Source organism: Streptomyces sp. AA1529 (assembly GCF_000280905.1).
Lineage (GTDB): Bacteria > Actinomycetota > Actinomycetes > Streptomycetales > Streptomycetaceae > Streptomyces.
Genome location: NZ_ALAP01000103.1, coordinates 172,107 through 222,136, shown reverse-complemented (window position 1 = coordinate 222,136; position 50,030 = coordinate 172,107). Strand labels below are relative to the sequence as shown.

At 71.3% G+C, this 50,030-nt stretch carries 33 protein-coding genes (1 of these 33 only partly in view); 19 read left to right on the top strand and 14 right to left on the bottom strand.

Annotation, left to right across the window (positions count from 1 at the left end; all coding sequences use genetic code 11):
* The 3 genes from A949_RS35170 to A949_RS35165 all read left to right on the top strand — a co-directional run.
* The coding region (locus A949_RS35170) for a helix-turn-helix domain-containing protein (protein WP_019359923.1) at positions 1-1,584 on the top strand (1,584 nt) is incomplete at its 5' end.
* A gap of 416 nt (positions 1,585-2,000) precedes the next feature.
* Positions 2,001-3,353, top strand: a complete 1,353-nt coding sequence (locus tag A949_RS0130825; protein ID WP_019359922.1) for a hypothetical protein — start codon at positions 2,001-2,003, stop codon at positions 3,351-3,353.
* A 74-nt stretch (positions 3,354-3,427) separates the two neighbouring features.
* Positions 3,428-4,246 (top strand): DUF1266 domain-containing protein, encoded by an 819-nt coding sequence (locus tag A949_RS35165; RefSeq protein ID WP_019359921.1) that lies wholly within the window; start codon positions 3,428-3,430, stop codon positions 4,244-4,246.
* A 32-nt stretch (positions 4,247-4,278) separates the two neighbouring features.
* Here A949_RS35165 and A949_RS0130815 read toward each other — a convergent pair whose 3' ends face one another.
* Positions 4,279-4,647, bottom strand: a complete 369-nt coding sequence (locus A949_RS0130815; protein ID WP_019359920.1) for a VOC family protein — start codon at positions 4,645-4,647, stop codon at positions 4,279-4,281.
* 540 nt (positions 4,648-5,187) lie between these two features.
* Between A949_RS0130815 and A949_RS39570 the strand changes: the two genes are divergently transcribed.
* Positions 5,188-5,316: a DUF6408 family protein gene (locus A949_RS39570; RefSeq protein ID WP_272944218.1), complete on the top strand. Its 129-nt coding sequence runs from the start codon at positions 5,188-5,190 to the stop codon at positions 5,314-5,316.
* Positions 5,317-5,374: 58 nt separating this feature from the next.
* Here the strand turns inward: A949_RS39570 and A949_RS0130810 are convergent, their stop codons facing one another.
* A complete protein-coding gene (locus A949_RS0130810) occupies positions 5,375-7,462 on the bottom strand; it encodes a DUF2075 domain-containing protein (protein WP_237735950.1) in 2,088 nt (695 codons plus the stop codon).
* Positions 7,463-7,622: 160 nt separating this feature from the next.
* Entirely contained in the window at positions 7,623-9,503 is a 1,881-nt protein-coding gene (locus A949_RS0130805; RefSeq protein WP_026005203.1) for a DNA/RNA helicase domain-containing protein, read from the bottom strand.
* Between the two features lie 306 nt (positions 9,504-9,809).
* Between A949_RS0130805 and pglW the strand changes: the two genes are divergently transcribed.
* The 3 genes from pglW (at position 9,810) to A949_RS0130790 (ending at position 19,622) form a co-directional block, all read left to right on the top strand.
* On the top strand, positions 9,810-14,561 hold the full coding sequence (pglW, locus tag A949_RS0130800) for a BREX system serine/threonine kinase PglW (RefSeq protein WP_019359917.1): 4,752 nt from the start codon (positions 9,810-9,812) through the stop codon (positions 14,559-14,561).
* 55 nt (positions 14,562-14,616) lie between these two features.
* Positions 14,617-18,240, top strand: a complete 3,624-nt coding sequence (gene pglX, locus A949_RS0130795; protein ID WP_019359916.1) for a BREX-2 system adenine-specific DNA-methyltransferase PglX — start codon at positions 14,617-14,619, stop codon at positions 18,238-18,240.
* Positions 18,241-18,740: 500 nt separating this feature from the next.
* Entirely contained in the window at positions 18,741-19,622 is an 882-nt protein-coding gene (locus tag A949_RS0130790; RefSeq protein WP_237735948.1) for a GNAT family N-acetyltransferase, read from the top strand.
* A gap of 53 nt (positions 19,623-19,675) precedes the next feature.
* Here the strand turns inward: A949_RS0130790 and A949_RS35160 are convergent, their stop codons facing one another.
* Positions 19,676-20,575: an asparagine synthase-related protein gene (locus A949_RS35160; protein WP_158687659.1), complete on the bottom strand. Its 900-nt coding sequence runs from the start codon at positions 20,573-20,575 to the stop codon at positions 19,676-19,678.
* A 106-nt stretch (positions 20,576-20,681) separates the two neighbouring features.
* Between A949_RS35160 and A949_RS38365 the strand changes: the two genes are divergently transcribed.
* Positions 20,682-20,819, top strand: coding sequence for a hypothetical protein (locus A949_RS38365; protein WP_019359913.1), 138 nt, complete (start codon positions 20,682-20,684; stop codon positions 20,817-20,819).
* Between the two features lie 170 nt (positions 20,820-20,989).
* On the opposite strand, the gene A949_RS38360 is transcribed toward A949_RS38365, so the two are convergent.
* Positions 20,990-21,127 (bottom strand): hypothetical protein, encoded by a 138-nt coding sequence (locus A949_RS38360; protein ID WP_158687658.1) that lies wholly within the window; start codon positions 21,125-21,127, stop codon positions 20,990-20,992.
* Between the two features lie 331 nt (positions 21,128-21,458).
* Between A949_RS38360 and A949_RS39815 the strand changes: the two genes are divergently transcribed.
* Complete coding sequence (locus tag A949_RS39815) at positions 21,459-21,995, top strand: CHAT domain-containing protein (RefSeq protein ID WP_019359911.1); 537 nt, start codon at positions 21,459-21,461, stop codon at positions 21,993-21,995.
* 267 nt (positions 21,996-22,262) lie between these two features.
* Entirely contained in the window at positions 22,263-22,391 is a 129-nt protein-coding gene (locus tag A949_RS39565) for a hypothetical protein (RefSeq protein ID WP_019359910.1), read from the top strand.
* Between the two features lie 106 nt (positions 22,392-22,497).
* On the opposite strand, the gene A949_RS0130765 is transcribed toward A949_RS39565, so the two are convergent.
* Both A949_RS0130765 and A949_RS0130760 read right to left on the bottom strand, forming a co-directional pair.
* Positions 22,498-22,707 (bottom strand): DUF397 domain-containing protein, encoded by a 210-nt coding sequence (locus A949_RS0130765; protein ID WP_026005202.1) that lies wholly within the window; start codon positions 22,705-22,707, stop codon positions 22,498-22,500.
* Positions 22,689-23,531, bottom strand: a complete 843-nt coding sequence (locus tag A949_RS0130760) for a helix-turn-helix domain-containing protein (protein WP_019359908.1) — start codon at positions 23,529-23,531, stop codon at positions 22,689-22,691. Before A949_RS0130760 ends, A949_RS0130765 begins: the two co-directional genes overlap by 19 nt.
* A gap of 185 nt (positions 23,532-23,716) precedes the next feature.
* Here A949_RS0130760 and A949_RS39680 point away from each other — a divergent pair, with 185 nt between their 5' ends.
* The 9 genes from A949_RS39680 (at position 23,717) to A949_RS0130715 (ending at position 39,017) form a co-directional block, all read left to right on the top strand.
* Positions 23,717-24,133 carry a hypothetical protein gene (locus A949_RS39680; protein WP_019359907.1) on the top strand — a complete coding sequence of 139 codons (417 nt, stop codon included), beginning with the start codon at positions 23,717-23,719 and terminating at the stop codon, positions 24,131-24,133.
* Positions 24,134-24,156: 23 nt separating this feature from the next.
* Positions 24,157-24,465: a hypothetical protein gene (locus A949_RS0130750; protein ID WP_158687657.1), complete on the top strand. Its 309-nt coding sequence runs from the start codon at positions 24,157-24,159 to the stop codon at positions 24,463-24,465.
* Positions 24,466-24,738: 273 nt separating this feature from the next.
* Positions 24,739-28,650, top strand: coding sequence for a BREX-2 system ATPase PglY (pglY, locus tag A949_RS0130745; RefSeq protein ID WP_019359905.1), 3,912 nt, complete (start codon positions 24,739-24,741; stop codon positions 28,648-28,650).
* Positions 28,647-31,652, top strand: a complete 3,006-nt coding sequence (gene pglZ, locus A949_RS0130740; RefSeq protein WP_026005200.1) for a BREX-2 system phosphatase PglZ — start codon at positions 28,647-28,649, stop codon at positions 31,650-31,652. Before pglY ends, pglZ begins: the two co-directional genes overlap by 4 nt.
* Positions 31,653-31,692: 40 nt before the next feature.
* Complete coding sequence (gene brxD, locus A949_RS0130735; protein ID WP_019359903.1) at positions 31,693-33,018, top strand: BREX system ATP-binding protein BrxD; 1,326 nt, start codon at positions 31,693-31,695, stop codon at positions 33,016-33,018.
* Positions 33,018-35,141, top strand: coding sequence for a DEAD/DEAH box helicase (locus A949_RS0130730; protein WP_019359902.1), 2,124 nt, complete (start codon positions 33,018-33,020; stop codon positions 35,139-35,141). Before brxD ends, A949_RS0130730 begins: the two co-directional genes overlap by 1 nt.
* Before the next feature lie 116 nt (positions 35,142-35,257).
* Positions 35,258-36,052 (top strand): response regulator transcription factor, encoded by a 795-nt coding sequence (locus tag A949_RS0130725; protein WP_078534560.1) that lies wholly within the window; start codon positions 35,258-35,260, stop codon positions 36,050-36,052.
* A 95-nt stretch (positions 36,053-36,147) separates the two neighbouring features.
* Positions 36,148-37,638, top strand: a complete 1,491-nt coding sequence (locus tag A949_RS0130720; protein WP_051019713.1) for a HAMP domain-containing sensor histidine kinase — start codon at positions 36,148-36,150, stop codon at positions 37,636-37,638.
* Between the two features lie 26 nt (positions 37,639-37,664).
* On the top strand, positions 37,665-39,017 hold the full coding sequence (locus tag A949_RS0130715; protein WP_078565580.1) for a glycosyltransferase: 1,353 nt from the start codon (positions 37,665-37,667) through the stop codon (positions 39,015-39,017).
* Positions 39,018-39,074: 57 nt separating this feature from the next.
* Here the strand turns inward: A949_RS0130715 and A949_RS0130710 are convergent, their stop codons facing one another.
* The 7 genes from A949_RS0130710 to A949_RS0130680 all read right to left on the bottom strand — a co-directional run.
* Positions 39,075-39,566 carry a phospholipase gene (locus tag A949_RS0130710; RefSeq protein ID WP_019359898.1) on the bottom strand — a complete coding sequence of 164 codons (492 nt, stop codon included), beginning with the start codon at positions 39,564-39,566 and terminating at the stop codon, positions 39,075-39,077.
* 208 nt (positions 39,567-39,774) lie between these two features.
* Positions 39,775-41,325, bottom strand: coding sequence for a TRAFAC clade GTPase domain-containing protein (locus tag A949_RS0130705; protein ID WP_019359897.1), 1,551 nt, complete (start codon positions 41,323-41,325; stop codon positions 39,775-39,777).
* A 6-nt stretch (positions 41,326-41,331) separates the two neighbouring features.
* On the bottom strand, positions 41,332-43,917 hold the full coding sequence (locus A949_RS0130700) for a GTPase-associated protein 1-related protein (RefSeq protein ID WP_019359896.1): 2,586 nt from the start codon (positions 43,915-43,917) through the stop codon (positions 41,332-41,334).
* The gene (locus A949_RS0130695; RefSeq protein WP_019359895.1) at positions 43,914-45,104 is read right to left on the bottom strand and encodes a TRAFAC clade GTPase domain-containing protein; all 1,191 of its coding nucleotides are present in this window, start codon (positions 45,102-45,104) and stop codon (positions 43,914-43,916) included. Before A949_RS0130695 ends, A949_RS0130700 begins: the two co-directional genes overlap by 4 nt.
* The gene (locus A949_RS0130690) at positions 45,104-47,215 is read right to left on the bottom strand and encodes an Hsp70 family protein (protein ID WP_026005198.1); all 2,112 of its coding nucleotides are present in this window, start codon (positions 47,213-47,215) and stop codon (positions 45,104-45,106) included. Before A949_RS0130690 ends, A949_RS0130695 begins: the two co-directional genes overlap by 1 nt.
* The gene (locus tag A949_RS0130685; RefSeq protein ID WP_078565579.1) at positions 47,212-49,455 is read right to left on the bottom strand and encodes an AAA family ATPase; all 2,244 of its coding nucleotides are present in this window, start codon (positions 49,453-49,455) and stop codon (positions 47,212-47,214) included. Before A949_RS0130685 ends, A949_RS0130690 begins: the two co-directional genes overlap by 4 nt.
* A gap of 2 nt (positions 49,456-49,457) precedes the next feature.
* Positions 49,458-50,030, bottom strand: the end of a protein-coding gene (locus tag A949_RS0130680; RefSeq protein WP_019359893.1) for a hypothetical protein. It continues 990 nt past the right edge of the window; only the last 573 of its 1,563 coding nucleotides appear in the window; the start codon falls outside the window, past its right edge; it ends in the stop codon at positions 49,458-49,460.

Genomic DNA, 50,030 nt, shown 5'->3' with positions numbered 1-50,030 from the left:
GCCGCACACGGTCAGGTGCTGCTCGCCCCCGGCACCGACGACTCCTCCGACACCGCCCCGCTGGTGCTGCGGTCCGCGGCCCGCGCCGGGGCCGCGGCCGTCGTGGTGCGGCGCGGCGCGTCCGGCGCGGATCCGCGGCTGCTGGAGGCGGCCGCCGAGACCGGCACGGCAGTGCTGACCCGCGCCCCCTGGGTCGAGTGGACCGAGCTGATCGGCATGCTTCGGGCCGGGCTGGCACACGCCGGCGGGCCGCCCGCCGGCGAGTCCCCCACCGACGTGCCGCTCGGCGATCTGCCCGCCCTGGCCCGCGCCCTGTCGGCCCTGGTGGGCGGCGCCATCACCATCGAGGACCCGGACTCGCGGGTACTGGCCTTCTCCCCCACCGAGCACGGCTCCGACCCGCTGCGCCGCCAGACCATCCTCGGCCAGCAGGTGCCCCGCTGGCGGCTGGCCGAGCTGACCGCCAGCGGATTCCTGCGCACCCTGTGGTCGACGGACGATGTGGTGCACCGCCCCGCGGAGGGGCAGTTCGCCGAGCGGCTGGCCGTCGCGGTGCGCGCGGGAGATGAGGTGCTCGGCTCGATCTGGGCCGCCGCCGACGGCAGCCCGCTGCGGGAAGCGGCACGGCAGGCACTGCGCGAGTCGGCACGTACCGCGGCCCCACATCTGCTGCGGCACCGGCAGCGCACCCAGCAGGGGGCGGCGCATCGCAGGCGGGCGGTGCGGGACCTGCTGGAGGGCGCCGGGGACGCCGACTCCGCCGCCGCCCTCGGACTCACCCCCGAAACGCCCTGCGTCGTCCTGTCCGTCACGACCCGGGACGCCGTCGCCAACCGGGGCGCCGTCGCCAACCCGAGCGGCCCTCCGCCGGCCGCAAACCGAGGAGCGGAGCCCCACGACGCCCACGACCGGGCGCTGCGCCTGGCATCCCTGCAGGCGACCGCACACCAGCCGACCGGGCATCCGCTGCGGGACGCCGACCGGCTGGACATCCTGCTCCCGCTGCCCGACGGGGAGCCTGCGGCGGCGGACGCAACCGCCCGGCGGCTGGCCCTCCGGCTCGCCGCCGCGGTCCGCGACGCCGGGGCCCTCCCCCTGGTCGCCCTCGGTACGCCGCAGCCGGCCCCGGCACAGGCACCCCGGTCGCGCACCTCCGCACACCTCGTCCTCCGGGTGCTGCGGGACCGCAGCGCACGAGCCGTGCACGACGGCGCTCCGGAGCCGCTGGAGGTCGCCGCGGAACCGGATGTGCGCGCGGCACTGGACGTCCTGCGTGCCGTACACGCAGTGGCCGGACTGACGCCGCCGGTGGACAGTCCGGTGCGGGAGCTGCTGACCCACGACGAACAGCACGGCACCGCGCTGGCGCCCACCCTCGCCACCTACCTCGGCAGATTCGGCGACGTCCCCGGCACCGCGCGGGAACTGGGTGTGCATCCGAACACCCTGCGCTACCGGCTCCGCCGACTGCGCACCCGTTTCGGGCTCGACCTCGACGACCCCGATGTGCGGCTGCTGGCCGAACTGGGACTGCGCGCGTCGGGCCGCCGTCCGGCAGCGCCGCGGGACGACCCGTCGGAGTGAGCGGCGCCGCGGCGCGTTGTACGGCCGGATCGCGTTGCGCGGCCGCAGTCGCGTCGTACGGCCGCGGTCGCGTCGTACGGCGGCACAAGACAGCGGGGCTGCACGTGGTGCGCGGGCACGAGGCCCGCCGGGACGCCGCCGCCCCGTTGGACCGGCGGCCACCTGAGCGCCCGGAGGTTCGGCCCCGCCGCCGCAGACCGGGCGGGTGACCGCGGCGCACAGTGGACGGGTGTTCGCGGGATGACGGGGGACGTGGCAGCCGACGACCGGCAACCGCTCCGCCGGGGCGGGACGGCCGACCAGTCCACCGGCCCGGCGACGGAGTCACGGAGCCGACCCGGGGAACCCGACACACGAGCCGCCCCGGGGAACCGGGAGCCCGCCCCGCGGGGCCGACCAGGTGAAGGGAGTCGCAGATGGTGCCGGACGCCGTGGCGCGCAGACAGGAGGCCGTCCGGGCGGCGGTCCGCGAAGGGCTGCTGGGCCCGGAGGCGCCGGTCGCCGCCCTGCTCGACGTCGAGGGCATCCGGGAGAGTGCCCGGCAGCTGCACGCCGCGTTCGCCGGCCCCTCCCCCGTGCTGCACACCTTCGCCGTCAAGGCGGCCTCCCTGGTGCCCGTGCTGGAACTGCTGGACGAGGAAGGAATCGGCGCCGAGGTGGCCAGCCCGGGAGAGCTGGCGCTCGCCCGCGCCGCCGGCGTCCCGGCCGCCCGGACCGTCCTCGACTCCCCCGCCAAGACGCCCGCCGAGCTACGGGACGCGCTGGAGACCGGCGTGGCCGTCAACGCCGACAACCCGCAGGAACTCTCCCGTCTGGACGCCCTGGTGGCCGAGCGCGCCGCGGCGGGCCAGGCGCCGGGGGCACCGCTGGGCCTGCGGATCAACCCCCAGGTGGGCACGGGTGCCATCGGCGCGATGAGCACCGCGACGGCCACCTCGAAGTTCGGGGTGGCGCTGCGCGACGAAGGGGCCGAGCAGTGGATCGTGGACAGCTTCCTGGCCCGCCCCTGGCTGACCCGGCTGCACTCGCACACCGGGTCGCAGGGCGTGCCGCTGGAGCTGATGGCCGAATCGGTGCGGGTCGTCTACGAACTGGCGGAACGGATCAACCGCGAGGCGGGCCGACAGCAGATCGACACGGTCGACATCGGCGGCGGCCTCCCGGTCAACTTCGCGGGCGACGAGACCGACCCGTCGTTCGACACCTATGCCCGGCTGCTGCGCCGCACCGTGCCGGGACTGTTCGACGGGCGGTACACCCTCGTCACCGAGTTCGGCCGCTCGCTGCTGGCCAAGCAGGGCTTCATCGCCGCGCTGGTGGAGTACACCAAGGATTCCGGCGGCCGCCGCATCGCCGTCACCCACGCGGGGGCGCAGGTGGCGACCCGTACCGCGTTCGCCCCCGAGGCCTGGCCGCTGCGGGTGGGCGCCTTCGACGCCAAGGGGGCACCCAAACGCACCCCGGACCTGGTGCAGGACGTGGCGGGGCCGTGCTGCTTCGCCGGGGACCTGGTGGCCCGCGAGCGTACGCTGCCCGAACTGGCGCCCGGCGACGTGGTGACGCTGTGGGACACGGGCGCCTACTACTTCTCCACGCCCTTCCAGTACAACAGCCTGCCCCGGCCCGCGGTGCACGGCTTCCGGCGGGACGGCGACGGTGGTCCCCGCTTCTCGCTGGTCCGTGCGGCGCAGCGGATCGACGAGGTCGTGGCGGAGAGCGGCGCCGCCCAGCGCGGGGCACTCACCGGCGGTCCCGCACCCGGCCGCTGAGCCGGACGGGCGGCCCGGATAGGCTCCCGCACCGTTCCCGGAAACACCGGGGGTGTTCCGCACGGGGGTCGAGTGTGTTCGGTTTTCTCCGCAAGTCGCCGATCTTCCCCTGGGCGGGCGACCGGCTGCGGTCGGCCCGCGCCGGGGGCGAGACGGACCAGTCGGTGCTGCGCGGCCTCGCCTGCGGAGCACATCTGAAGTACGCCAACGGCGACCCGTGGAACACGGTCGCCGACCCGCGCCCGGCACCCACCTGGGAGCGCACCCGGCTCAAGTCCATGTGGAACGTCACCGACGCGCACCAGTGGCACGAGATGGTGCAGGAGCTGCTGGACGGCCAGATCTCCACCCCGCTGTGGGACATGGCCATGGGAGCCCGCGCCGCGCTTCACGTCCGGCGGCAGGGCACCCCGGAGGCCGGACAGCCGGTCTCGGAGCAGGCGTGGAACGACGCACTGGGACGCTGGCTGGTGGACCGGCTCGGCCCCCACCACCCCGAACTGCGCGACACCTCGGCGGCGCTCCGCGAGACCGTCAGCCGCGTCCTGCGCTACGAGGCCCGCTTCCGCGAGGACGGCCTGCTGCACCACGACGCCGTCGTACGCCGCACCCTGGCCTGGGACCTGGGCCGGGCCGCCAACATGGCCTGCTGGGGCGTGGACGCGGGCTTCGCACAGTCCGACGAGGCACGCGAAGCCCTCCGCGTCGTGGGCTCCGCAGCGGCGGAGGAATACGACACCTGGAGAGACTTCTCCCTCGGCTACGTCCTCGGCCGCTGCCTGCACTTCGACGAGGACGCTTTCGGCTCCTGGTACCGCGAGGTCCGCGACTCCCACCGGCTCCTCACCGCCGACCGCAAGAGCCCCTGGACGGCGCTGCCGCTGCGGGGCTGAGGGGCCGGGCTTCCGGAGGCCTGCACTCGCTGTCAGTGATGTCCGGTGTCGATGACGCAGAAGCGGTTGCCCTCCGTGTCGGCGAGCACGACGAAGTCCGCGTCCTCCGAAGCGAGATCCCAGTCGACCCGCCGCGCCCCCAGCGAGACCAGTCGCTCGACCTCGGCGGCCTGATCACGCGCGTCCCCGGCGTACAGGTCCAGATGAACCCGGGGATGTTCCTGGACAGGTGTCTCGCTGAGACCGAGCGAGAGTTGCACCCCGGTCCCCTCCGCCGGCACCAGCACCACCCAGTCGTCGGCCATCTCCTCACGGGCGACGTAGCCCAGGGCCGCCGACCAGAACGCGGCCGCACGCGGCACATCGGAGACACCCAGCACGACGGAACCGACTCTCAGCACTCGCCGATTCTGGCAGACGGGACACCAAGCGCCCGCCCTGCATCTCAGCCATCCCGGAGCAATAGCAAGGCGCGAAGGCCAGCGGCGCCAGCTCTGTCGACGAAGCAGCACTTTCAGGAAGCGTGCCGACCGCCGAGGGCGACCGCTCGCCGCCCCGCTTTTCGCTGAGCTCTGGACGACGTTCGGGCCGACAGTTGCATCGGCGGCCGTAAGGCCAGGCACGGTCGCACCACCACGCCCTCCTGAGACCTTCAGTCGGTTTCGGGCAGCGCGGTGCGGCAGCGTGAGCCGCCTACAAGGAGGCAGGCAGTGTTCACGACGCCGGGCAGGTGAGGCCCGCCCACCAGGACGCAACCACTCGATGCGATACGGTTGTTGTGCTGCGCACCTTCCCGGAGGGTACGAGGCTCACGTTCCATTCTCACTGCAGTGAGTGTGAGGAGCGGATGGCACGTCGTGTTTTCACAGCACGGACCTTGCGGCTGCCCGGTAGGGCAATCCCGCTCTGCTATCAGCAACTCACCCTGTGGAGTGGTAAGAGTGGAGCCGGTCGAGTACAAGTCCGCGCGTCGTGCACGGGTCCGCAAGATCCTGCTCGACATCGCTACCAACACCGTCACCAGCTTGCTGGCAACGGGACTGGTAGCAGTAGCCACCCATCTCTTCTGAGGTGGGTGGCCGTGGCGGGTCCGGAGAGCCCGCCACGCTTCTTCCCACTGATCGAATTCTAGAACAGCGGCAGGGTCTGCTCTTTGCTGGTTGCCTTCTGTTTTTTCTTACCCTGATCAGGGCGCATTTGATGCTGGACGCGCAAGCCGGGGGGCAGACGTTTCCATGACGGCCTGAGACCGTGAATCTGCACTTCCCCGACGAGTTCCTTGAGGTGTTCCCTCGTCTCCTCGTCCGTCGAGTAGAGCACCGTCGCACGACTGGCACGGGTCATGAGGACGTGATAAGCATTACGGACACAGGTAGCGAACTGAGTGTCACTCAGGTTTTTCGTCCGAACCTTGTCATCCAGTGAACCCGGCGCGGCAACCCGCTTGATTCGGCTTCCCTTTTCCTTGCACCATCGACCTCGCCGAAACACCCAACGGCCGTCGCGCCACACCATGTCTTCGCCCATGATGACCCCGCACCAATCCCATTCGAGTCCTTGGGCGGTGTACACGCAGCCGATCTGGCTGATACCGGCTTCGTGCACGGCCCAGATCTTCGACGGAGGCACGGTGCCGTTCTCGCAGTAGCTCTCGCTGTCAGCATTCCACGGTCGGCGCCAGTCGCCGATGCGTACATCCGCCTCCAGTCGCTTTCCAGGGTTCTGCGGCTTGTTCCAGGGCCAGCAGAACCCCGCCACCATACGTGCGGAAGCACCCATACGCGCCTCGTGATGAATGATCCGCTCCATCTCCTCGGGTGATTCCGCGACCTCGACATGCATCAGCCCGTCCGGGACCCACACCTTCGGGCCCTGACCTGACATACCCAGAACATCCTGAACCCAGTACACATAGGAGTTGCTTCCGCCGCACCGATACTGGTGCCTCAGGTCGAATGAGACGACCGGCGCCCCCCGCCGTTCCGCCGCATTCTTGATCAGGTTTACCGTGCCCACCTCATTGGGCCGAACGGACTGCCCTTCATCAAGAAAGAACACCGTCACCCGTGATGCGTCCAGCAGCTCATCGACCTGCGGCTTGGTTCCCTGCATTTCTGGAGGGAGGCGGTGGTTCGTGGAGCGCTCCCTCAGCCGGTGCGCCTCGTCGCAGATCAGCACATCCAAGGGTTCCTGCGGCGGAGTGACAAAGCTGCTGAAATAGGCGAAACTGTCCCTGAATGCGCGATCTCCGTAGCCCACGTGGTTCTGGATTGCTCCGTTGAAAGCCCTGGAACCGCTCGCATAGCGGACATCGCGGCCCGCTGCTTCGAACTCGGCTTTGAGCTGCAGACCGATGGCGCTCTTCCCAGTTCCCGCACCGCCGGTGACGACGAAGACGGCACGCTCGGACCCAGTGGCATGCATGCCCAGAACCTTGGCGGCCCTGTCCTTGACGTGATCCGCCACCTTCCGCTGATCGCGACGCAAGGTGAAGACAGTGTCCTCCCCGCGAGACATGATCATGGCATCCAGCAGGGATGTGTTCCGCAAGCCCATGCGGCTGAGGAGGGTCTCGGCATGGGAGATCCCGCTGTCCTCCCCGAAGTGTGCCCGCATGTCTTCCATCAGCTGTTCCCGCCGGTCACGGGTATAGACCGCGGAGTAGGCCCCTGTCGGCGCAGTGATGTCAAAGAGTGGCTGAACCGACTCCTGGGTGGCGTTGTGCAGGTAGGTGAAGCCGCTGCACTCGACGGTAATCCCGTGGAGCGGTCCGATTTCCCCAGCGAAGAGGTCGAAACTGGTCGCCAGTTGCAGGGCGGGGTGCTTCTTCGCTTTCGGGATTCCTGGCACATAGACCTTCTCGGCGGTTGCGGCCTCCACCTGCGTCACGGTCGACCATCTTTTCAGCTCGACGAGTTGCACGGAGAGGCCATGCGATACCGGATGCCTCCCGACCAGCACCACATCGATGGTCTGGGCGTGCTTCGGATCTCCGCCGACGGTGGCTGCGCACTCGACGATCATCTCGACGTGTCCGAGATCCGCGTTCACCATGGTGTGGGCCAGCTCCACCAGGCTCTCTGCCCACGCGGTCCGCTCACCGACGGAGACTTCCTTCTCCCGGAAGTATTTCCACCGCTCTGCCAGGTGCGGCACCATGCGGTGCCGCTCGTCCAGCGTGAGCAGGTCTTCGGCACGGAGCTTCAGCAGAAGCATGGACACGGACTGGTCTCCCCCAAGGCACGAGTGACTCGTGCGGGTGGGGGCGTGTCCGTGTGGCTCCGGATGAGCGGAGCGGAAGCCCGTCGGGCCGCAATGTTCTGGGCAATTCTAGTGAACGGCGACGACCGGGCGCGGTCGCGGCGGTGTCACGGTGTCACACGGCAGCAGTCTCGAGCTGGGCGCCGACCAGTTCGCGGAGCTTCGCCTGAGTCTCGGGATCCGTCGAGTGGACCACGGTGCCGACCATGCCGCGTGTCAGCAGGACCTTGTAGGTGTTGCGGATGAGCCGGTCCACGTCGTCGTCGGACGTCGTCTTCGTGAAAGCCGGGTCCTTCGACACCGTACGGTCGGTGATCCACCGGTCACCGCGCCAGAGCAGGTCGGGCCCGATGATGACACCCGACCAGTCGTACTCGAAGCCCTGGGCCGTGTAGACGCACCCGACCTGTCCGAACCCGGCCGGGTCGGTGGCCCACAGCGCAGAGGGGGGCGCCCCCGCCACCCCTCGGTCGCCTCGCAGGTTCCAGGGGCGTGCCCAGTCGCCGATCACGACGTCGGCGGGCAGGGGCTCTCCCGGCTTCGGCTCGGGCGACCACGTCCAGCAGTAGCCGGCCGACATCCGGGCGCCGAAGCCCTGGGCGCGCCGTTCGTCGAGGAAGCGCTCCATCTCCTCCGGGCTGTCGGCGATCCGCAGCTCCATCCTGTCGTCCGGCTCCCAGACGACGGGGCCGCCCTCCTCCAGTCCCAGGAGCCGCACGACCCACCGGAGATACGCGTCGCTGCCGCCGCAGCGAAACTGGCTGTCCAGCGGGATGACGGTGCAGGCGAGGTTCTTCTTCTCGGCCGCGGCCCTGATCTCGGCCTCGGTACCCAGTTCGCCGGGGCGGACGACCTGGTGCTGGTCGAGGAGGAAGACAGGGACGCGAGCGGCGTCGATCAGCTCTTCCACCTGGGGTTTGCCGGTGCGGAGAGCGGCGGAGGTGTAGCGGTTGGCAGAGGTCTCCCGCATGCGGTGCGCCTCGTCGCAGATCAGCACATCGAGGGAGTTCTTCTCGGCGGCCATGAAGCTGTTGAAGTATTTGAAGAGGTCCTGCACCTCGCGCTTCCGGAAGCCCGCCACCTTGCGCATCGTCTTGGTGAACGCCTGCGAGCCGGTGGCGTGCAGCGCGGAAATCCCCTGCCGGTAGAGCTCGCCCAGCAGGGAGAGAGCGATGACGCTCTTGCCCGTGCCGGGGCCGCCGGTGACGACCACGACCTCCTTGCTGTCGGCCTGCTTCGCCTTCCGGACGGCGTTGAGGACCATGCGGTACGCCACCTGCTGCTCGTCCAGGAGCACGAACTGCTCCCGCTCGCGCACTTCCTGGGCCGCGATGGCCATCAGTTGCTTCGAGGGGCCCTGCTTGCCGTTGAGAAGCTCGTCGGCCCTCGGTGCCCCGGGGGCCGTGTCGCTCAGTTTGGAGCGGAGGTACTTCAGGAACTCGCCTCGCTGCTGTCCGGTGAACATCTGGCCCTGGTCGTCCCGCTCGATCGCGCGCAGACCGGCGACACCGAACTCGGTGGCGTTGTGCAGGTAGGCCACGCCACTCACGCGGTGCGGGTGCTCGGCCAGGGCACCGTTGAAGTTGACGAGGTACTGGCAGTATCGGCGGACCTGCTCGATCGGGTTGAGCACGGGAGCCGTGCGGCCGACGTGGCACAGCTCCGCATCCTCCTCGTCGGGTTCCGCCTGCCCCCATTGCTTGAGCTCGACCACGACATAGGAGGGCTCCCCGGTGGCGGGATGCCGACCCGCGAGTACCGCGTCGGCGCGCTTGCTGTTCAGCGGGAGGGCGTACTCGAGGAGCACCTCGACGTCGCCGAGGCCGGCTTCGTTGAGTGCGGTCACGAGCGCGGGGATGCTCCGTTCCCAGGAGCGGGCCTCCGAGGAGCCGACCCCGTGGCCGTGCTGGTGGAAGAACTGCTCGGTCAACTGGAAGAAGAGGGAGCCGTCCATCGCCATGGCGGCAACCGTCTTGGCGGACGCGCGGAACAACAAGAAATGCCCCCAGGCAGCACGATGTGACTCGTGCGGGTGGGGGCGTGTCCGTGTGTCTCCGGGTGAACGGAGCGGAAGCCCGGCGGGCCGCAGATGGCGAGGCGATCAAGGATACCGGCGCCGCGCAGCCATGTCGCAAGGGCGTGGGTGATGCCTGCTGCCGTCGCGGATCTGCACGTGAGCGGCGCGTATGCCGCCTCCCACAGTTACGATTTTCACCCTGATGGTGATCGCCTTGTCGGGGGGCGGCAAGAGCCGGCGATCCGTCAACCATGCACGGTGGCTTGAGAAGGCGGGGACGGAACGATGCGGGAAGGCCGGTGGACGACGGTCACCGAGTCCGAGTTCGACCATGAGCGTCGCGGGCTGGAGGCCATCCGCCGGCAGTTGCCGGACGCGGACCCGTGGCGGGCCTGGTCGAACTTCACGTTCACCGCGAACACCGGCCATGTGCGGGAGGTGGACCTGCTCGTCGTCGCGCCCAGCGGGGTGTGGATGATCGAGCTGAAGAACTGGCACGGCTCGCTGACGAGTGAGAACGGAACCTGGGTCCAGACGACTCCGCGGGGGCATCGCCGTCCGCACGGCAATCCGCTGCATCTGGTGAGCAAGAAGGCCCGGGAGCTGGGCGGGCTGCTGCGGCAGCGCGGCGGGCGGGCGTGGGTGGGCGAGGCGGTCTGCTTCACCGAGGACTCGCTGCGTATCCGGTTGCCCGGCCACGACCAGAACGGCGTGTTCAGCGTCGATCAGTTGGTCGCCATGCTCGAGCGCCCTCCCCGCGACGAGCGGCACCGCATCACACCGACCACGTCCCGCGAACTCAAGGGCGCGCTGGAGGGGGTGGGTATCCGGCGCAGTGACGCCGAATACCGGGTGGGCCCCTACCAACTGGAGCGCAAGGCGTTCGACTCCGGGGAGACGTGGGCCGACTACCTGGCCCAGCACGCCGAGTTGCCCGAGTCGGCGCGGGTGCGGGTCTATCTGCGCGAGCGCGGCTCGGACGCCACCATCCGGCAGTCCGTGGAGAACGCGGCCCGGCGCGAGGCCGCCGTGCTGCAGCGCTTCCGGCATCCGGGGGCGGTGCAGTACAAGCAGTACCACCCCTCGGGCCACTCCGCGGGCCCGGCGCTCATCTACGACTACCACCCGCAGACGCTGCGTCTGGACGAGTATCTGCTCCAGTACGGGGAGAAGCTCGACATCCTCGGCCGGATGGCACTGGTGCGCCAGTTGGCCGAGACGATGCGCTCCGCGCACTCCAGCCGCATCCACCACCGGGCGTTGGCCGCCCGTTCGGTGCACGTCATTCCCCGCAACCGGGGCCGCCAGGGACAGACGGTCGGCGAGGACGCCGCGTGGCAGCACCCGCATCTGCAGATCTCCGACTGGCAGATCGCCACCCAGCGCAGCGGCACCGGCTCCTCCGGCGCCGGTTCGACCCGGTACGCGCCGACGGCCCTTTCCGCGATGCACCTCGCCGATGTCTCCGACCCTTACCTGGCACCCGAGTTGACGGCGCTGAACGCCGACCCGGTGTCCCTGGACGTCTACGGCTTGGGCGTGCTCACGTATCTGCTGGTGACGGGCAAGGCTCCGGCGGCGAGCCAGGCCGAGCTGGTCGCCCGGCTGGAGGCCGGTGAGGGGTTGCGGCCCAGTGGGCTGGTGGACGGGCTCTCGGAGGACATCGACGACCTGGTGCAGGCGGCCACGGCCTACCGGCCGGAGCGGCGGCTGTCCACGGTGGACGAGTTCCTGGAGATGCTGGAGCTGGTCGAGGACACTCTCACCAGCCCGGCCGACCCCGCCGTCGCCGAGGAGGCCGAGGCGCCGGAGAAGGACCCGCTCGAAGCCGTGACCGGGGATGTGCTCGGCGGACGCTGGGAGGTCCTGCGCCGCCTGGGCACCGGCTCGACCAGCCGGGCCTTCCTCGTCCGCGATCTGGAGCACGAGGCGCGCAGGACGCGCCCGCTGGCCGTACTGAAGGTGGCGCTGTCCGACAGCCGGGGCGAGGTCCTGGTCCGGGAGGCCGAGGTGATGGGGCGGCTGCGCCCCGACTCCCGCGTCATCCGGCTCGTGGAGCCGCAGCCGCTGCGCCTCGGGGGCCGCACGGTGCTCGCCCTGGAGTACGTGGGCGACGAGCGCGAGGAGGCCGTCGAGCCGTCCGCCTCCGGCAGCGGTCGCCGACGGCACCGGGGCGAGACCGTGGCCCGGCTGCTCCGGGAAGGCGGGCGCCTCCAGATTGACCAGTTGGAGGCGTACGGCGACTACCTGTTCGGCGCGGTCGACTTCCTGGAGGGTGAGAGCGTCTGGCACCGCGACATCAAACCGGACAATATTGCCATAAGGGTCCGTCCGAACCGCACCCGTGAGCTCGTCCTCATCGACTTCTCCCTGGCCGGCTACCCGGCCAAGAACCACGAGGCCGGCACGGAGGGCTATCTCGACCCGTTCATCGGCACCCTGGTGCGCACCGCCTACGACTCGCACGCCGAGCGGTACGCCGTCGCGGTCACCCTGCACCAGATGGCCTCCGGCGAGCTGCCCAAGTGGGGCGACGGCTCGGTCCTGCCCCGGCAGACCGACCCGGAGGAGTTCCCCTGCCCGACCATCGCCGCCGACGCCTTCGAACCCGCCGTACGCGACGGCCTGGTGCGCTTCTTCCGCAAGGCCCTGCACCGGGACGCCGCCGAACGGTTCCCCGAGCTGAAGCCGATGCGGGACGCCTGGAAGAGGATCTTCCTGGACGCCTCGCAGACGGTGCCCTCCAGCCACCGCTCCCGGCACAGCAGCCATCCGGGACACTCCGGCCAGGACGGTCGGGCAGCCCAGCAGCAACAGCAGGGAGGCCAGCCGAAGGCCGCGGACGGAACGCCGGACGGCCGGCCCGGCATCGCGGACGCCGAACCGCTCTCCGCCGAGCAGCAGCGCGAGCAGTTGGCCGAGCAGGTCACCCGCGACACCCACCTCTCCGCGGCGGGCCTCACCCCGGCCGCCGAGTCGTTCCTCTACGGCCTCGGCATCACCACGGTCGGCGGCCTGCTGGACTACAGCCGCCGCAAGCTCCTCAACGCCCCGGGCCTGGGCGCCAAGACCCGCGGTGAGGTCCAGCGCCGCCAGCGCCAGTGGGGCGAGCTGCTCCGCGAGGCCCCCGTCTCGCCGCTGACGGCACGCGGCCGGGCCGAGGCGAAGGAAGAGCTGGCGCAGCTCACCCGCACCGAGTCGGCTGTCGCCGACGGTGTCGCCGCGACCACCGATCGGCCCGAGGAGCTGCCGGAATCCGCGCTGCGCGCCCTCAGCCTCGACACCCTCGCCACCGTCCTGGTCCCGGAGCTGAACAACAACGGCTCCAACCACAACAAGGTCGAGATGGTCCGGCTGCTGCTGCGGCTGCCGGACGAGCACGGCACCCTGCCCGGTATCGGCGTCTGGCCCAAGCAGAGGGAGGTCGCCGACGCGCTGGGGCTGTCGGCCGGCCGCATCCCGCAGATGCTCAAGGAAGAGCGCAAGCGCTGGAAGAAGCGCCCGGAGGTGCGGGCCCTCCGCGACGAGATCACGGAACTGCTGGCCGGACTGGGCCGTGTCGCCTCCGCCGTCGAGATCGCCGACGCACTCGTGCTGCGCCGCGGCACCCAGCTCCCGGAGCGCCCCCAGCGGCGCGCGCTGGCACTCGCGGCGGTCCGGGCCGTGGTGGAGGTCGAACAGCTCGAACCGGAGAGCGCCCAGTTCCAGCACCAGCCCAACCGCAAGGCCACCGAGGAGGTCCTGGGCGCCGGGCTGCTCGCCCTGGACGTACGGGAGGCCGACGAGGAGACGGGCATGGAGGGCGACCCTCCGGACACCCCCACCGCGCCCGGTCTGCTCGACTACGCCTCCCGGCTGGGCAAGACCGCCGACCGCCTGGCCAGGCTGGACACCCTGCCGACGGCCACGACGGTCCTGGCCGAACTCGGCGCCCTCACCCCGCCGCCCGGCGAGGTCGAATGGGACGAGCGCCGCTTGGTCGAGCTGGCCGCCTCAGCGTCCACCAACGCGGCGGCCACCCCCCGGCTGGAGATCTACCCCCGCGACCTGGACCTGGTACGGGCCCTGCGACTCACCCAGGCGGGCCTGGTACGCCTCAACCCGGGTGTGCCGGACGAATGGCAGCCCGGACTGACCGGGCAGGACGTGCACGAGCGCGTACGCACGCGCTTCCCCGAACTCGTCGTCCCGGACGGCCGGGGCGGCACAACCCGCGACCTGCCGACCGCGGGCCCGCTGACGAAGGCCCTGCGCAGCGCCGGCTTCGACCTCACCCTCTCGCTGCGCGAGGACACGAAGACGCTGCGCTACCTGCCGACCCGGATGGACTCGGCCTCCAGCTATCTGACGACCGGCGCCTGGCGCCGCTCCACGGACGTCGGCACGGTCACCCGCTACTCCGACGACCCGACACTGGCCGACGCCGTCCGGACCGACGAGCGCCTCCTCGCCTCCGCACGGCGGGACGGCTACCGCGTCCTGACCGTACGGGAAGCGCGTGCCTGGCAGGCCACTCAGGAACTGGGGTCGGCAGACGGCCGGTTCCGCGCCCGCGTCGTCTCGGTGACCGAACTCTTCCTGGAGGCCATGCACGCCCTGGTCCCCGAGGGCACCAAGCCCACCTGGGAGACGCTGCTGAAGGCCGATGTCGCCGAGCCCGGCTCGCGGGGTGCGATGAAGTTCGCGGAGTACGCGCGTACGGCGTGGGGTTCGGTGGAGCCACGGGTGCGGGAGCTGCTGGGCGGCGGCGCGGACAGCGGTTTCCGCGCAGGCTCCGGACCTGGTGAGGGCCCGGTGCTGCTGACGGATGCCGCCGTCTTCGCACGGTACGACGCGATGGGCGTGCTGGACCGCCTCGCGGAAGCGGCCCGCCAGGGCGGGCGCGGCCTGTGGCTGCTGGTCCCGCAGAGCGACCCGGCCCGGGAACCGAAGCTGGGGTCCGTCGCCGTCGCGTACCAGGCGGGCCTGGGCGAGTGGATCACCCTGCCGGAGTCGTGGGTGCAGAACGCCCACCGGTCGGGGGCGAGCAGCAAGTGAGCGGCGAGCAGATGAAGCGTGCAGTTCAAAAGTTCGAGTTAGAGGGAGACGTCGCGTGATCGACCGCAAGGCTCTGTTGAACGACCTCAAGCAGCAGGTCAAGGCGGTCCAGAGCGATCTCGCGCAGCAGGTGAAGTTGGCGGGTGACGTCGGGGCCAAGCTGCGGAGTGAGTACGACCGGGCGAAGAAGCTCGGGCGGACGGCCGCCACCTGGAACAGTTGGCTGGACGAGCGCGTCACTCAGGTCGCGGTGGCGTGGGTGCTGGGTACGGTCTTCGTCCGCTTCTGCGAGGACAACCGGCTGATCCCGGAGCCGTATCTGACGGCCCCGGAGGACGACCGCCGGGATCTGGCCCTGGCGCGGTACGAGGAGTACGTGGCCACGGCGGATGACCCGACGTACCGGGGGTGGATCGAGCGGGCCTTCGACGAGCTGGGCGCCGGGCAGGCGGGCCGGCTGCTGTTCGACCGCCGCCACAATCCGCTGTTCCAGATTCCCTTGTCGCACGATGGCGCCCGGGAGCTGGTCGAGTTCTGGCGGGAGCGGGACGAGGCGGGCGTCCTCGTCCACGACTTCACGGACCCCCTGGAGGAGGACGGCGACGGCACGCGGGGCTGGGACACGCGGTTCCTCGGCGACCTGTACCAGGACCTCAGCGAGGCAGCGCGGAAGACGTACGCGCTGCTGCAGACCCCGGAGTTCGTCGAGGAGTTCATCCTCGACCGGACGATGACCCCTGCGGTTGGGGAGTTCGGCTATGAGGGCCTGAAGATGATCGACCCGACGTGCGGATCGGGACACTTCGTGCTGGGCGCCTTCCGGCGGCTGGTGCGGCTGTGGGCGGAGGGCCGCCCAGGTGTCGACGTGCACGAGCGGGTGCGGGCTGCGCTCGACTCGGTGCACGGGGTGGATGTGAACCCGTTCGCGGTGGCGATTGCGCGGTTCCGGCTGTTGGTTGCGGCGATGGCGGCCAGTGGGATGCGCACGCTGGAGGAAGCGGGGCGCTATGAGTGGCCGATGCATTTGGCAGTGGGCGACTCCCTGATCAAGCACCGGCACAAGCAGGGCAACCTGTTCGACGACTCGGAGGAAGAGGGCGCCGACGAGCTCGCGGACTTCAAGTATGAGATGGAGGACGTGCACGAGCACCCGGGGATTCTTGAGCCGGGGCAGTATCACGTGGTGGCGGGGAATCCTCCATACATTTCAGTCCTCGATAAGAGGCTAAATGAATTGTACCGGAGCCTGTACAGCTCTTGCGTTGGAACATACGCTCTCTCTGTGCCATTCGCGCAGCGATTCTTCGAGCTTTCAATCGAAGGCAGCCAAGACACTGGGCATGGTTACGGCAGAGTCGGCCAAATCACATCCAACTCCTTCACGAAGCGAGAATTCGGCAGAACGCTAATCGAGTCGTATTTTCAGCATGAGATCGAATTGACCGAGGTCATTGATACTTCCGGCGCATACATTCCGGGGCATGGAACTCCTACCGTCATCCTGATCGGAAAACGACGTAGAGGTGGCACTAAGTCCCGCATGATCCGGACAGTACGGAGCGTCCACGGTGAGCCTAAGGCACCAGAAAAAGGTAGCATCGGGCTCGTTTGGACCGCAATAATCGATCAGATCGACAACCCGGGAAGCGTAAGTCAATGGGTTTCAGTAGATGACCTGGAAAGGGAAGAGTGCTTCGCCACTCAGCCCTGGATCCTATCTGACGGGGGCCTTGAAATGACCCGCCAGCTAGATAAGACTAGTATCAATCTCTTGAAATTTGTCATTGAGCTTCCAGTGGGACGCGCCATCCGAGCCGGAGCTGATGAGGCATTCATTCGCCCAGCTCGAAGCACCCATCGAACGATCGCTAATCGACAGGGGCTCCGACCATTGATGACTGGCGAGGTGGTGCGAGATTGGGGCGCCGACCCAAAAGAAACAATTTGGTTCCCGTATGCACAGGAGCTTCAGCCCAGCGATCTGGCCAACGAACTTTGGCCGTTTCGCCGCCTCCTCGAAGTTCGGCGCACGTTCCAAGGAAACATGGAGGATGCAGGTCTCCACTGGTGGGAGTTCATGCAATATACCCCCTCCGCCTATCGCACGCCGCTATCAATCACGTTCGCCGAAGTTGCTACACACAATCATTTCGCTTTGGATTATGGTGGAAACGTATTCAAACAGACCGCGCCAGTAATCAAACTTCGCAACGGAACCAATGAGGAGGGGCATCTAAACATTCTCGGCGTGCTCAATAGCTCTGTGGCTGCATTGTGGCTCAAGCTGCGTTGTTACCCCAAGGGGGGCGATCCGATCGGAGGGGACGGAGCGCGCGTCAGTTCTCAACCCTGGACAGACCGCTACCAGTTCAATGGCGCAAATATCGCGGAGTTCCCCCTTCCCGCCAATCCGCCCACTCGATTTCCAATTACGCTGGACAATTTGAGTCGCAAACTCACCGCCGTCAGCCCATCGACTACCGCTAAAACGGCCACTCCCACAACTCGCGCCCTTCGTGCGGCCTGCGGCGCTTGGATTGCAACGCGCGCCCGCATGATCGCCCTCCAAGAGGAACTCGACTGGCAGGTCTACTCCCTCTACAACCTGCACCCCGAGGACCTCCGCGTCTCCGAGGACCCGGACTCCCCCGACATCCCGGAACTCGCGCTCGGCGAACGCGCCTTCGAGATCGTGCTGGCCCGCAAAGTGCAGGCCGGGGAAGCCAGCGACGAATGGTTCAAGCGGCACGGCTCCACGCCCATCACCGAGATCCCCGAGCACTGGCCCTCCGCATATCGCGAGGTGGTGCAGAAGCGGATCGATGCCATTGAGTCGTCCCGCGCCATTGGCATGGTGGAGAGGCCCGAGTACAAGCGGCGGTGGGCGACCGAGGGGTGGGACGCGCTCCAGGAGAAGGCCCTCAAATCCTGGTTGCTCGACCGGATGGAGAACAAGGAGCACTGGTACGACGAGAACGGGATGCCCGCGCTCGTCACGCTCTCCCGGCTCACCGACGCGCTCTCTCAGGACGAGGACTTCGTGTCCGTCGCAAAGATCTATGCGCCCCGCAAGGAGCTGGCGACCGTCGTCGGCGAGCTGATAGCCGATGAGCACGTGCCGTTCCTCGCCGCCCTGCGCTACAAGCCCTCCGGGCTCAAGAAGCGGGAGGACTGGGAGCACGTATGGGACCTCCAGCGGGAGGAGGACGCGGCGCCGGACGAGCCGACCAAGCGGAAGATCCGCGACAGCATCCCCGTGCCGCCCAAGTACACCTCCGCCGATTTCCTCCGCCCCTCCTACTGGCGGGCGCGCGGCAAGCTGGATGTGCCGAAGGAGCGGTTCATCTCCTACGGGCAGACCAACGTGGCGAAGCCCGAGCTGTACGGCTGGGCCGGGTGGGACCACCAGGAGCAGGCGTACGCCCTCGACGCCTACATCGCCGCGCACGAGGAGCTGACGTCCGAGCAGGTGGCCCCCTTCCTCGCGGGGCTGCTGGAGCTCCAGCCCTGGCTGGACCAGTGGCACGACGAGTTCGACGCCACCTTCGGCGCCTCCCCTGCCGCCTTCTTCCGGGGAGACCGGCAGATGGTCCAAGGCGAGCACGGCCTGACGGACGACGACCTGCGCGCCTGGCGGCCGGCCGCGCCCGCACGTGGACGCCGAACTGCCAAGAAGTAACAGAGACTGCCCCTCACGACTCTCCGTCCCACACGCTGGTCACTCGTTCGGCGGGCTGGGCCGGAGGGCCGGCATCTCCATAGCTGACAGGTCGAGATCCGCGCAGTTGTAGCGGAAGGATCGTGGAGGGTCTCCGGGAGCGGGATGGCCTGCACGAGCCGGTAGGGAGAGGAGCCGAATCCCTGGCTCTTGGCCCGGGCCGTTGCGCCTTCGACATTCGCCTGCCAGGGCCGGTGCGTGTCCTGCCGGTGTGAAGGGAGTGACGGCCACGCCGAACGGGCTTGCCGAGAGAACGGGCAGGGCGGGCGTGCGACAACCGGCAGATCTGGTGCAGCTTCGTCCTCCGACAGGAGCAGCGGGAGACTGCCAACTCGTTCGTTCAAGTGGCCATCTCAAGCTCAAAGAGGGTTTCCAAACACCCCACGAAGGTGGTGGCGTGCGGACCGGGGCAGGGGCAGGCTGGAGCAGAAGGAATCCGACGAGGAAGGCGGAAGCAGCCCGTGGCGATCACGACATCCCGTTCGATGGCACAACTTTCGGTGCGGCCCTACGCGGCCACGGACGAGGCGGCCGTGCTCGATCTGGTGGGCGCCGATCGGCTGCCCGGCCAGCCGCTGGCTACTGCCACGATGCTCGCCGAGGCGCTGGCCGGCCGCTCGCCGGTGGACGGCGGCTGGTGGGCGGAGCTGGCCCCGCCCGTCACCGAGGTCATGCACAACGAGTCGGGGACGGTGCTCGGCATCGTCTCCTACGCCACCCGCCCCTCGGATGGGGCCGGGTTCATTCTGTGGCTGCACTGCCGCGAGGACCCCGCACTCGCCAAGGCCCTGGTCGCCCGCGCGCTCGACCGGCTCGGGGAGCGCACCGTGCACGCCTTCGAGTTCGCCTCCGCCCTCACCCTCGGCCTTGAGGGCCTTCCCGTCGGCCGCCGTCCGGCAACCCACCAGGCACTGGAAGACGCCGGGTTCACCGGCCGCGACCTGTGGCGCTACATGCGCAGTCCGCTGCCGATCGCAGGACTGCCGCGCGCCGCCCACGTCACGGTCGAGGAGTGTGAGGACCCGCCGGGCAAGCGCTTGGAGGTCCGCGAAGGCGGGGAGCTCCTGGCGGAGGCAACCATCGGCCGCCCCGTCGCAGAGGTGGGCGTGCTGTGGTGGATCAGCGTCGCCCCGCCTGCCCGCAGGCGGGGCCTGGGCCTGTCCCTGCTCGGCTCGGCCCTTGATCTGCTCACCGGGCTCGGCGCCAGAGAGGCGATCCTCTACGTCGACGACGACGCCCCGTCTGGCGATGTTGAGCGCGACCGCACCGCTGCCAACAGCATGTACGACCGGGCTGGCTTCAACGAGGTCGACCGGCTGCACTCCTTCACCCGCAGCCCGTAGACGCTCGGGAGCGCGCGTGCCCGCGCAACTGCTGGGGACTTGACCTCGTTGGATCAGCCGTTGAAAACAGCCGCTTTCTCGTCTGCCCCGGCAAGCCACCGCTCCAGGGCCGCCACGACCAGCAGTACTGCCGTGTCGGACTCGACCGCCAGCGCCTGGCCGTCGAGCAGTCCAGCCTCCACGCACCGCGGCGCGCGGCACCCGGATGTGGACGCTTGCGCGAGCGCGGTCTTGAAGTACTGCTTGTGCCGCGGCAGCACCGGCAGTGCCGCCGCGGGCAGCAACCGCACCACCTGTGCCTTGCATCGCAGGTAGGTCGACGGCAAGCCGGGGTGGTACCGGTCGCCCAGCGGCAGCGCGAGCGCGGCGGCGAGGAACGTCTCGTGCAGGAACGGCGACGCCTCAGCAACAGCGCTCGCGGGCGGGATCGCCTCGCGGGGAAAGGCCGCGTCCCATGAGTCGGCCCGTGCCCACGAACGCCCGGCTGCTGCGTGAGCGGCGACCTGGGTATCCACCCATTGCCTGGCCCACGCGGTCGCCGCCGACCGGTACGGCTCGGCGAGCACGGGTGGTGCGACCGGGTCACACCAGGCGGGCCAGTTCGCCGCCCAGTACGCCCGCGCCCGCAACCCGTGCGGGAGCAGACCTGCCATCGCTCCGGCCAGCTCGCCCGGCAGGCCAGGACCGGAGGAGGCGACATCGGCCATGTACCGGACAGCAGCCCGCACACCCCGGCGCGCGGCCACCGCAGCAGTAGCGAAGCGCGGGACCCCCAGCAGTTCATCCGCACCGTCGCCCGACAGCAGCACCCCGCAGCCGAGCGCTATCGCCCGCTCCGCAGCAGCGGCATTCACCTCCGGCAACGCATCCAACCGCGGCCCCACGGACGACCACACCGGCTCGGACCGGTCCCGGGCCGAGTCCAGAACCACCAACTCGGCCGGCAGTTCCAAGTCGGCCAGAAGCCGCCGGACCACTGCGGCGGCGCTGCCCCCCGGCATCGTCGGTCAGGTCGGTGGTGAACGCCACCACCCGACGCCCCTTGGCGATCCGCAGCGCGTGGACCAGAACTGCGAGGGAGTCCAGCCCGCCGGAGACCAGGACACCGATCACCTCGGCATCCGCGGCCACCGCCTCGACGGCCCGGGAAAACGCGCGGGGCAGCGAGCCCGGCTGCGGCTGCGGGAGCCCGGCTGAGACACGCTCCACGCCCTTCCACGGCGAACGGGGAACGAACTCCCCCAGTAGCGCGGGCGGAGCCAGCAGCAGCGCGAGGGCTTCCAGGTCGACAACAGGAGCGGGGCCGGCCAATGTCAGCGGATCCACTGACTGCTGGCCGACGCCGTCCTGAAACAGCGGGAACAAGCTCACCGGCGCCGCAGAGCCAGCATGCCCCGGCCCAGGTCCTTCATGAAGGCGACAGCACCGCGTTGCGGCTCGCCGCCCACGACACCTTTGCTGCCCTTGCCGTGCTGCCCATCTCCGGGCACGGACTTCGTCGACACGAACACCCCCCCTTCCCCAATGTAATCAACTGATCCCTCACTGTGACCAGGCATTCGCGTGCTGTCCAGAGGATTTCCAGCGATCGTCCGTGACTCGAAAGCGTCCAGCACGCGACCACACCTTCCGACGACCACTCCTGTCGCGTACCGAAATCGTCTCGCTCCGCCTCACTCGTTCGGCCCCAACGAGGCGGTCGACGCGGGTGAAACGGGAAGACCTGGCCCGCCGCGGGGCCGGTTTATGGCTGAGGTCAGGTAGGAGTCCGGTGCCGTCACCTGCGCGATCTCACGCTCAGGTCGAGAACAACGCGTACTGCGGAGCCGCGCCAAGATGTTTGTCACCACTGTGGACGTCGTCGCCATCGGTCACACCGGCGGCGCACCCTACGCACTCCGGGACCTGCTCGCCGGGTACGGGGCCGATGTCCGGCTCTTGCCCGTCGGATCTCCTCGCCACCTGGCCGACGTGTTGAACGGCACGCTGAGCCAAGCGGAGCACCTGGTCTTCAGTTGCCACGGCGATAGCCGAGGCATGGTCCTGGACCGGCTTGCACCCGAACTCACGGAGCAACAGCCCTTCAACGACGTACTCACCCCCGCAATCGTGGCCGAGCTGAGTTGCTCGCCCCGGTCCGCTGTGCTCAGCACCGGCTGTGCTACCGGGACTGATGCCCTGGCGCGCGCCTTCCTGGGCGGGGGGTGCTCTGCCTACGTCGCGCCTCTGAGATACCCAGCGGGAGCAGCGGTTCTAGCTTTCACCTCGGCCTTCTACTACCAGGTGCTCGTTCTCGGCTTCTCCCTACCCGAAGCGGTCGCCAGCGCCCGAGGGCTGGGCGGAGACACTGAATTGTTTCGCCTATGGACCTGACGACCAGGCATTGGCCACGGACCGTGCTCGCTGAACGGCTCAGTGCCGGTGGGCTGGCAGCTCTGAACCGAGGTGGTCGCGGTGGTCAAGGCTCGGGAGGCCGGGTCCGAAGCCGCATCCCGACGAAGCGAGGCTACCCCGAGAAGAGACAGCCCTCGTTTCATGTTCGGCGTCAGCCTGCATCGAGTAGGTGGCTGGCGAGGCACGCGTTCCTCGCCATCGACAGCGCTGCGTGGAGGCCGCTGACTTCGCAGGCCACATACGGCGTTGCTCATCGCCTTCCACCGCTACTACCGGCACAACATCCGCTTCCCCGACCCGGCCAAGAGCTCCATCCACAACGAGATGATCCAGTTCGTGGATTCGGTGGAGAAAGCAACCTCGTTGCGAGGCTGAGACGGCTTGGGGCGCTGCTCTCCTCTACGCAGATCGGCTGAGTACGCAGGGAAGCGGCTCCAGCGACCTACGACGCTGGAGCCGCTTCCCTGTTCTTGCTGTCGGCTCAGACGCGCAGCTCGCCGCCCTTGACGGCCGACACGAACACCGACCAGCGGTCCGCAGCGAACGTCAGTACCGGCCCGTGGGGGGCCTTGCTGTCACGGACAGGGACGAGGGTGGCGAAGTCATCGGAGACCTCGACGCACGCACCACCATCCTGATTGCTGTAGCTGCTCTTGCGCCAGCTCACGGCGCTCAGGTCGAGGGATCGCAAGGCACTTCCTCCAACATGCGCAGGATGAACTTTCGCGACTCGACTGGGGACAGCGCCAAATCGCGCACCGCATCGTACGCGAGCTGAAGTCGCTCGACCGCTGCAGTTTCCTCGAGCAGTTCGCCCCGGTAGCCGCTCTCCGTGTACGCCAACGTACGCCCCTCCGGCTGTCGGAGGTACCAGACGTCCACGTTCATCAGCCCATGAAAGCCCGCGCTGAAGGGCAACACCTGGAGCGCGACGTTCCTCCGGTCCGCCGCCCCCGCCAGATACTCCAACTGCGCCCGCCACTCCCCCGCGTCCCGCAGCGGCGTGCGCAGTACCGCCTCCGACAGGATGGTGCGGAACGGCGGTGCGTCGTCGCCCTCCAACAAGGAGCGCCGACTCATTCGAGCCTGCACCTGCTGTTCCAGGTCCAAGCCCTTGAGCCCACCGGCCGCGAGCACCTCACCCGCGTACCCCGGGGTCTGCAACAGCCCCGGCAGGACACTGACCGCAAAGTGCCACAAGCTCGTGGCCTTGGATTCCAGTTCCATGTAGCGGCGGTAGCGCTCGCGGAACTGGGTCTGGTCGTTGATGGCCAGCTCCCACAGGGCCAGCAGCAGCCCTGGGGTGCCGTAGTGCTGGTCGAGGGCCTCGACCACTTCGGGCCCACCCAGGGTCTCGCCGCTCTCCATCTTGCCGAACAGGGACCAGTCCCAGCCCAGTCGGTCGCCGAGCTGGCGGAGGCTCTCTCCGCGTTGCGCCCGCAGGTGCCGCAGTTCTTCCGCGAACCGGGCGCGTGGTTCACGGCTGCGGCCGGTGACCGCTCGCCTCGTCGGCATGGTGTGCCTCCGTGGAAGGTGTGGAACATGCGCTGGTCTGCCGGGGAAGCACAACCGGTCTGCGGTGTGCGCAGCTCAGCCAGGACGCATTCTCGTAATGCGCCCCTCACGCACGGTAGTTCAAATGGTGCGCGCCAGGCGGCGAAATATCAGCACAAACCATGAAAAGTTCAGGAGCGCCACCGATGGCGAGCCCCCAGCAGTCCCCGAACCTCGACGGCGCCTGCAACTCCGACGGAGCCTCAGGCAAGAGCGCCAACAGCAGCAGCGACAGCGCCCCGAACCCCGACGCCCACCCGAACGAGCTCCGCGGCTGGACAGAGGGCCGGGTACCGGCCGGGGCCGGCAAGATCCGGGAGGCGGTGACGGCGCGTGACGCGCTCGCCGAGGCGCTGACCCGCGCCGGTATCCAGCTCCCGGCGATGGACGTCCGCACCCCGTGGCGGGACGCGTCGGCGCGCAATGACGACGGCGGCGGCGGCGAGCGCGACATGCCGGACTCCGCGCGGGCCGCCCGGTACGCGCTCGTCCACCTCGGCGTCTGCTCGGCCTCCGTCGCCTTCGCGCTGGCGGCCGTGATCGCGCGGGGTGCCGGCCGGTGACGGACGGCGGAGCCCGGCCGCAGGTGTCAGTCATCGCCACGCCGGTGGGACCGGTCGTCGGCTCGGCGGTGCGGGATCTCGCCCGTGACCGGGTCGGGGTGGTGATGGGGCGGGAGGGTCCCTATATCCAGCTCCGACCGCTGGGCGGGGGACGGGAGTGGGACGCGGACCCCGGCCGCGTCCGGCTGCTGACCCACGCCGAGGTGCTCAGTGCTCGGGTCGCGGAGCTGAACGAGCGCAGTCGGCGGCACCTCGAACTCGGCATAGCGCCAGGGGTGCCGGGCACACCATTGGCCGACGGCCAGGCCCGGCCCGGCACGTTCGACCTGTGAGCGCGGCCCGCCCTGCGGCTGCCCGGCATCGACCGGGCAGCCGGGCAGCCCCCGGGCCTCCCCGTTCGCCGCCTGGCGCAGCGTGCCTGACAGCACGTCACGATGTGACTGCATCTCATGACCCCGCTCCCCTGCGCGACTTCTGTATCGGAGAATGGTCCCGGACCAGGATGAAGATCCGCACAGAAGAAGACCCGCAGACCCGTCGATACGACGGATGGCACGGCCACGACCCCCAGCGTGCCCGCAGCCGGAAGGAGAGCGAGAGCCTCGATGGCCCAGGACCCGCAGTCGCAGGCGCCCCTGCTTCGCGATGTCATCGACATCAAGGAGTCCATTTCCACCTCGGACTTCGTGCTGCAGTTGTCGGAGGCGACGACGCCGCAGGGGGCCGAGCACGCGCTGCGGGACTATGTGGTCACCGAGCGGCTGCTGGAGAACTTCGACGAGGCGCTGGGCCTGATCAAGTCGGCGCTGGACGGACATGCGTCCAAGGCGGCGTATCTGCACGGTTCGTTCGGTTCCGGTAAGTCGCACTTCATGGCGGTGCTGCACGCGCTGCTGAGCGGCAGCCCGGCGGCGCGCGGCCGGGGCGACTTCGATCCGGTGCTGACCAAACACGAGTGGCTGGGCACGGACGGGAAGAAGTTCCTGCTGGTGCCGTACCACATGCTCGGGGCGAAGGCCATGGAGCAGCGGGTGCTCGGCGGGTACGTGAGCCACGTCAAGCGGCTGCACCCGGAGGCGCCGACGCCGCAGGTGTACCGGACGGACGCGCTGTTCGACGACATCCGGGCCATGCGGGCGCGGATGGGGGACGAGGCCGTCATCAACGGTCTCACCTCCCCGGAGGGGTCCGGCGGGGACGAGGACGACGAGTGGGGCGAGTCGTTCGCCTGGCAGCCGGCGCTGCTGGACACGGCGCTGGCGGCCGAGGAGGTGCACGAGTCGGGGCAGGCGCTGAACCTGGTGAGTCCGTCCACCCCGGCGGAGCTGCGGGCCCGGCTGGTGGAGGACGCGAGCACGTATCTGCTGCCGGGGTTCGCCAAGAACGCCACGGAGGACGAGCACGGGTTCGTCTCGCTGGACGCGGGGCTCGGCATCGTCGCCGAGCATGCCAAGTCGCTGGGCTACGACGGGCTGATCCTCTTCCTGGACGAGCTGATCCTGTGGCTGGCCACCCTCATCCACGACCAGAAGTGGGTGGCCCGCGAGGCGGGGAAGATCACCAACTTCGTGGAGGGCGGCGACGCGCGCCGCGCCATCCCGGTCGTCTCCTTCATAGCCCGGCAGCGGGATCTGCGGGAACTGGTGGGTGAGGAGGTGTCGGGTGCCGCCGAGTCGTCCATCCAGGACACGCTCAATCTGGCCTCCGGCCGGTTCGACAAGATCACCCTGGAGGACCGGAACCTGCCCCAGGTCGCACACGCGCGGCTGCTCAAGCCGAGGGACGCCGAGGCCGGGGCACGGATCGAGGCGCAGTTCGAGAGGACGCGCAAGGTCCGCCAGGAGGTGTGGGACACCCTGCTCGGCTCGGACCGGGGTGCGGACGGCGTGGGGGCCGACGAGGACAGCTTCCGGCTCACCTATCCCTTCTCCCCCGCGTTCATGGACACGCTCGTCCATGTGTCCTCGGCGCTGCAGCGCAACCGGACCGGCATGAAGCTGATGGGGCAGCTCCTCGCCGACCATCGCGACGAGCTGCGGCTCGGGGATCTCATTCCGGTCGGCGATCTGTATCCGCTGATCGCCGACGGCGGCGACAAGCCGTTCACCGACAGCCTGAAGGTCGTCTTCGAGGCGGCGGACAAGCTGTACAGGACCAAGCTGCGGCCGTATCTGCTCGGTACGTACAACGTGACCGAGGAGGACGTCGAGCAGTACACACACCGCGGGCCGGACAGCATCAAGGACCCGGAGCTGCGTGGGCGGATCAAGACGTTCGTCGGCGACAACAGGATCGTCGGCACCCTGCTGCTGTCGTCGCTGGCGCCCAGCGTCCCGGCGCTGGCGGACCTGACGATCCGCAGGCTCTCCGCGCTGAACTACGGCTCCGTGGTCGCGCCGATACCCGGGCGCGAGTACGGCATCCTCAAGAACAAGGTGGCCGAGTGGGCCGGCCGCTTCCCCGAGATCAAGGAGACCGGCACCGAGGCGAACCCGGGTGTGCGGCTGGAGCTCTCGGGTGTGGACGTCGACTCCGTGATCGCCAACGCCAAGGTCAACGACAATCCCGGGAACCGGCAGGCGCTCGCCAAGCGGCTGCTGTCCGAGGATCTGGGGGTGGCGCACGGGCAGTTGGCCAGCCGGGTCGACTTCGTGTGGCGGGGTACGGAGCGGGCCGCCGAGGTGGTCTTCGGGAACGTCGCCGACGAGGACGAGCTGGCCGACCACGATCTGATGCCGCAGGAGGACGACCTGTGGCGGATCGTCGTCGACCTCCCCTTCGACGAGGGCGAGTTCGGCCCCCGGGACGACGTGAACCGGATGCAGCGGCTGCGCGAGCGGCAGCAGAGCGAGAGGGCCCGTACGGTCGCCTGGCTGCCGACCCATCTGTCGGCGCAGCGGTACGCGGACTTCTGCCGCCTGGTCGTCATCGACAAGGCGCTCGCGGACGAGCAGCGCTTCGAGTCCCAGTACGCGGGCCATCTGAACGCCGACAACCGGGCGCGGGCCAAGGGACTGCTGGAGACGCAGCGCGAGTCGCTGCTGAAGAACGTGAAGGCGGCCTTCAAACAGGCGTACGGGCTCGCGGACAAGAAGGCGACCGATGTCGAGCTGGGCTTCGGCGAGCACTTGCAGTCGCTGCGGGAGGTCGAGGGGCTGACGCTGTCCTTCGGCCAGTCGCTGCGTGACGGGCTGCGCCATGTCGTGGGCAGGCTGCTGGCGGCGCAGTACCCGGACCATCCGGACCTCGACCCGGACCACACCGGCACGCCGGTGAAGTCGGCCGACGTCCGCAAGGTCTTCAGTCACGTGCGGGCGGCCGCGGAGGCGCGCGACCAGCGGACGGAGGTCCCGGCCACCGACCGCAAGGCGATGCAGCGCATCGCGGGGCCGCTGCGGCTCGGGCAGCAGAAGGAGGCGTACTTCGAGCTGTCGCTGTACTGGGCCGACCACTTCCGGCGGCTCGCACGCGAGCGCGGCCACACCGGCGACCTCAGCCTGATCACGCTCACCGACTGGACGGACCTGCCGCAGCCGCGCGGGCTGCCCGGATATCTGGCGCGGCTCGTGGTCGCCGCGTTCGCCGAGATGGACGACCGGGTGTGGGTGCGCGGCGGGATGCCGCTGGACCCGGCGCCGGAGATGGCGCAGCTCAAGGAGCACGACGCGCTGCGCAGCCAGTCGCTGCCCGGCGAGGAGGACTGGGAGTGCGCGCGGCAGCGGTTCGCCACCGTCTTCGGGAAGACGGCGCCGACGCTGCGGCGCGGGCGGATCGTCAACCAGTTCGCCCGCCAGATCACCGAGGAGGCCCGCACCCACCAGGAGCAGGCCGCCGGACTGGTGCGGCAACTGGAGGAGCACTCGGCGTTCCTGGAGCTGGACGACACGAACGAGAGCGGGCGGCTTGCGCTGGCCCGCCGCTGTGTCGAACTGCTGAAGACGCTGACCCAGGGCATGGGGCAGGGTGCTGCGGGAGCGAAGAAGACGGTGGAGGCACTCGCCGCCTTCGACCTGGGAGAGGTCTCCGCCGACCGCTACGGCACCTCGATCGCCCAGGCGGGAGCCGTGGCCCGCGCGCTGGACGCCGCGTCCTGGACCACCCTCGACCTCGCCTCGAACGAGGGGCCGGAGGGCCGGGCGCTGCTGGAGTCGCTGCGCAACGTGGCGCGCAGCGACCAGCGGACGAGCGATCTGTGCGGCGCTCTGGAACGCACCCAGCGCGACGTGCTCGCCCTGGTCAAGCGCAACCGGGCGGCGCAGAGCCCGCAACCCGATGCCGAGCCCGCACCGCCGCCCGGCCCGGGTGACGTTCCGCTGCACACCAACAGCAGCCACCCGCCCGTCTCCGAGCAGCGGTCGCCCGGGGCAGGAGGGCGTCCGGGGCAGGTGAAGCGCTCCGGCGCCAGCCGTACCACCGCAGCGCGGGCCGCGGCCGAGCTGCGGGACGAGCTGACCGCGCTGGCCGCTGCCGAGCCCGACGCGGCGGTCGAGGTCACCTGGCGGGTCGTCGAGTCATGAGCGCCCCGGTCACCGACACACCAGGAGCCGCCGGGCCCGCGGTCTCGGTGGCGGCGCGGCTGAACGCCGCCACCGTCACCCAGTACCTGTCCTCGCAGACCTCGCTCGCCGACGCGCTCACCGGCAACGACAAACGGCGCGCGGTGCTGCTGCGTGCTGCGCCCGAGTGGCACGGCCCGCCGCAGCCCGCGTGGGGTGAGGGCTGCACCGCCCGGATCGCCGTCGCACTCTCCCCGCTCGCCGTCCACGAACTCGTTCTGAACCATCTCGCCGGGCCGTCCGACGACGAGGACGGTGGACCCACTGACCCCGCCGTGCTGGTCGTGCTGACCGACCGCGAGCAGAGCGAACTCGACGCCTCGATCGTGGCCCGTACGCACAAGAAGCGCGTCAACACCGTCGACGGCTGGGACGTGGTGCGTGAGGCGTTCGGGGCCGAGCAGTTGGAGGCTCGTCTCAAGGACGCGAGCTGGGCCGCCGAGGCACTGCTGGACGCCACCCCGCCCGGCGGCTGGCCCCCGCACCCGGGCAGTGTGCTGTCGCGGCGTACGGCGCTGTCCGCGTTGGCGCTGCGGCGGCTGCGGCTGGGCCGGTACGACAGCGAGGGCGGGTCCGCGCATCGCGCACCGGTGAGCGACACCCTGGACATCCATACGCTGCTCGGCTGGTCCCTGGCCCCTGGCGGGCCGGAACGGCTGCTGGAACTGCGCGCCCCCGAACGCAAGGGATTGACGGAGTTCCTCGGTGAGGAGGGGCAGGCAGGTCCGGCCGGGCAAGCGCTGCTGGCGCTGGTGGGCGCCGAGCACGGTGCGGATGCGGTGGCCTTCGGTCTGGTGTGCGGCGCACTGTGGCTGCACGCCGACGCCGACGCCGACACCTACCGGGCCCGGGGGCGCGCCGAGCGCTGGTTCGGGGAGCAGCCGCCCGCGGCCGGCGAGGCGCTGGACGCGTTGACCGCGGCGTTCGGTCGCGCCTGCGAGGAGCACGTCGGCGTGCTGCTCACCACCGCGTCCCGGGAGCAGGAGAGTGCCGCGCTGGAGGCGCGCGCGGCCCGCCGGATCAGCGGCACCGTGCTCGACAGGGCGGCGACTCTGGCGGGGCAGTTCGGTGCCGAGGCCGCGGCCCAGGCCAGTCCGCTGCTCCTGCAGGGGCTGGAAGCGCGGTTCGCGGCGGTCGGTCACGCGCTGGCCCACTCTGCGGGCACGGCCGAGCCGGTGGGGGCCGCACTGAAGACTCTGGACGACCACAAGCGGGCCGGGGAACCCCAGGCGCGGGTGCGCGTCCAGCGGGCGCACATGGCTCAGCGGCTGGCCCGGTGGCTCGCAGGCGGTCCCGATGCCGCCTGCCGCTCGGCCGCCGACGGCATCGCGCGCCACGTCGCGGAGACCGGCTGGGTGGACCAGGCACTCGAACACATCGAGGCCGGTGGCGATCCCGACCCCGTCCTCAAGTCCGCGTACGACAGGCTCGCCCTACGGGTGCGGGAGGCGCGGCACGAGATCGACCGGGACTTCGCCCGCGCGCTCGCCACCTGGACGGCCGCGGGCACACCGCCGGGCTCCATGCTGACCGTGGAGTCCTTCCTCGACCGGGTGGTCAAGCCGATCGTCCAGGGCGGGGAAGGGCGGCGGGTGCTGCTCGTCGTCCTGGACGGGATGAGTGCGGCCATCGCCACCGAGCTGGGCGAGGAGATCCGCTCCTCATGGGCGGAGTTCGACCCGGTGCCGGACGGCCCGCCGCACCGCCGCGCCATGGCCGCAGCGCTGCCGACCGTGACGGCCGTCTCCCGTACATCGCTGTTCGCGGGGCGGCTGACAAAGGGGGCGCAGGCGGACGAGAAGCGGCTCTTCCCGCAGCAGAAGCTGTGGGGCGGGGCGCCGGCGGCCGTCTTCCACAAGGACGATCTGCGCGCCGAGAGCGCCGGGGAGGTCTTCGGTCCGCAGCTCACCGAAGCGCTGGGCGACGGCCGTACCCATGTGGCGGTCGTCCTCAACGCCATCGACGACCGGCTCGGCAAGGAGCAGAAGCTCGGCGACGGCGCCTGGCAGGTCCAGCACATCCCCGGGCTGGCGGAGTTGCTGCGCGTGGCGGCCGTACAGGGCATGGCTGTGGTCCTGACCAGCGACCACGGGCATGTGGTGGACCGGCACGGAGCGAAGGTCGAGGCCGCAGAGCCGGAGTCCGCGCGTCATCGTGCCGCTTCCGGGGCCGAGGAGCCCGCGGGTGCGGCCGAGGTCGCGCTGTCCGGGCCGCGGGTGGTCCGGTCCGAGCCGGGCTCGTCCGTCGTCGCGCTGTGGGACGCCGACTCCCGCTACACCGGGCTCAAGGCGGGCTACCACGGCGGAGCCTCCCTGGCGGAGGTGGCCATTCCCGTTCTCGCGTTCCTGCCGTTCGGCGCCGCGCCGCCGAAGGGATGGCGGGAGCTGGGCGAGCAGCAGCCCTCCTGGTGGAAGACGGACGAGCCGGACTCCCGGCTGCCCGGCGGCCCGCCCTCTGGAGCTGCCGCGGCGGAGAAGGACGCGGAACCGCGCGAGAAGCAGACCTCCCGGCACAAGCCGTCGAAGGCCCAGGCGGAACTGGCCGCCACGCACGACTCGCTGTTCGACGTGGCTCCGGCGTCCGCCTCCGAGCCCGCCGGACCGCCGCCGCAGCGGCAGACGCGGCAGCCCGAACCGGTCGCGCGGGAAGAGACCGTCGTGGCGGAGCTCTTCGCCTCGGAGGCGTTCCGGAACCAGGTGGAGCTCCTCGCCCGCAAGCCGCGCGAGCGCGAACTCGACAAGTTCCGCCTCGCCGTGGTCGCGCTCCTCGAGACGGGCGGCACCTTGCCCGTGACGGCACTGGCGCAGCGGGTCGGCTTCCCCACGACCCGGGCCGACGGCTTCGCCGCCGTACTGCGGCAGCTCCTCAACTACGACGGTGTGCAGGTGCTGGAGACGATGCCGGACGGGCGGACACTGCGGCTGAACGCCGACGCGCTGCGCACCCAGTTCGGGCTGGAGTGAGGGCCGCCGGGTGGTGGTGCGGAAATGCGAGACTGGGCAGGTGACCGATCCACGTGCCTCCAGCGTCTCCGCCGTGAGGCGGCGCACCGTCATCGACGCCCTGCGGCGCGGCGCTGTACCCGACAGCGGACTGGACCTGCTCGCCACCGGCCTGGACCGGTTCGAGGACGCGCTCGACGCCGAGTTGACCGCGGTCGCCTCCTCCGAGGCGTCCGTGTTCAAGGCGGTCCGCGGCGAGTACGGGTCCGGCAAGACCTTCTTCACCCGGTGGCTGGGCGAGCGCGCCAAGCGGCTCGGCTACGCGGTCTCCGAGATCCAGATCTCGGAGACCGAGACTCCGCTGCACCGGCTGGAGACCGTCTACCGGCGGCTGACCGAACGGCTCGCCACGTCGAGCTTCCCACCGAGCGCGCTGCGGCCCGTCGTCGACGCCTGGTTCTACGCCCTGGAGGAGGACGCCCTCGCGGACGGGGCCGATGAGGAGGACCTGCCCGAGCAGGTCGAGAAGCTGCTCACCGCGCGGCTGAGCGAGGTGTCCCGTCATGCGCCCTCGTTCGCGACGGCGCTGCGCGGATACCGGACAGCACTGGTCCAAGGGGACGAGGCGACAGCAGCGGCCGTGCTGGCGTGGCTGGGCGGACAACCGCATGTGGCCGCCGCGGCGAGGCGGTCCGCCGGGGTCCGCGGCGACCTCGACCACTTCGGCGCTTTCGGCTTCCTGCAGGGCCTGCTGACGGTGCTGCGCGACTCGGGTCACCGCGGGCTGTTCGTCGTGCTGGACGAGGTGGAGACGCTGCAGCGGGTGCGGTCCGACGCCCGGGACAAGGCGCTCAACGCGCTGCGGCAGCTCATCGACGAGGTGCACTCGGGCCGGTTCCCCGGCCTGTATCTGGTGATCACCGGAACGCCCGCCTTCTACGACGGCCCGCAGGGAGTGCAGCGTCTCGCACCGCTGGCCCAGCGCCTCGCCACCGACTTCACCACCGATCCGCGCTTCGACAACCCGCGCGCGGTGCAGTTGCGGCTGCCGGGCTTCACCCAGGAGTCGCTGGTCACGCTCGGCACGACGATCCGCGACCTGTACGCGGACGGGGCATCCGCGCCGGAGCGGATAGGCCGGCTCGCCGACGACGCGTACATCGCCGACCTCGCCGCAGCGGTGGGCGGTGCGCTCGGCGGCAAGGTGGGAGTGGCGCCGCGGCTGTTCCTGAAGAAGCTCGTCGGCGATGTCCTGGACCGGATCGACCAGTTCGCGGACTTCGATCCCCGGCAGCACTACCGGCTGACGGTATCGGCGAGTGAACTCACCGAGGTCGAGCGCAACGTCGCAGCGGCGGCGGCTGATGACGTGGAACTGAACGTGTGATGGCCCTCGACCCCGTGGACCGGCTGGATCCGGTCGTCCTGCACCACGTGGTCAACACCCTCGGCTGGCCCGATCTGCGGCCCCTGCAGCGTGCCGCGATCAATCCGCTGATGGACGGCGAGGACGCGATCCTCCTCGCCCCCACGGCAGGCGGCAAGACGGAGGCGGCCTGTCTGCCGGTCCTCTCCGCGATGTCCGCACAGGGCTGGTCCGGCACCTCGGTGCTCTATCTGTGTCCGCTGAAGGCGCTGCTCAACAACCTCGTCACGCGGGTGCACGGGTACGCCCAGTGGCTCGGGCGCCGTGCGGAGCTGTGGCACGGCGACACCACCGAGGCGCGGCGGCAGCACATCCGCACCGATCCGCCGGACATCCTGCTCACCACACCCGAGTCGCTGGAAGCCATGCTGATCGGGGTCAAGACGGATCACGCCACCCTGCTGGGCCGTGTCCGAGCAGTCGTCGTGGACGAGGTGCACGCCTTCGCCGACGACGACCGGGGCTGGCATCTGCTGGCCGTGCTGGAACGCCTGCAGCAGGTCACCGGGCGGCCCCTGCAGCGGATCGGCCTGTCGGCGACCGTCGGCAATCCCGAGCAGTTGCTCACCTGGCTCCAGGGCTCGGGGGCGGAGAAGCGGCCCGGCCGGGTGGTCGCCCCGGCATCCGTGCAGAGCACCGCCTCCGACCGCCCCGCGGGCGAGGTCGAACTGGACTACGTCGGCTCCCTCGAGAACGCCGCCAAGCTCGTCGCCGCACTGCACCGGGGCGAGAAACGCCTGGTGTTCTGCGACTCCAGAAGCCAGGTCGAGCAGTTGGGCGCTGCCCTGCGCGAGCGCGAGGTGACGGTCTTCCTCTCGCACGCCTCGCTGTCGGTGCAGGAGCGCGCCAGATCCGAGCAGGCGTTCGCCGAGGCACGGGACTGCGTCATCGTCTCCACCTCCACCCTGGAACTCGGCATCGACGTCGGCGACCTGGACCGCGTCATCCAGATCGACTCCCCCGGGACCGTCGCCTCCTTCCTGCAGCGCATCGGCCGCACCGGACGCCGCCCCGGCGCCACCCGCAACTGCCTCTTCCTCGCCACCCGCAAAGACACACTTCTGCAGGCGGCGGCACTGCTCGTGCTCTGGTCGCGCGGCTGGGTCGAGCCGGTGACCGCTCCACCGGAGCCACGCCACCTGGTGGCTCAGCAGCTCCTCGCGCTCGTACTCCAGCAGCACAGGATCGGCGACAGCCTGTGGCCGGAGCAGTGGAACGGGCTGGTGCCCTTCGACCGTTCGGCACAGCCTGTCCTGCGGCATCTGATGTCCGAGGGCTTCCTCGAACAGGACGGCGGCCTACTGTTCATCGGCCCCGAAGCGGAGCGCCGGTTCGGCCGTCGGCACTTCATCGAGCTGACGGCCTCCTTCACGGCTCCCCCGCAGTTCACCGTCCTGTCCGGACGTACGGAGATCGGGCAGACGGATCCGTCCGTGCTGACAGAGGAACGTCCCGGCCCGCGCAGGCTGCTGCTGGGCGGACGCAATTGGCAGGTCACGTTCATCGACTGGGCCCGCAAACGCGTCTTCGTCGAACCGGTCGACAGCGGCGGGATCGCCAAGTGGTCGAGCGGTTCACTCGCGGGCCTCTCCTATGCGCTCACCCGGGCGATGCGCGACGTGCTCCTGGGCACCGACCCGCCCGTCTCCCTGACCCGGCGGGCCGATACCTGTCTGGCCGAGTGGCGCCAGGACCATGCGCCCGACCTCGTGCACCCCGGCGGGACGCTGATCACCCGAAACGGCAGCGACGTGCGGTGGTGGACCTGGGCCGGCTACCGCGCGAACGCGACCCTCGCCGCCACCCTTCCGTCGGTCGCCGACCCTGTACAGCGGCCCACGGACTGCTTTCTCCGGCTCCGCGAGGACCTCACGCCGGAAAGGTGGCAGGCCGCCCGTGCGGCTGCCGATGACGGCGCGGCACTGGTGCTGCCGGACGTGGACCCGCGGGCGGTGCGCGGGCTGAAATTCTCGGCCGCCCTGCCCGAGCGACTCGCCGTCGCGACGGTCGCCGCCCGGCTCGCCGATTTCGACGGCGCGTCCGCGGCACTGCGGGAGCCCGTGCGCTTCCACGTTCCCGCATAGTCCTGGCTCCGGGATTCGGACGCCGGCCGTGGGCCGTGGGCCATCGGGCCCCGCCTCTCAGCCGGCCCCCAGGGTTTTCACAGGTTTCTCTCAGGTTGGGCGTGCAGGGTGCCGGTATGGACGAGAAGGCGGTGTCGGCCGCGCGTGAGGGTGGTGCACGAGCTGGTGCCGGGCGGGCCGGGGCGCCGGGGCAGGAGCCGTTGCGGCGGCCCGACGGCGGTCCGGTGCGGATCCTCGTGGTGGACGACGAGCCCTCGCTCACCGAACTGCTGTCGATGGCGCTGCGGTACGAGGGCTGGGAGGTGCGCGCGGCGGGCGGCGGTGAGGCCGCGGTGCGCACGGCGCGGGACTGGCGTCCGGATGCGGTGGTGCTGGATGTGATGCTGCCGGACATCGACGGGCTCACCGTGCTCGGCCGGCTGCACTCGGTGACCCCGGGGATTCCGGTGCTGTTCCTGACGGCGCGGGACGCGGTGGAGGACCGGATCGCCGGGCTGACGGCGGGCGGCGACGACTATGTGACCAAGCCGTTCAGCCTGGAGGAGGTGATCGCCCGGTTGCGCGGGCTGCTGCGGCGGGCCGGGGCCACTGCCGCCGGGCAGCCGTCGTCCGTGCTGGCCGTGGGCGATCTGACGCTGGACGAGGACACCCACGAGGTGGCCCGGGGCGGCGCGGAGATCCGGCTGACGGCGACCGAGTTCGAGCTGCTGCGGTATCTGATGCGCAATCCGCGGCGGGTGCTGAGCAAGGCGCAGATCCTGGACCGGGTGTGGTCCTACGACTTCGGCGGCCAGGGCAACGTGGTGGAGCTGTACATCTCGTATCTGCGGCGGAAGATCGACGCGGGGCGGGCTCCGATGATCCACACGCGGCGCGGTGCGGGCTATCTGCTCAAGCCCGCCGCGGAGTGAGGGAAGCGGCGGTGTTCCGGCTGTTCTCCGGGCTGCGCGCACGGCTGCGGGTGCGCCGTTCGCTGCGCGCACGGCTGGTGCTCTCGGTCGTGGCGATGATCGCGGTGGTGGCGGCGGTGATCGGCGCGGTGACGACGATCGCGCTGCACACGTACCTGTACCAGCAGCTCGACAGCCAGCTCAAGGACGTCACCTTCCGCGCCGCGGGCCCCGGGCCGCCCGGTCATCAGCGGCCCGAGGGGCTGGAGAAGCTGCGGTTCCTGAAGGTGGGCGGGCAGCCGGTGGGTACCGTCGGCGCCTTCGTCAAGGACAGCGGCGACGACGCCTCCGACGACGGTTCCGGCAGTACCTTCAGCTCCGCGGCCCGCAGCGTGCAGCAGCAGCCGGCCGGCGGAATGCCCGGCGTCGGCATCAGGGAGCTGACCGACGCGCAGTCCGCGGCGCTGGCCTCGGTGCCCCGCGACAGCAGTCCGCACACCGCGGAGCTGCCGCAGGTGGGCAGCTACCGGGTGACGTCCGTGCCCGTGGCGGGCGGCACTCTGGTGGTCGGTCTGCCGACCACCGCCGTGGACGACACGATCAGCACGCTCGTGCTGGTCGAGGTGTGCGTCGCCGGTGCCGGACTGCTGGGTGCGGGGATCGCCGGTGCCGCGTCCGTGCGGGTCGCGCTGCGTCCGCTGCGGCGGATGGCGCACACCGCCACCCGGGTCTCCGAACTTCCCCTGCACAGCGGCGAGGTGCGGCTGCGGGAGCGGGTGCCGGTGCGGGACACCGACCCGGAGACGGAGGTCGGCCAGGTCGGGGCGGCGCTGAACCGGATGCTCGGCCACGTCGGTTCGGCGCTGGCGGCGCGGCACGACAGCGAGCTGCGGCTGCGCCGGTTCATCGCGGACGCCAGCCACGAGCTGCGTACTCCGCTGGCGTCCATCCGGGGCTATGCGGAGCTCTCGCGCCGGGAGCAACCGGACGCCGGTACGGACACGGGTTACGCGCTGGAGCGGATCGAGTCCGAGGCGGTGCGGATGAGCGGGCTGGTGGAGGACCTGCTGCTGCTCGCGCGGCTGGATTCGGGGCGGCCGCTGGAGCGGGAGCCGGTGGATGTCTCGGCGCTGGTCGTCGACGCGGTCAGCGATGCGCGGGTGGCCGGTCCTGAGCATGTGTGGCGCCTGGAGGTGCCCTCGTCCCCGCTGCTGGTGACCGGCGACGAGGCGCGGCTGCGGCAGGTGCTGGCCAATCTGCTGGCCAACGCGCGCAGTCACACACCGCCGGGTACGACAGTGCGCGCGCAGCTGGCGCTGGACGGGGGCCGGGTGGAGGTGCGGGTCGTGGACGACGGCCCCGGCATCCCGGCGGACGTGCGGGAGCGTGTCTTCGAGCGGTTCGCGCGGGGCGACGCGTCGCGCTCCCGGCACCGCGGCAGCACCGGGCTGGGGCTGGCCATCGTGGCAGCGGTGGTGGCCGCGCACGGCGGCGGTGTCCAGGTCGCCAGCCGGCCCGGCCGGACCGCCTTCACCGTACGGCTGCCCGCGGATTCCGCCGGATCCGGCACCTCACAGGTGGCGCACAGCCTGGCCACACCGGGCTGACAGGCCTGTTCGCCACGGTCGGCGGCATGAGTGCGAAGACCGATCCTGTGGGGCGCGAGACCGCGCCGTCGCGCGAGCGCCTGCCGTCGTGCGAGACCCTGCCCTCCCGCCGCCATCTGCCGTCCCGGACCCCCACGACCGTGCTGGACGTGGTGGTGCCCGTCTACAACGAGGAGGCTGCCCTCGGGCCCTGCGTCCGGCGGCTGCACGCCTTCCTGACCCGGCACTTCCCCTACGGATTCCGCATCACCGTCGCGGACAACGCCAGCCGGGACCGCACCCAGGAGGTGGCCCGCGAACTCGTGCGGGAGTTCGATTCCGTCTCGTTGACGCGGCTGGAGGAGAAGGGCCGGGGGCGCGCCCTGCGCACCGTGTGGGCCGCCTCGGACGCCCCCGTGCGCGCCTACATGGATGTGGACCTGTCCACCGACCTCAACGCGCTGCTGCCGCTGGTCGCGCCGCTGATCTCGGGCCACTCGGACGTCGCGACCGGCACCCGGCTGGCTTCCGGGTCGCGCGTCGTACGCGGTCCGAAGCGCGAGGTCCTCTCGCGCGGCTACAACCTGCTGCTGCGCGGCTCGCTGGCCGCCCGCTTCTCCGACGCGCAGTGCGGCTTCAAGGCGGTGCGCGGCGAGGTGGCCGACCGGCTGCTGCCGCTCGTGCAGGACAACGGCTGGTTCTTCGACACCGAACTGCTGGTGCTGGCCGAGCGTGCCGGGCTGCGCGTCCACGAGGTACCGGTGGACTGGGTGGACGACCCCGATTCACGGGTGGACATCCTGCGCACCGTCACGGACGACCTCAAGGGCGTCTGGCGGGTCGGCCGGGCGCTGGCCGGGGGCGCGCTGCCGCTGGACCGGCTGCGCCGCCCGTTCGGCGACGACCCGCGCGACCGCGGACTGGCGGACGTGCCCGGTGGCCTGCCGCGGCAGCTCATCGGCTTCTGCCTGGTCGGAGCACTGAGCACGCTGCTGTATCTGGGGCTCTACTCGCTGCTGCGGCAGGGTCTGGGAGCACAGTCGGCCAACGCGGCGGCGCTGCTGCTGTCGGCGCTGGGGAACACCGCCGCGAACCGGCGGCTGACCTTCGGAGTGCGCGGGCGGGAGCGAGCCGTCCGGCACCAGGCCCAGGGCCTGCTCGTCTTCGGCGTCGGCCTGGCGTTGACCAGCGGTTCGCTGGCCGCGCTGCACACTGCGGCCGCCGGGGCGCCGCGCAGTGCCGAGCTCGCCGTGCTGGTGTGCGCGAACCTGGCCGCCACGGTGCTGCGCTTCCTCCTCTTCCGCGCCTGGGTGTTCGGCCGCCGCACCGATCGGCGGGAGCCGCAGGAACGGGAGAACCCGCGGGAGCCTTCGGCTGCCGGGCGCTCCTCCCGTGGCTGAACGGCGACGGGAGGAGCGCCCGGGTGCCGGTCCGGCGGGCGGGGTGCGGCGAGCCGGTCAGGCAGCCTTGTCGGCGGCTGCCTCGTCGGCGCCCTTGAGGCCGAAGATGTCGACGGCGTGGTAATAGGTCCAGGCCGTCGAGTTGCAGGCCGTCCTGGTCGCGCCGGAGTAGCGGTTGCAGACCCGCTTGAGGTCCTCATAGAAGGCCGAGTCGATACGGGACTTGTTCGCCGAGAAGGTGCCCATGGCCTTGTAGTTGCGGTAACCGAAGTCGTGGCGGGCGCAGGCGGTCTGGAAGGGGAAACCGAAGGGGTTGTCGGGCGAGGAACTGCAGTAGTCCGTCGACCAGTCGAAGCCGTAGGCGGACCAGTCGCCCTGGTGCTGGCGGGCCTGGTACCAGGCGTTGTAGCTGGAGGCGCTGGTCTGCGTCCAGGAGCTGAGCACCTGCGCCTTGTCGGCGGGGGCGGCCGAGGCCGAACCGGCGGGGACGAGCACGGCGGGGAGCGACAGGGCTGCGGCAGCGAGCGGAAGGGCGAATCTGCGGCGCATGAGGACCTCCGAAGTGACGGGCCCGGAACGACCGGGCCATGGGGGGGGGTTCACTGGGGCACGGCAAGTGTGGCAGCACCGGCCGACCCTGAACAGATCTTTCAACTCACCATCGAGTGAACGTTGTTGGGCGGCCGAGCAGGCCGCAACCGACAGTGCCGCACCGAGCGGGCCGTCCCCTTCGCCGGTCCTGCCGGGCCCTCGGGGGTCAGGACCCCAGGCACCAGTCGACGAGCCCCGCGATGCTGGCATCCACCCGGGCCTCCTCGTTCGCCACGGCCGCCGTGCAGAAGAACCGCACCTCGCGGAAGTCCAGTTCCATCGCCCGGACGAGGCTGTGCAGGCCGAGCGCCTCCGTGAGCCAGGCGCGGGCCTCGTCGCTTCCGGCGGCGCTCCCCGGCCCGAGGCCGGACCCGGCCAGCACGTCCGCCTTGCTGATGGCCACGGCGAGGCGCGCCTGGCGCACGGGTGCGCGCATCGCGGCCACCGCCTGGACCGACCGGGCGAAGACCTCCTCGGGATGGACCGTGGAGGCGAGGCTGCGGTCCGGCCCCGGGCCGGGGGCGTGCTCCAGCCGGTCCCAGAACGCCTCCACCGCCATCGGGTCCAGGACGAAGACGAAGGTGTGCGCGGCCCGGGCGTAGCGCAGCGCGTCGGTCTCGTCGCGGTCGACGAACCGCTCCCCGGCCGTGTCGAAGAGGTGGATCAGGCGCTCGGTGCGGCCGGTGCCGAGTACGCAGGAGTGCGCGCTGGGCAGGTCCTTCTGGGTGCCCCGGGTGTTGCCGCGGCTCCGCAGCACCTCGCGGAGGATCCGGTAGTCGCCCTCCGAGCGGGTGTCGGCGAAGCGGAGCGCGGGGCCGCCGCTGCCGGCCGCGTTCTCCAGCGTCAGCAGCATGGCGGCCATCAGCTGGGTCTTGCCGGCGGCCCGGCCGCCGATCAGCGGGAGGACGGTTTCCGGCATGTGCCCGGCGTCGGCGTTCATCGCCCGCCCGCAGTGCGGATGGGTGCAGTACGCCTGGAGCCGGGCCTGCGCGCTCATCAGGATCAGCAGGGTCGGCATGCGCTGCCCGCACGCGCAGCGACGGCGCAGCAGGCCGTACGTGCCCGGGCGGATGTCGGCGTGCCGGCGTCGGCAGGCCGGTGCCGGGCAGTCGTAGGCCGGGTGGCGGACGCGCTCGTAGCAGTGCGGGCAGATCATGCCGACCGACAGCCGCCGCGTCCACAGGGCCGCACGGTCCAGGGCGCGCAGCAGTCCGGCGACGAGCCGGGCTCCTGCCATCAGCAGCGCGAGGACGAGCGCGTGCAGCGCCAGCAGGGCGCCCAGGGGCAGTACGGCCAGCGCCGCGCCCAGGCCGAGGCCCACGTACAGCGTCAGGCCGTACGGGACGGTGAGTGCTCTGGTCCGTGCCGGTGCGGTGAACTGCCGTGCCGTCACGTCGCGGTAGGCGTCGACGACCGCCGCCGCGTACGAACGGCGCTCCAGGGTGCAGAGTTGTCGCAGGTCCCGGGCTCCCGGCCCGAAGAAGTAGTTGCGGTACGCCGGCACTTCCTCGTCCTGCGGGCGGTAGGGCGGCAGGGTGCGGAGCTCGCGGGTGCGCCGGTACAGGACGCCGGCCAGCTGCTCCAGGTGGCCGCGCAGGAGCTGCATCACGAACGCGAGAGCCCGCAGCCCGGCGAGGAGCGGGACGACCGGCAGGAAGACGGCGAGCAGGGCCAGGTAGAGCACGGGGACGACGACATAGGCGACGATCTCGGCCACCGCGGGTCACCTCTCCCCGTCGTTCTTCCGCGGGCTCCACCGCGGGCCTCTCCTGGGCCGGTCCCGTTCGCTTCCGTCACCCCCGGGCTCGGCGGCCCGGGAGTCGCCGGGACGTCCGCCGCCGGTTCCGCGCCGCAGCCCCGGGACCCGGTGCGCGAGCCTGCGCGGTCCGCTCAGCCGGGACTCGGCCCACGCCTGGAACCAGTCGGCGAGCGGTGCGTCATAGGGCCGCACGGCATACTCCAGCCGCTGCAGGTCCGCCAACCGCCAGTGCCGGGCGGCATGGAGCCGGATCCGGTCGACGACTTCCAGGTGGGCCTGTGCCAGCCCGGCCCGCGCCGGTGCCGCGGCGACCGCGGCGACATGGCTGAGCCGGACGTCGTCGACCGGTTCGCTGCCGGTGGCCACGCGCTGCACGGCAGCGAGATAGCGGTCGGCCTGGGCGTGTTCGGTGTGTCCCAGCAGCTTCCCCAGGGCACCGATGTCGGCGGGCAGCCGCAGCATCGCGGGCACCAGGCGGTAGCGCTTGAGCGCCTGCGGTGCGGCCCATCTGTCGGCCTCGGGCACCGCGAACAGCCGGGCGAGGCCGGTGGCTTCGCCGACTCCACGCAGCGCCGCGGCCAGGTCGAGGGTGGTCCGCACCCGGGCGCGGACGTCCGCGGGCAGGCGCGCCCAGCGGTCCGGCGCCGCCAGCAGCCCGCACAGCTCCAGACAGCGGTCGAGTTCGGCGACGGTCTCGATACGCCGGTTGACCGCGCGGTCGAGCCACCGGCCGACCACCGGGTCCGCCAGCGCCTCGGGCGGCAGTCCGCGGGCGATCTCGCCGGCCTCCCGGTGGGTCCAGGTCCGGGCGGGATGCCGCCACAACGCCTCCAGCAGCGCCTCGTCGGGCAGCGGTCGGCCGCGGACCCGCAGGATCCGGAACATCAGCTCCACCGTGCGGGCCGGCTCCCGTTCGGCGCGCGCCCGCCAGTAGTGCTCCAGCAGCAGCGAGCTGCCCCGCAGGTCCCGCTCCTGAAGCAGTGCGGCGGGGAACTGCGAGAAGAGCTGCTCCTGCCCCGGGCGGCTCTCCAGCACCTCCCGCACGGCTGTCGCCAGCGCGCCCCTCATCCGGAGCTCGGTGGCGACGAGCAGCTCGACCTCCCGCCGGAGTGCGACCCCTGGCGCCGAGGTGCCCAGCAGGGCGCGGGCCGCGGTGAGCGTCTCGCGCTCGACCACATCCGCCCGGGGCGCCAGTTGTGCGCCGTGCGCCCAGAGCAGCAGCCGCACCCGGCGGCGGCTGGTGGCCGCCTCGTCCCGCAGCAGACGCTCCCACAGCGCGGTGGCCCGCGCGCGGAGGTCCGGGTCGGTGAGGGGCGCGGGCTCCGTCGCGTCCGCGGCGCCGGTCATATGGGCCCGCATGCGGGACTCCAGCAGCCTCCCCTCGATCTCCTGGTGCAGTGCGGTGTCGTCGGCGGCTCGCGCGACGCCGCTGAGCAGGCGCAGCCGGCTGTCGTCCAGGTTCCGGTGCCTGCGGTGGAGGTCCGCCGCGATCTGGGCGGCGAGCGGGCCCAGATGCTCGGCCTCGGGCAGCCAGTCGAGCAGCGCGTCGACGTCGGCGGCGGCGAGGTCGACCCCGCCCGAGGACGCGGCCGCGGCGACGGGGGCGTGCCAGTCGCCGGGGCTCTCCTCGGCGCCGTGCGCGAAGTCCTTGGTCCAGGCCCAGACCGGCCGGACGGCTCCGACGCCGATTCTGCTGAGCAGCGCGACCAGGGCGCGCACATCCGGTGCGGCCCGCACGTCGTCGGGGAACCGGCCGCGGCAGAAGTCGAAGACGGTGTAGGCGTCCTCCTCGTCCGGCCCCAAGTCGAGCTGCGCCTCGGGCACCGTGCCGATCAGATGCAGACTGCTGCGGGCCGGGCGGAAGACGTAGGTGGTGAAGGAGAGGCGGCGGGCGAGCGGCGGCGGCAGCAGGTAGCAGACGGCGGCGAACCAGTGCGCGATCCGCTCGGTCGTGCGGTCGACCACCACCACCGAGCCGTGCTCGGTGAGCGCGGTGAACGCGGCGGCCAGCAGGTGCGGCAACTGCTCCGCGTGGGGATGCGCGTCCAGGAAGCCGCGTACCGTGCGGGGGGCCAGCGGTCCGCGCGGCGGCGCCGTGAGGACCGGGAGCCGGGTGGTCGGGGAGGTGGCGGCCACCCACACCGGGGAGCCCCACAGTTCGATGCCGAGCAGTCCGCGCCCCGCGGCGGGGAAGTCCTCGCTGTGCAGGGCGTGGGCGAAGTAGTTGCCGAACCGGCGGGCCGAGTCCCGGCCCGCGTAGCGCACGCACAGCGCCGTACCGCTGCGGCCCCGCGGATCGTGGGGCCGGTAGCAGAGGTTGACCGGGCAGCGGTCGAGCAGTTCCGGGGTGTCCGACTCCACCATGGAGCGGGGCGGCTCGTACCCGGCGAGCGCTTCCACGGCCTGCCGGGTGTCGGCCGTGACGCCTTCGCTGACGGCGTTGAACTGGAACCCGGAGAACCCGCTGAGCCCCTGTTCGCAGGAGGTGTAGTAGAGCTGTTGGAAGTGCGGTCCGGCTTCCGGCTGCCGCCGTGCGGCGTCGCCGGTCATCCACGGCCCGCCTTCGGCACCGAACCGAACTCGCTCAGCAGCCACAGCAGCGGGTCGGCGACCCGGTAGGGCTGGATGCCGGTGGCCGCGACGCGGGCGTCGGGGGTGGGGTTGCGGCCGAGGGCCGAGACCCCGAAGTAGCGATAGCGGGTGTAGTGGTTCTCCAGGAGGTTGTCGACGGGCACCCCGTCCCAGTCCTTGAGGAGCCCGCGCACCTCCTCGTGGACGCTGAGACTGTCGCCCACCTCGAACCGGCCGCGCGGCGGGGCGTGGTCGTGCAGCGGGCTGCTGTTCTCCAGCAGGTGCCAGAAGGCGTCCAGTTTCGAGAACACCACGGCGATCGGGGTGTCGATCTTCTGCGCGGAGCGGCCGCTGCGGGGTGCCAGCAGCAGGCCGGTCACCCGGGAAAGGACGTTCATGGGTGTGTCGAGTCCTTCGGTGCCGGGCAGCGGTGTCCCCGGCGCGGCCCCGTCCCGGGCGCCCGGCATCTGCAGCGGGTCGAGCAGCAGGATGATGCCGTCGGCGCCCGCCAGGTAACGGGTGTTCAGCTCCACGCTCTCCCGCGAGCTGAAGTCCTCACCCGCGGTGTCGAAGAACGAGAGCACGGTGTGCTGCGGTCGGTGGCCGAACAGGGTCCGCCGCCGCAGGCCGAACCGGAACACCAGCGGGTCCACCCGGTTGAGGTTGGTGGAAGCGGTCTGGGTGCCGGGGAACAACTGCCCGTCGCGGAAGAGGCGGTCCTCGTAGTCGGTGCTGAAGCGGCGCATGGTGGCGTCGTCCAGACCCATCAGGGAGGCGCCGAACGCCTCGCCGACCCGGTTCCTGACCTCGTGCAGCAGCACCGTCATGTACACGGTCTTGCCGGACGCCTTCGCACCGACCATCGCTATCAGCCGGTTGTCCACCATGCCGAACTGCACGGGCAGTTCGGAGTGGCACACCGGGCAGATCCGATAGGTCGTCTCGCCCTTGCAGTCCTGGCAGACCGCGGTCGGACGGCGCCCGTCGGCGGCGAAGTCCGGGCCGAGGTCGTGGCTGCGGCGCGGGCCCATCCGGTCGTCCAGCACCTGGTCGCGCCGCCGCTCGCACTTCTTCCCGGCCGGGCTCAGCCGGGTGTTGCAGCGGAACCGGATCTCCCGCGCGGCGAAGCTCTCGTAGCAGTAGGGGCAGGTGTGCCGTCTGGCCATCAGGTCACTCGCAGTCTGTGCAGCGCCGTCGGACGGATGTCGAGGTCGCAGTCGGTGCCCGCGTCGGCGTCCGCCGGGAAGCAGACCAGCCAGGAGGGGCCTCGGGTGGCGGGCAGGGGGAACTCCACGGTCAGCGGGGTGCCCGCGGGCAGCCGCCGGCCGGGCACCTCGTGCAGGACGGTGCCCTCGGACGCGCTGGTGGGGCGGAACCGGCCGATGCTGTGGACGATGCGGAGGCGGGGCAGGTAGCAGCCGGCACCGGAGGTGAAGGTGACCGTCGCGACCCGGCCCGTCAGCCGGCGCCGCACGGTGGGCTCGTACTGCACCAGGGCCGGCTGCGCGGGCAGGGAGAGCGAGGCCGCCGCCTCGCACACCGCGCCGGGATCCGCGACCAGGGCCTCCACGGTGAGGGTGACCGCGCCCCGGCCGACGGCCAGATCAAGGCCGCCGTCATGCTCGTACACCCGGCGCCGGCAGACCAGATCCCCCTCCCGCGGCCCGGAGCCGGCCGGGGCGCCCTCCCGCCGCCAGCGGACCCGGGCACTGAGCGCGCCGTCGGGCCACGCCCACAGGACGAGGAGATGGTCCCCGCGCCGGAGCGCCTGGAGCTGTTCGACCGGAACGGCGACGAGAGCGTGCGGATCCGCGCCGGCGCCGTCGGTGGATGCGGGGTGTGCCGGGTCGGGCGGACCGTGCACGGCGCCCTCTGGTACGGGGTGCGACGGGTTCGCGGTGCCGGGCGGGTCCGCGGTGCCGGGCGGGTCAGGTTCGCGGTCTGCCGTGGACGGCAGCGGCCGCCCGGTGCCGCCGTCGTCCGGTGCCGGGGTGTTGCCGGAAGCGTGCGGTGTCGCCCGCGGCGGCGCCGCGGCGGCCGGGGCATGCCCGTCGGGTCCGGAGGCCGGTGCGCTGCCCTCGGCGGGCGCGGAGGCCGTGGTGGGCGGGGCATCCGGGCCTCGTGCGGTGCCTCGGTCCGACCCGGCGTCCGGCCCGGCGTTCGGCCCGGATCCTGTGGGGTGCGCCTCGTGCGGTGGGCGCCGGTCTCCGGGTTCGTGTGCCAGGTGCGGCGTGGGCGAGGAAGCGGGTTCCGGCCCGGACAGGGGATCCGGATCGGGGCTCGGGCCCGGCTCGGAGGACGGGGTCGGCTCGGAGGACGGGGTCGGCTCGGAGGACGGGCCCGGCTCGGAGGACGGGGTCGGCTCGGGGTCGAGGTCCGGGAGGAAATACCCGTCGTGCGTCACGGCCGACCGGGCCGCGGGGCCTGAGGTGAACCGCAGGACGCCGAAGTCCCGCAGCGCCAGCAGCCCCCGCACCACAGCCTGTTCCGGTCGGTCGCAGCGCACGGTGAGGCCCTGCGCGGCGGGCAACTCCCGGATCTCCGCAGGCCGGCCCGCCATGGCGTACAGGCCGCCGGCCAGCAGAACGGTGTCCGGTGCCGGGCCCGCGGCGAGCAGTTCCTCGCGCACCGCTTCCAGGGTCCGCTCCCGCAACGGCGCCCCGGCCGCCTCCACCTCGGCCCGTTCCAGGAACACCGGATGCGGCTCCCCGGCAGCGTCGGCCACCTCCTCGGTGACACTGTCCGCGCCGCCCAGCGCCCGCCGCAGGAGCGCCGCCGCACGACGCGGATCGGTGCCGTCCGGGAGTCGTCCGGCCAGCCGGGCCGCCAGTGCCGCGTCCCAGTCGTCACCGCCGAGGCGGTGGCTGCGGGTCCGCACGACGCGCAGGGTGAGATCAGGGGTGACGGTCAGGACACTCAGATCCAGCGTGGTGGCCCCCTGGTCGCAGACCAGGAGGGTGCGGTCCACGCCCTCGCCGGCCGCCCCGTAGTGCAGGGCCACGGCAATCGGGTCCGGGACGACCCGCTCGACGCGGAGCCCGACGCCGTCCGCGGCACGCCGCAGCTCCTCCTCCCGGCCGTCCGACACGGACAGCCCGATGACCGCGCCGTCCGCGCCGGTGCCTCGCGGGGCGGAGTCCAGCAGCGCGGGCAGTGCCCGGCCCGGTTCGAGGACGCCGTCCACGGCCTCGAACTCGTTCGCCGTCACGTCCGGATGTCCGCCGGTGCCGAGCTGTGCCACCCTGCCGAACCGGTGGCCGAGATCGATGGCGATCATGCGGGCCCGCCCCCTTCCGCCGTGCGCGCGGGGCCGCCCTGCCCGGCCGCGTCCGCCGCAGCCGTCTGGTCCGCTGAGCCCGGTATACCCGGCATGGCCCGCGTCTCGGCCGTACCGGTCGAGTCCGCGGCGCTCGCGGGGTCCGTCATGTCCGTGGTGACCCGCACCTCTCCCTCCGGGCCGATCTCCGTCCGGATCCGGCTGCCCGGTGCCGGACGGTGTTCCAGCAGGTGGCGGACGACCTGTGCCCGCACCTGCTCCAGCTCGTTGCGGATCTGCCGCCCGCCGTATGCCTGGTGCTCGGGTTCCGACATCCGTGCGGTGATCCACGGGTGCAGCGTCCGCGTGTCGTGGACCAGTTCCACCCGGTGGCGCTCGCGCACCGACTCGGTGAGCTGCCCCAGCAGCCGGTCGGCGATGCTGACGATGTGCTCGCGGCGCAGCATGTCGAAGACGACGACGCCCGGCTTGAGCCGTCCGTAGATCTCCGGTCTGCCGTTCTCCCGGAACCGGTCCTCCACCGCCCGGGTGAAGTGCGCTTCGAGCGCGGAGTAGGGGAGTTCGTCCTCGCGGCCCTCCAGCAGGGTCCGCAGCTCCTCGGCACCGGTGTTGGAGGTGAAGATGATCAGGCATTCGGAGAAGTAGGCGGTCTGTCCGCGCCCGTCCGTGAGCCGGCCGTCCTCCAGGATCTGCAGGAACTTGTCCAGCACCTTGGGGTGGGCCTTCTCGATCTCGTCGAAGAGCAGCACGCTGAACGGCCGTTCCTGCACCCGCCGCGTCAGCTCGCCGCCCTGCTCGTACCCGATGTAGCCGGGCGGCGCGCCCGCCAGGCGCTCAGCGGCGTGCTCCTGCTGGTACTCGCTCATGTCGAAGCGGGCGTATGCGCTCCGGTCGCCGAACATCAGCTCGGCCACCGCCTTGGCGAGTTCGGTCTTGCCCACCCCGGTGGGGCCGACGAAGAAGAACGCGCCCCGCGGCCGGGCAACCCCCGAGTGGCCGAAGTCGACGCCGACGAAGGCCGACTGGAGGGCCGCGGCGACGGCGTTCACGGCCGCGGGCTGACCGACCACGCGGGAGGCGAGCGCGTGGGCCGCACGGGCGACGGTCTCCCGGTCCAACTGGGCCCACGGGTCGACGTTGACGTTGAGCCGGTGCAGTTCCAGAAGCTTGTCCGGCTTCTGCAGCGGCGCGCCGCGCAGCCTCGACGTTCTGGCCAGGGACTCGATCTCCCAGCCCGCCATCCCGTCGGTGGCTCCGACCAGCGCCTCGAGATCGGACCGGGCGGCGTGGCGGCCGCCGTCGAAGTACCGCAGCAGCCAGGTCAGCCACAGCCGCCGCTCGCTGGGATCGGGCGGGCCGATGTGCAGCGCGGCGATCCGCGGATCCTCCAGATGGAACCAGCCCGGCAGCCTGCCGACATCACCCACCGCGCAGAGCACGGCGTTGCGGGCGTGCGGCTGCGGGCCCTCGGCGGAGTGCGGGGTGACGGCGCCGGCCATCGCGGCGCGCAGTCGCAGATAGCCCAGCTGCGACTCGGGCCGGTCGGCCGGCAGATGGTGGTCGACGTCCTCGAAGACGAAGGCCGTGGCCGCATCGGGCGAGGCCGCCAGGCGCTGCACGGTGACCACGACGTCGTCGAAGGAGCGGGGCCGCCCGGGAGAGCGGGCGGCGAACAGCCGCTCGCGGCTGCGCTGCCGCTCCCCGTCGCGCCGGGGACGCCCCGTCGGCTCCGCCGCAGGCGGCTCCCCCGCGTCCCGCCGTGGTGCGCTGCCGTCGTCCGCCGTTGCTCCTGCCGCCGGCGCTCCCCCGCCGCTGTCCGCGCCGCCCGGGTCGCCGGTGCCCGCCCTGTCGCGGACCGCTCCGTCGCCGCGTCCGGTCGCGGGCGGCGCGGCGGCCAGCCGGTCGAAGCGCTCCGCATGCTCCGGCAGCGGGAAGGTGAGTCCGCCGACGGGATCCCACCAGCCGACCACCTCGGCACCGCGCGCCGCCAGCGTGCCGGCGACCACCTCCCGGAAGGAGGCCGGGCTGTCGTCGAACCACCAGCGGTCCCGGATCTGCCCGTTGAGGATGACCTGCCGCCCGCGGCGGAGTTCCCAGCCGAGCGAGACCGCCCACAGCGGCATCATCCCGTCCGCCACGACCGGTTGCCCGTCGTCCGGCGGCGTGGCTCCCGCGCGGCGGTCACCGGACGCCGACTGCTGCGGGTCGGCACCGGCTCCCGGTCCGGCCCCCTTCGCCATGTTCACCCGCGCCGCCCCCGCCCCGCACCAGGCAGCGACCCGGCCTGCCCTCTGGGGGGTTTGCCCTGCCAGGTGAGTTCGCCCGGCAGGAAGCCGTCCCGCTCGCCCATCGCCTCATGCACCCGCTCCAGCAGATCCTCGGTACGGTCGCAGACCGCGCCCTCCGCCGCCGGGTGCAGCGTCACGTCGGGTTCGCCCTCGACGTGGTACACGAGCACGGGGGTGCCGTCGGCTTCCGTGGCGACCGTCGTCTCGTACCGCGCCCCGCTGGGACGCTCGAAACGCAGCACGAAGGCCGCGCCCTGCTCGCTGCCCTCGGTGAAGGTGAACCCCTCCCCGCACATGGCGTCCTGGAGCGCCTCGGCGAGGTCGCTGCGCCGGGTGAAGGTCAACTGGAGTTCGTCCAGCCGGGCCTCGGCCTCGGGCAGCAGCCGCTCCAGGGCACCGACCGCTTCGAGGGCGTCCTCGGCCGCCTGCGCGCCCAGGGCACCGGTGACGGTGTGCAGCGCCCGTTCGACGCGGACGGCAAGGTCCGGATCCGCCAGTTCGCGGGCCTCCGCCGCCACGGCTTCGGC

Bases quoted from the DNA above. Each gene is read 5' to 3' on its own strand.
- A949_RS0130715 (WP_078565580.1), top strand. From the start codon at position 37,665: ATGAGTGCGAAGACCGATCCTGTGGGGCGCGAGACCGCGCCGTCGCGC.
- A949_RS0130710 (WP_019359898.1), bottom strand. From the start codon at position 39,566: ATGCGCCGCAGATTCGCCCTTCCGCTCGCTGCCGCAGCCCTGTCGCTC.
- A949_RS0130810 (WP_237735950.1), bottom strand. From the start codon at position 7,462: ATGCTTCTGCTGAAGCTCCGTGCCGAAGACCTGCTCACGCTGGACGAG.
- A949_RS0130760 (WP_019359908.1), bottom strand. From the start codon at position 23,531: ATGCCGACGAGGCGAGCGGTCACCGGCCGCAGCCGTGAACCACGCGCC.
- A949_RS0130700 (WP_019359896.1), bottom strand. From the start codon at position 43,917: ATGACCGGCGACGCCGCACGGCGGCAGCCGGAAGCCGGACCGCACTTC.
- A949_RS0130695 (WP_019359895.1), bottom strand. From the start codon at position 45,104: ATGGCCAGACGGCACACCTGCCCCTACTGCTACGAGAGCTTCGCCGCG.
- A949_RS0130730 (WP_019359902.1), top strand. From the start codon at position 33,018: ATGGCCCTCGACCCCGTGGACCGGCTGGATCCGGTCGTCCTGCACCAC.
- A949_RS0130720 (WP_051019713.1), top strand. From the start codon at position 36,148: ATGATCGCGGTGGTGGCGGCGGTGATCGGCGCGGTGACGACGATCGCG.
- A949_RS0130825 (WP_019359922.1), top strand. From the start codon at position 2,001: ATGGTGCCGGACGCCGTGGCGCGCAGACAGGAGGCCGTCCGGGCGGCG.
- A949_RS0130685 (WP_078565579.1), bottom strand. From the start codon at position 49,455: ATGGCGAAGGGGGCCGGACCGGGAGCCGGTGCCGACCCGCAGCAGTCG.
- A949_RS0130725 (WP_078534560.1), top strand. From the start codon at position 35,258: ATGGACGAGAAGGCGGTGTCGGCCGCGCGTGAGGGTGGTGCACGAGCT.
- A949_RS39815 (WP_019359911.1), top strand. From the start codon at position 21,459: ATGTTTGTCACCACTGTGGACGTCGTCGCCATCGGTCACACCGGCGGC.
- pglZ (WP_026005200.1), top strand. From the start codon at position 28,647: ATGAGCGCCCCGGTCACCGACACACCAGGAGCCGCCGGGCCCGCGGTC.
- pglW (WP_019359917.1), top strand. From the start codon at position 9,810: ATGCGGGAAGGCCGGTGGACGACGGTCACCGAGTCCGAGTTCGACCAT.
- pglY (WP_019359905.1), top strand. From the start codon at position 24,739: ATGGCCCAGGACCCGCAGTCGCAGGCGCCCCTGCTTCGCGATGTCATC.
- A949_RS0130690 (WP_026005198.1), bottom strand. From the start codon at position 47,215: ATGATCGCCATCGATCTCGGCCACCGGTTCGGCAGGGTGGCACAGCTC.
- A949_RS39680 (WP_019359907.1), top strand. From the start codon at position 23,717: ATGGCGAGCCCCCAGCAGTCCCCGAACCTCGACGGCGCCTGCAACTCC.